The sequence below is a fragment of the Azospirillum sp. A29 genome (assembly GCF_042604625.1).
Classification (GTDB): domain Bacteria; phylum Pseudomonadota; class Alphaproteobacteria; order Azospirillales; family Azospirillaceae; genus Azospirillum; species Azospirillum palustre.
The window spans coordinates 117,844-173,008 of the sequence record NZ_CP170460.1 but is presented as its reverse complement, the minus strand read 5'-3'; the positions used below and the strand labels follow the sequence as shown (position 1 = coordinate 173,008).

The following is a 55,165-nucleotide window of genomic DNA, read 5'->3' as shown; positions in this document are numbered from 1 at the left end:
CAGGGGCACGGTCTCCGTTACCCTCAAAGCTGCCATCGAACTTTGCAACCGACCCAAGGATCGTGAGGTTTCAGACCGCAACGAGCGCGGCGGCGAAGCTGCGGTAGCTGTGCAGCGGGCGGCCCAGCAGTCCGGTCAGCCGTTCGACATCGCCGGCTTCGGGGATCATGCCGTCGCTGACGTAGCGCTCGGCCATCAGGCGCATCTCATAGGCGGTCCATTTCGGCATGAAGGACGCCATGGTCCGCTCGAACCCGCTGGGATCGTCGCCGCCATAGACCACGGTGCGGCCGAGCAGATCGGACCAGATCGCCGCGACCTGCGGACCCGTCAGTGCGTCGGGGCCGACGAGGTTGATGATTTCCACCGGCAGTTTCCCCGGTGCCCGGTCACGACGGATCAGCTCGATGGCTGCGACCTCGGCGATGTCCCGTGCATCGACCATCGCCACGCCCTTGCCGCCGATCGGCATCGGGTAGACGCCGTGGCCGGTGATCGCATCCTTGATCATCAGTTCGTTGTCGATGAAGTAGGACGGACGCAGGATGGTGGCGCTGAAGCCCATACGGTCGAGCATGCGCTCGGCGCCGAACTTCACGGCAAAATGCGGCACGTTCACCGCACGGTCGGCTTCGAACACCGACTGATAGACGACCCGTTCGACGCCGGCTTCCCGCGCGATGTTCAGGGTGACGAGCGCCTGGGTGAATTCGTCGCCGGTGACGGCGTTCAGCAGGAACAGGGTGCGGACGCCGCGGAAGGCGGCACGCAGCGCATCGATGTCCAGCATGTCGCCCTGGGCGACCTCCACACCGGCGGGGAAAGCGGCTTTCGACGGGTCGCGGGTCAGAACGCGCACGTCGGCGCCGCGCTTGACCAGCTGGTCGACGACATGGCGGCCGACACGGCCGGTGGCTCCGGTAACGAGGATGGTCATGGGGGGCACTCCGCTTTGGGGTTCAGTTGATGCCCTTGACTTTACCGATCCATACAGGGTCCGATAGGCCACGAATTTGGACGGATCGTCTCATTGGTGGAACGGATGGACCTGCTTGCCCTGGCCGATTTCAATCTGGTCGCCCGTCATGGCGGGTTCGGAAAGGCGGCGCGCGCGGCCGGTCGCCCGAAGGCGACCTTGTCGCGGCGCGTCGCGGAGTTGGAGGCGAGCCTCGATCTCCGCCTGTTCGAGCGCGGCGCCCGGACACTCAAGCTGACTGCGGAGGGCCAGGCGCTGTTCGAGCGGACCGGCGCATTGCTGACCGAACTCGACGAGACGGCGAAGGCGATTGCATCCGGCGGCCACAGTCCCCGCGGACGGTTGCGGATCAGCGCGCCCTTGCTGTTCTCGCAGACCGCCATCGGCAAGCTGGCAGCCGGATTCCTGCGCAAATACCCGGAGGTCCGGCTTGAGATCGTCACGGAGGACCGGGCCGTCGACATGGTCGAGGAAGCCTATGATCTGGTCATCCGCGTCAATCCGGACCCGGACGCGGGCCTTGTCGGGCGCGTCTTCCTGCGGGACCGCCTTGTCGTGGTGGCAAGTCCGGACCTGCCGTTCCCCGCGGGCAACGACACCGTTCCTGTCGTCACCCGCGGATCGCCGGGGCAAGCCGGACCCGGGTCCGGATCGTGGGAGATTGTGACACCGGCGGGTCCGTCGACCATCACGGTCGAACCGATGCTCAGCCTCTCGTCCTTCGTCATGGTCCGCGATGCGGTTCGCATGGGTGTGGGGGCTGCCCGCCTGCCGCTGTCGCTCGCCAGCCCGGATCTGGCCGCCGGCAGGCTGGTGAGCTGGGGCGATGTGGTCGGGTCCGAGACGGAGTTGTGGGTGCTCTACCCGACGCGACGGCTGCTCAACGCGCGCGTCTCCGCCTTCCTGGAGCATCTGAAGTCGGCATTTCCGCAGGGAACCCCGGAAGAGCTTGCGGCCTATGTCGAGGGGTGACGGGACGGTTACCCGGATTTCGCTCCCTCGCGGTGGCGCCGCACATGGTCGATCAGGGCGCGGAGCTTGGGCGTCACCGTCCGCCGGCTCGGAAAATACAGGAAGAAGCCGGCGAAGGGCGGCAGCCAGTCGTCGAGGATCGTAACCAGTTCACCGCGCTCAAGATAGGGCTGGAACGTCTCCTCGATCCCGAAGGTGATGCCGGCGCCGGCGAGCGCCGTGCGAAGCATCAGCAGCATGTCGTTGGTGGTGATCTGCGGCTCGACCGACACGTCGAAGGCGTGTCCGTCCTTCTCGAACTCCCAGCGGTAGGGGGCCGTGTCCGGCTGCGGCCGCCAGCCGACGCAGCGGTGACGGACGAGGTCGCGCGGGTGCTCCGGCGTCCCGTGACGCGCGAGATAGCCGGGTGTCGCCACCGCGATCTGGCGCTGGTCGCCCGTCAGCGGCACCGCGATCATGTCGCGCTCGATGACCTCGCCGAGACGCACGCCCGCATCGAAGCCGGCAGCGACGATATCGAATTCCAGATCGGTCACCGTCACGTCGAGGGTGACGCCCGGATAGGCCTCGCTGAAGGAGGCGATCAGCGGTCCGGACAGGAAGCGCTCGGCAATCGAGGTGACGGCGATCCGCAGCAGGCCGCGGGGTTCCGACGCCGAGCCGGACGCCGCATCGATGGCGCTCGCGATTTCGGCCAATGGGGTGGAGACCTGCGCCAGGAAGCGCTCCCCGGCTTCGGTCAGCCGCACGCTGCGGGTGGTGCGCAGGAACAGCGCCTGCCCCAGCGCCGTCTCCAGGCGCTGGACGCCCTGGCTGACGGCCGAGCGCGTCACCCCGAGGCGGTCGGCCGCCGCACGGAAATTGCCGGTCTCCGCCACCGCGGCGAACAGGGGCAAGAGGTTCAGGTCGATCTGCATTGGTTAGCTGTTTTAACCACAGCGTCCAACAATTGGCAAGTTATCTCGACAGCGGTCGAATGCCACCTTCTGGGCATGGACGGTGGGCGCACACATCGCTCTGCCGGATTGAGGGAGACCACAATGACCAATCTGCCAAACACCTACGATCTGACCGGCAAGGTAGCACTCGTGACCGGCGCCCGTCGCGGCATCGGGCGGGCCGTGCTGGACCTGCTGCGGACCCGCGGCGCGCGGGTCGTGGCGACCGACCTGTCCGACGAGGTCCGGTCGCTCGAAGCCGACGATGTCGCCACGCTGGTCGGCGACGTCTCGGACGAGGAGCTTGCCCGGCGTTCGGTCGATCTCGCCCGAGAGCGCTTCGGCCGGCTCGACATCGTCGTCTGCAATGCCGGACGGACCCTGAACAAGCCGCTGGCCGAAACCTCGGTCGAGGAATACGACCGCATCTTCCAGATCAACGCCCGCGGCGCTTTCGTCACCATCCGCGCGGCGATGCCGCTGATGGAGGAAGGCGGCGGCGGTGCCGTCGTCATCAACTCCTCGCTGTCGGCGACGACGGCCTTCCCGACGCAGGCCGCCTACGCCTCGTCCAAGGCAGCTTCGGCGCAGCTCGCCCGCATCGTCGCCGTCGAATATGGCCGTCGCGGCATCCGCTGCAATGTGGTCCTGCCCGGCGTCATCGACACCGACATCATGGAAGGCGTGGTCGAGAACGGCCGGGAGATGCTGCGGAGCTTCGGCGACGCCCACCCGGTCGGGCGCATCGGTCGTCCGGAGGAAGTTGCCGAGGCAATCGCATTCCTGGCGTCGCCAGCTTCCAGCTTCATCACCGGCGCACAGCTTTTCGTCGACGGTGGCTACACGGCGCAGTGACCGCCGCCGATAGCTTGCCGCAACCGTCGACATCCATATCCATTGAAATACAGGAAATCGTCATGACCATCGACCAAGTCGTTCTCATCACCGGTGCGTCCAGCGGCATCGGCGAGGCCACCGCGCGCATTCTCGCCGGGGCCGGCGCCACCCTGATGCTGGGGGCGCGGCGGACGGAGCGGCTCGACGCGCTTGTCCGGGAAATCCAGGCGAAGGGCGGCAGGGCCGCCGCCCGCGCCCTCGACGTGACCGACCGCGCCAGCATGGAGGGCTTCGTTGCCGAAGCCAGGGACCGCTTCGGCCGGGTCGATGTCCTCGTCAACAATGCCGGCGTGATGCCGCTCTCCCCGCTCGCCTCCCTGAAGGTCGAGGAATGGGACCGCATGATCGACGTCAACATCCGCGGCGTCCTCCATGGCATCGCGGCCGTCCTGCCGGTCATGGAGGCACAGGGAGGCGGGCACGTCGTCAACATCGGTTCGGTCGGCAGTTTCGAGGTGGTGCCGACCTCCGCCGTCTACAGCGCAACCAAATTCGCGGTGCGGGCCATCACCGACGGATTGCGGCAGGAAAGCGAGACGATCCGCACGACCTGCATCTATCCCGGCGTGACGCGCTCCGAACTTGCCGACACCATCACCGACGAGACGGCTGCCCGCGCGATGGTGGAATACCGCCGCAACGCTATCGAACCGGAAGCCATCGGCCGGGCTGTTCTTTTCGCCATCGAACAGCCGCGGGATGTCGGGGTCAACGAGATCACCGTCCGTCCGGTCGCCCGCAGCTGAGGGCAGGGCGCGCCGATCCGTCGGGAGTTGCCGGGGCCGTTCGCCCCGGCCGCCTGCTGCGCGTCACGCACAGGGCAGCCCCGTGAAAATCGGCAGTAAACTTGACGGTGCCCGCAATTCCTTCGTAAAAATTGCGTCATGAATACGTAAGAGGGAAGAAATGTCGGGCATAGAGAAGTTATCTCTTAAACAAGCGCTTCTCATCGGCGCATGCATGTTCTTGCCGGTCCAGGCGGGTGCCGCGTCGCCATCCACGGATACGCTCGCAGCGAAGCACGCGTCTGCGAATTACAAGGAATTTGTCGAACTTCTCGCCATTCCCAACGATGCAGTTGTTCCGGCTGACATTCAGAAGAACGTCGCGTGGCTGGAGCAGGCCTTCCAGAAGCGCGGCTTCCAGGCGCGTGCGTTGGCGAACAACGGCAAGCCGATGCTGTTTGCGGAACTGCCCGGCGCCGATCCCGCCAAGAAGACCATCCTGTTCTACGCCCATCTGGACGGCCAGTCGGTCACCCCGCAGCAATGGAAGCAGAAGAGCCCCTGGGACGCGACGCTGAAGCAGAAGACCGACAAGGGCGAGTGGGAGACGATCCCGCTGGAGAAGCTGTACGGCGAGCAGGTCGATCCGGACTGGCGGCTGTTCGCGCGGTCTTCGTCGGACGACAAGGGTCCGATCATGATGCTGCTGACGGCGTTCGACGCGCTGAAGGAGGCCGGCCAGAAGCCCAGCGTCAACGTCAAGATCATCCTCGATTCCGAAGAGGAGAAGGGGTCGCCGTCGCTGGGCGAGGTCATCCGGCAGAATGCCGAGCTGCTGAAGAATGACGCGCTGCTGGTGCTCGATGGCCCGATGCACCAGAGCAACAAGCCGACGCTGGTGTTCGGCAACCGCGGCGTCGCCCAGGCGACCCTGACGGTCTTCGGCGCCAAGCAGGGCCTGCACAGCGGCCATTTCGGCAATTATTCGGCCAATCCGGCGATGCGGCTGGCGCAGCTGTTGGCGTCGATGAAGGACGAGAACGGTCGGGTCACCATTCCCGGCTATTACGACTCCGTGAAGATCGACGCGGCGGCGGAAAAGATCATGGCCGCCGTCCCCGATGACGAAGCGGCGCTGCGCAAGCGGCTGGGCATCGCGCAGGCGGAAAAGGTCGGTAAGAATTATCAGGAGGCGCTGCAATACCCGTCGCTCAACGTCCGCGGCATGGCGGCGGGCGACGTGGGTGCCAAGGCGCGGACGATCATTCCGGAAAGCGCCGTCGCCGAACTCGACCTGCGCACGGTTCCGGAGACGCCGCCGGAGCAGCTGATCGGCATGCTGAAGAAGCACATCGAGGCCCAGGGCTATCATCTGGTCCAGGGCAACCCGACGGACGAGGACCGGGCCAAGTACGACAAGCTGGCCTCCCTGGCTTCGGAGGAGGTTTCCGCCTCCAGTTCCGCGGCGCGGACCGACATGCAGGCGCCGGTCGGCGAGTGGCTCTACCGCTCCTTCAAGGCGACCTACGGCGAGGACCCGGTGCGCATTCGCATGATGGGCGGCACCGTGCCCACCGGAGCGGCGGTCGAGGCGCTGAAGGTGCCCTTCGTCATCGTCCCGCTGGTGAATGCCGACAACAACCAGCACAGCTACGACGAAAACCTGCGCGTCGGGAATTTCGTATCGGGCGTGAAGGGCCTGATCGGACTGCTCCAGCAGCCGTTCTGATCCCCGAAGCGGCGCGCCCGGGATTTCCGGCCCGGCGCGCCGCTTTCCGTTTTGGGGATGTCACGGAACCAAGCTGAACATTGTGGCGGCCTCAGCCTTCCATCGGCCGACGCGGGCAGACCGTCAGCCGGCGGGGTTCGGCGTCGGTCACGAGAACGGTCTCGCTCACGGCGACGCCGCGCGCCGACGCGTACATGTGGAAGACCTGTCCGGGTTCCAGGGGGAAGTCGGCACCCGGGTGGAAGGACTGCGAGAAGTCGCTCGGCCGCGGCGTGCGGGCGTAGAGGCCCATGGCGTAGCCGGTCACGTTGCCGTAGTCGGCCCGCAGCCCGGCGTCCAGCACCGCCGTCCGCAGCAGGGCATCGACATCGCGGGCCTTCGCTCCCGGACGCATGGCGGCGATCTGCCGGTCCTGAAGCTCCGCCAGCTGTTGGAAGGTCTCCCGCGCCCCGGCCGGCGGGTCGCCGACGAAGACCGGCCGCATCAGCCGGGCACCGTAGTTGCCGACCCGCGGCGTCAGTTCGACATGCACGATGTCGCCCGGCATCAGCGTCCGGTCGAGACCGCTGCCGTGCAGGAAATCGACGTGGCCTCCGGTTCCATGGCCACCCGACACCAGGATCGGCCCCGGTCCGCCGTCGTCGGCGCCGAGCCAGAGCTGCGCCGCCGCCGCCGCCGCCGCCACTTCCCGCACCGTCCGGCCGGGAGGCACATGGTCTTCCAACCCCAGCATGCACCGGTCGGCGATGGCGGCGGCGGCCGCGATGGCGTCGATCTCGTCGGCGAACTTGCAGGCGCGTAGACGGTCGCTCAGTCCCGGCAGCGGGACGAAGCGGGCATCGGGGAGCAACTCGCCAAGGCGCTGCGCGGTGGCGACGGTGTGGCCGTAGGAGACCGGATCGACGCCGATCCGCGCGCCGGCAAGGCCGCGTGCCGCTAGCGCGTTGGCTACCGCGCCCTGCGGGTCCTCGTGGTCGTCGAAGGTCGCCACCTCGTCGAACCACACCCCGGAGCGACAGGGGCCGGCGTCGATGGAGCGCAGGACGAAGCAGGGCTCGCCCTCCATCGGCACGATGACGGCACGGTAGAGCGTTTCCGACACGGTGTAGCCGCTGATCCAGGCGATCAGTTCGGCATGGTCGGCCAGGAAGGCGTCGCAGCCTCCGGCCGCCATCGCCTCGCGCAGCCGGGCCATCCGCGGCGCGAAACGCTCGGCCGCTGCGCCGCTCATCCGCAGATCTCCAGGATGGTCAGCATGTAGACGCGGATCATGTCGAGATAGTCGTCGATGTCGACGCGCTCGTCCGGCATGGTGTTGTAGCGGCCGCCGGGACCGCAGACGACGCCCTCCATGCCGCCGGAATGCTGGAGATGGCCGGCGTCGGTGCCGTAGAAGCCGGGCGGGGTGATGGCACCGGTCGGCTGGTCGGTGCCGCGCACCGCGCGGTAGGCGCGGTTCACCGCCTGGACGATCTGGCTGTCCTTCGCCACTTCGAAGGTCGGCATGGTCGGCGTGCCGCCACGGTCCTCGGAGAAGACGCTGGCCTTCAGGCCGGGGAAGCGCGCTTCCAGCGCGTCCAGCTCGCGCCGCAAATCGGTCAGCGCCCCGTCCTCGCTCTGGCCGGTGGCGTAGCGGGCGGACCCCTTGATCCGTACGAAGTCGGCGACCTGGGGCGAGCGCCACTCGTGCAGCTCCTTGCCCAGCGCGCCGTGGACGACGCCGACATGGACGCGGTTGATCGTCGCGTGCTCCGGCGACTTGGCGCCGGATAGGGCCAGCGCGTTCAGCCGCGGGATCAGGTCGCAGGCGGCGACGACGGCGTCGACCGCTTCCTCGCGCTTGGACAGGTGGCGGGTGTCGCCGACCAGCTCGATGACGAAGCTCAGCGCCGCCGCGTGCATCGTCATCGCCTGGAGGTCGGTCGGCTCGCTGTTGATGAAGCAGTCGGCGCGCAGCCCCTGCTCCATCAGCGCCAGCGTGCCGACGCCGCCCTGAAGCTCGCCCACCACATAGGTCAGGATGACGTCGCCGCGCAGCTTCACCCCGGCGTCCATCAGGGTCTTCACCGCGCAGAAATAGGCGGCATCGCCCGCCTTCATGTTGGAACAGCCGATGCCGTAGATGAACTTGTCGTCGATCTTTCCGCCCCAGGGATCGACGGTCCAGCCCTCGGTCACCGGGTTGGTGTCGATGTGGCCGTTGAACAGCAGGCTTTTGCCGCCGCCGGTGCCGCGCCAGCGGCCGACGGCGTTGACCCGCCCGCCGGGCACCGGCGTCAGTTCCGCCTCCAGCCCGAGGGACGACATGGAGGCGGCCATGAAGCGGGCCAGCTCGCGCTCGCCCTCGGTCTGGCTGTAGCTCTTGTGCTGGACCATCCGGGCCAGGAAGGCGAGGGCGGCATCGGTATCCAGGCGGGCGAGAATCTCTGCGGTGTCCATGAGGAATGTTCCCGGAAGCTCAACCGACGGGCGTCGGCGAGGCGGCCATCAGGTCGCGCGTGTAGGGGTGGACATGGTCGGCGTCGACCGCGTCGATGGGCAGCAGGTCGACCAGTTCGCCCCGGCGCATCACGGCGATGCGGTGGGCGATCTGGCGGATCAGGTTGATGTCGTGGGTGATGAAGAGATAGGCGGTCCCGGTCTCGGCCCGCAGCGCCAGCAGCAGCTCGATGATCGAGGCCTGGACCGAGACGTCGAGCGGGGCGGTGATCTCGTCGCAGATGACCAGCGACGGCCGGGCGGCGAAGGCGCGGGCGATGGCGACGCGCTGCTTCTCGCCGCCCGAGAGTTGGTGCGGCCAGCGGGTGGCGTAGGCGGCCGGCAGCCGCACCTGTTCCAGCAGCCGGCCGATCTCGGCACTCAGATCGGCTTGGCCGGTGCCGAACAGCTTGAGCGGACGCGACAGGATCTCGCCCACCGTCTGGCGCGGGTTCAGCGAGCCGTCGGGATGCTGGAAGACGATCTGCACCGCGCGGCGATAGGCGCCGTCCATGTCGCGGGCCGAGCCGATCGGCCGACCGTCGAAGCGGATGCCGCCGGAGAAGTCGGCCAGACCGGTCAGCGCCCGTGCGATGGAGGATTTGCCGGAACCGGACTCGCCGACGATGCCCAGGATCTCGCCGGCCCTGATGTCGAAGCCGACCGCGTGGGTCGCCGGCGGCGGGGGCGGACGGAACAGGCGCGGCCGGGCATAGCGGACCGAGACCGCCTCGGCGGCGAGCAGGACGCGATCCCCGGGCCGGTCGTGGACCAGCCGGTTCTCCGGGCGCGGCACCGCCGCCACCAGCTTGCGGGTTTCCTCGTGGGCGGGGCGGGCGAAGATCGAGGCGGCCGGCGCCTCTTCCACCAGCTGGCCCTTCTTCATCACCGCCACCCGGTCGGCGACGCGCGAGACCAAGGCGAGGTCGTGCGAGATGTAGAGCGCCGCCACCCCGGTCTCGGCCCGCAGCCGGGCGAAGAGGTCGAGGATGCGGGCGCCGGTGATGACGTCGAGCGCGGTGGTCGGCTCGTCGAAGACGATCAGCTCCGGCCGGCAGCCGAAGGCGGTGGCGATGAGAATGCGCTGCTTCTCGCCGCCCGAGATCTCGTGCGGATAGCGCCGCATCAGCGCTTCGGGGTCGCGCAGTTCGACATGGCCCAGCAGCTCCAGCGCCAGATCCCAGGCGGCGCGCCGGGTCAGGCCGCGGTTGTTGACCAGCGTCTCCGTCACCTGCCGGCCGACGGTCAGCGTCGGGTTCAGCGCGGTCGAGGGATCCTGGAACACCATGCCGATGCGCCGGCCGCGGATGCGGGTCAACGCGCGCGGCGGCAGGCTCCGCAGGTCGGTGTCGCCGAGCCGGATGCTACCCGATAGTTCGCGGGCGTTCTTCGGCAGGTGCCGCATGATCGCCCAGGCCAGCGTGCTCTTGCCCGAACCGGATTCGCCGACCAGCCCCAGCACCTCGCCGGGCGCGATGTCGAGGCTGATGTCCTGCAGGACCCGCAAGGGCCGGCTGCCGGTGAGATAGTCGAGCGTGTAGTCGCGCAGGGAAAGGACTGCGGTCATCGTTCGTCCCGCGGGTTCATGGCGTCGCGCAGCCCGTCGCCGAGCAGGTTGAAGGCGATGGCGGTCATCGCGATGGCCAGCGACGGCGCGATGAGGATCCAGGGCGCCTGATGGACGTACTGGCGCGCCTCCGCCACCATCAGGCCCCATTCGGAGGCCGGCGGCTGGGCGCCGAGGCCGAGGAAGCTGAGGGTGGCGAACAGCATCACCGCGAAGGAGACGCGGATCGTCGCCTCGATCACCACCGGGGCCATCACGTTGGGCAGCATCTCGCGGAAGACAATCCACGACGCGCTCTCGCCGCGCACGGTGGCCGACTTGACATAGTCCTGGCCGCGCACGGTCAACGCCACCGCGCGGGTGACGCGCGCCATGCCGGGGGCGAAGGTGACGGCGATGGCGATCATCGCGTTGCCGGCGCCGTTGCCCAGCGTGCTGACCAGCAGCAGGGCGAGCAGCAGGCCCGGCACCGCCATCACCGCGTCGATGGTGCGCATGATCGCCTCGTCCCAGCGCCCGCCGAGATAGGCCGACGCGGTGCCGACCACGGCTCCTGCGACGGTGCCGAGCAGGGTGGCGGCCAGCGCCATCGGCAGGGTGGAGCGGGCGCCGACCAGCAGGCGGCTCAGCACGTCGCGGCCGAACTGGTCGGCGCCGAACCAGTTCTGGGCGCCGAGCGGACGGAAGCGGCCGAGGAAGTCCATCTTCTCCGGGTCGTGGGGGGCCAGCCAGGGGCCGAACAGGCAGGCTGCGGCCAGCACCGCCAGCAGGATCAGGCCGATGGCGCCTTGCGGCGTGCGCATCAGGCGGCGCAGCAGGTCAGTCATAGCGGATCCTCTTGTCGAGGACGGCGTAGGCGACGTCGGCCAGCGTGTTGGCGACGGCGTAGGTCGCCGACATGATGAGGGCGCCGGCCTGGATCGACGGCAGGTCGCGGGCGGTGACCGCCACCATCAACTGCCGGCCGATGCCGGGGATGGCGAAGATCTCCTCGATGACGATGATGCCGCCCAGCAGATAGCCGACATCCAGCGCCACGATGGTGACCACCGGCAGCAGCGCGTTGCGCAGGGCGTGGCGGACCAGCACCGTGCGTTCCGGCAGCCCCTTCAGCCGGGCGGCGCGGATATAGTCGCTGTGCAGCACGTCGAGCGTTTCCGACCGCACCATGCGGGCGACATGCGCCACTAGGATCAGCGAGGCGGTCAGCACCGGCAGGGCGAGATGCCGCAGCGCCCCGCCGAAATCCTCCAGCGGCGAGACGTAACCGGTGGCGGGCAGCCATTGCAGGCTGTCGGCCAGCAGCATGGCGAGCAGCGTCGCGGTGACGAATTCCGGGAAGGAGACCCCGAGATAGGAAATCAGCCCGGTCGCCATGTCCGCCAGCTTGCCCTGGCGCACCGCCGCCAGCATGCCCAGCGGCACGGCAATCACCAGCATGACTAGGATGGCGGCGACGGCCAGCAGAAGCGAACGGCCGAGCGCCGTCAGCATCTCCGGCCCGACCGGCTGGCCGGTGCGCATCGACAGGCCGAAATCGCCGGTCGCGGCATGGCCGACCCAGCGCAGATACTGCCACCAGATCGGGTCGCCGAGGCCGAGGCGCTCGCGGATCGCGTTCAGCGCCTCGGCGGTGGCGTTCTCGCCCAGCAGGGTGACGGCGGCGTCGGCCGGCAGCGCCTGGGTGATGCCGAAGACCAGCACCGACACGATGAAGACCGTGTAGAGGATCAGCGCCAGCCGCCGCAGGAGCCAGGATGCGCTCACGGCCTCAACCCCGCTTGGGCGCCGCCGCCCCGAGCGAGACGAAGTCGAGGCGGAACACCGAGCCGCGCGGGTGCAGGTCATAGCCCTCGACGTAATCGCGCCGTGCCGCCAGCAGGTCGAAGAAGACGGGGATGACCGACGGCACCTCGTCATGCATCAGCTGCTGCGCCTTGGCGTAGAGGGCGGCGCGCTCGGACTCGTCGGTCTTGGCCCGCGCCTCGGCGACCAGGGCGTCAAAGTCCTTGTTGTTCCAGCGCGTCTCGTTCCAGGCGGCGTCGGAGGTGTAGAGCAGCGAGAAGACCGCGTCGGCGGTCGCCTGCATGTTGTAGAAGCCGACGTAGAAATTGCCCTTCTTCCACACCTGATCCAGGTAGGTGGCGTGCGGCATGGTCTGCACCTGGATGCGGAAGCCGGCGGGCTTCGCCATCTCGCGGATGGCGACCGCCAGTTCGGTGCGGGTGCCCGGCTTGTCCGACGCAATCATGGTCAGGTCGACGCCGTTCGGATAGCCGGCCTCGGCCAGCAGCTTCTTCGCCTGGGCGAGGTCGGCCTTGCGCAGCGGCTGCTCGCGGTGGAAGCGGTAGGCCGGGCTGATCGGCGTGTCGTTGCCGGGGGTGCCGTAGCCGCCGGCGACGAAGCCGACCATCGCCTCGCGGTCGACGGAGAGCGCCAGCGCCTTGCGGACGCGCGGGTCGGAGAAGGGCTTCTGGTCGCAGCCCATGTTGACGTTCAGGAACTGGCCCGACGGCACGCGCAGCGCCTTGACGCCGGAGGACTTCTCCAGCCGCTGGTACTCGCCGGGAGCGGTGCCCAGCATCAGGTCGATGTCGCCGGAGATCAGCGCCGAAGCCTCGGCGGTGCGGTCGGGATAGACCAGCACCTCGACCCGGTCGAGATAGGGGCGCGACGGGTCGTAATAGGCGGGATTGCGCTCCACCACGATCTTGCGGTCGGGTTCGAAGGAGACCAGCTTGAACGGCCCGGTGCCGACCGCGCTGCGCGACAGGCTGTCGAGGTCGGTCTCGATCACCTTGGCCGGGACGATGCGGGCGTTGGTGTAGGCCAGCGCCACCGGCAGGTCGGCGTAGGGCGAGGTCAGGCGGAACAGCACCGTCCGCTCGTCCTTGGCCGTCACCTCTTTGATCGGGCCGACATTGGTGCGGCCCGGCGAGGCGGTCTTGGGATCGAGGATGGCGGTGAAGGTGGCGACCACGTCGGCGGCGGTGCAGGGCGAGCCGTCATGGAAGGTCAGGCCCGGCCGCAGGACGAAGGTCCATTCGGTCAGTGTCTGGTCGGGCGACCAGGATAGGGCGAGGTCCGGCTCCACCTTCATGCCGGCGGCGAGCCGCGTCAGGCCGGAATAGAGCAGCTCCGCCACCAGATATTCAGGATTCACGCGGGTGCGCAGCGGGTGGATGACGCTGGCGGCCTGATCGACCGAGATGCGCAGGACGCCGCCGCGGCGCGCGGCGGTCTGCTGGGCGAAGGCCGGCAAAGCGCCCAGCAGGTTAAAGGCGGGCAGGGCGCCGAGGCCGGCGGTCCCGGCGAGGAAGCGGCGGCGGGTCACGGAACTCATCGGTCGGACTCCTTCTGCGGGCCGCGGCCTGGGGTCGGCACGGCGTTCGGATCGGTGTTTTCGGGAATAAGGTCGGGGGCAAAGCCGGCGGTCAGATAGGCCAGCACGCTCTGCGCCAATGCGACGATGTCGGCGACGGTGGTGTGTTCGTCGGGGGAATGGACGTTGCTCTCGGGCCGGCCGAGCCCGGTCAACAGCACCTCCTGCATGCCGGTGCGCTGGACCCAGCCGAAGTCGGAGCAGCTGGCTGCCCCCCAGGCGCGGAACTCGTCCGGGCGGTAGCCGAAGCCGGCCGACAGCGCCGCCTGCCAGCGTGGCCAGTGCGGCCCGGTCGGATCGCCGGTCGGGGCGAGGTGGCCGACCAGCTGGATATCCACCGCGATGTCGGGGCTCGCGGCCATCGCGCGGGCGACGGCCGTTTCGATCTCCGCCCGCGCCTCCTCATAATCCTCTTCCGGCGCATAGCGGCGGCAGACCAGGATCTCGAACAGCGAGGGGACCTGCCCGCCGCAGATGCCGCCATGGGCGGCGGCGATATCGAGCCGGGCGGCCAGCGGACCGGAGGCGGTCGGCGGCGGCGGCAGGGCCGAGGTCCGTTGCGCCACCACCGGCTTGAGGTCGGTCAGAGCCTGGAGCAACGGCAGCGCCGCCTCGATGGCGTTGACGCCGGAGCCGGAGCGGTTGCCCTCGCCGGCATGGACGGTGTGGCCGTGCAGCCGGATCTGCAGGTTGAACAGGCCGAAGCAGCCCGCCCAGATGCGCGGCGCGGCGCTGCCGTTGAAGTTCAGGATATGCCCCTTCAGCAGCCCCTGTTCGGCAAGGTAGCGCACGCCGGGATAGAGCCCGCCCTCCTCGTCGGTGCAGAACAGCAGCATCGGGTCGTAGGCCAGCGGCAGGCGGCAGGCCTCGGCGGCGCGCAACGCCAGCAGCACGGCGGCAATGGTTCCCTTCATGTCGGCGGTGCCCAGCCCGTAGAGCCGGTCGCCCTCGCGAGTCAGGCGGAGCGGGTCCTTGTCCCAGCCGGCGGCGGCGGGCACGGTGTCGACATGGAAATACAGCCCGAGAACCGGCTTGCCCGTCTCGCGTTCGCCGATGAGATTGGTGCGCCGGCCGGACGCCGGTCCTCCGGGCACCCGCCACAGTGCGTCGGGAACGACGACCCGGCTGGAACGGAAGCCCAGCGGGGCGATCAGCTCATCCATCAGGTCGGCGAAGGCGTCGTAGCCGGCACCGGGAGGAAAGGACGTGTCGACAGCGATCATGCGGGCGAGATCGGCCAGGGCGGGTTCCGCCGAGCACGCGATCCAGGCCATCGCCGCATCGAGGGAGTCGTCGCCGGTGGGCTGGCCGCTTCCGTGCCGATTGTCCATGACAGGCTCGCTGTTTTCTATATTCTATAAAGAAATGTGACCGGCGCACAAATCTTTGTCAATCGTCAAGATTCGAGCAATTTCTGGCAATTTTTGAGGCGGCAGTGAACAAAAAGACGGCAAACATGGCGGGTGACCTGCCGATCCCGCTCTACGAACACGTCAAGCGCCGCATGGCGGAAGCCATTCTGCTCGGCGAATGGCCGCCCGGCATGGTGCTGCCGGGTGAGGTCGCGCTTGCCGCCGATTATGGGGTTGCGGTGGGAACGATGCGCCGTGCGCTGGCCGATCTGACCGCGGACGGCATGCTGATGCGACGGCGCAAGACCGGGACGGTGGTCACCGGACGCACGCCGCAGCACAGCCTGCGCTTCTTCTTCCAATATTACCGCCTGCATGGCGATGCCGGCCAACTGCTGTCGTCGGAGGCGGTGGTGACCGAGGTCGGGCAAAGCCCGGCCACCGCAGACGAGGCCGCCCTGCTGGGCGAGGCACCGGGGGAGCCGCTGATCCGCATCGCGCGGCTGCGCCGGGTGGATGGGCGGGCGGTGATGCGCTCCCGGATCGCGCTGGTGGCCCGCCGGGTGCCCGATTTCCCGCTGGAACCGTCACTGGTGCCGCAGCGGCTCTACCTCTACCTGCTCGATGTTCACGGCATCCGCATTTCCGCCGTGCGCGAGCGGGTCTCGGCCGGGCTCGCCACTGCCGAGGATCGTGCCGACCTCGGCGTCCCCGACCCGACGCCGCTTCTGATCATCGACGAGGAGGCGTTCGACCAGACCGGAACCCTGACCATCGTCAGTCATCACAGGACGCTGACGGACGACCACAGATATGTGAACGAAGTGCGCTGACGGACGAGAGGCCATGGCACCGTCGACAGCGGCCGGCCGATACCCTGCGGTGCGGGGGTGCCCGATGCTTCAGATGTGCAGGTAGGTTTCCTGAATGTCGGCCGCCCGGCCCAGATCCGCGCTGGTGCCGCTCCACACCGTGCGGCCCTTCTCGATCACCGCGCAGGCGTCGGCGAGGCGCAGCACCGCCGACAGGTTCTTGTCGACCAGAAGGATGGACTGGCCTTCGCGCTTCAGCGTCTCCAGCACCGTCCAGATTTCGGCGCGGATCACCGGGGCCAGCCCTTCGGTCGCCTCGTCCAGAATCAGCAGGCGCGGGTTGGTCATCAGCGCCCGCCCAATTGCCAACATCTGCTGCTCGCCGCCCGACAGGCGATTGCCCAGATTGCGGCGGCGTTCGCGCAGGCGTGGGAATAGCTCCCACACCGCCTCCAGCGTCCAGCGCGCAGTTCCGTCGCCGCGGGTGGCGGCAGTGGCGACGAGGTTTTCCTCCACCGTCAGGGTCGGGAAGATCTGGCGACCTTCCGGGACCAGCCCCACCCCCAGCCGCGCCACCCGGTGCGGCGGCATGCGGCCGATGCCTTGGCCGTCGAAGCTGACAGCGCCGCCCCAGCGCGGAATCAGCCCCATCACGGCGGAGATGGTGGTGGTCTTGCCCATGCCGTTGCGCCCCATCAGCGCCAGCACCTGCCCGGCCTCGATGGAGAGCGACACGTCGAACAGCACCTGGCTCTGGCCGTAACCCGCCGTGAGGTTGTCGATCTTCAGCATCACGCCAGCGCGTCCTCTCCAAGATAGGCGGTGCGGACCTCGGGGTGACCGCGGATCTCGTCCACCGTGCCAGTGACGATGACGCGGCCATAGACCAGGACGGAGATGCGGTCGGCCAGGGCGAACACCGCCTGCATGTCATGCTCGACCAGCAGGATGCCGTAGCGGCTGCGCAGCTCGCGCAGGATGCCGATCAGCCGCTCGGTCTCCTCCGGCCCGGCCCCTGCCAGCGGCTCGTCGAGCAGCAGCAGGCGGGGGTTCATCGCGATGGCGATTGCGAGTTCGAGCTGGCGCTTCTCGCCATGCGAGAGGGCGGCGGCGGTGCGGTCGGCGACCCGGCCCAGCCCGACGGTGTCGAGCGCCGCGTGGGCCTCCGCGTTCAGCGCGGCCTCGCCGGCCACCGGGCGCAGGAAGCGGAAGGAGGAGCCGCTGCGGGCCTGCACCGCCAGCGCGACGTTCTCCAGCGCGGTGAAGCCCGGCACGATGGTGGTGATCTGGAAGCTGCGGGCCAGCCCCAGCCGGGCGCGGCGTTCGAACGGCAGGGCGGTCACGTCCTGGCCGGCGAAGCGGATGGTTCCGCGGTCCGGACGCAGGGTGCCGCTGATCTGGTGGATCAGCGTGGTCTTGCCTGCCCCGTTCGGGCCGATCACCGCATGGATCTCGTCCGGCAGGACGGTCAGCGACACGTCGGAGGTCACGGTTAGCGCGCCGAAATTCTTGCTCAGGCCGTGCAGTTCCAGCAACGGATCAGGCATCGGCATTCCTCCGCTTGGGCGAGGCGAACCGGAAGGCGGCACGCAGGCGCAGCGGCGCGCCGATCAGCCCGTCCGGCAGGAACAGCACCGACAGCACCAGCAGCGGCCCGAACACCAGCCGCCAGTAGACCAGCAGGTGCGACAGCGTTTCCTCCAGCAGCACAATGGCGAGCGCCCCCAGGATCGCGCCGCCGAGCTGGCCGACGCCGCCGAGGATGACCATGAACAGCAGTTCCCCCGACCGCGTCCAGGACAGCAGGGCAGGGGACACGAACTCCGTCGCGTTGGACAGCAAGGCGCCCGACAGGCCGCCGACCGCCCCCGCCATCACATAGGCGACCAGACGGTAGGGGTAGGGCTGGAAACCCACCGCCAGCGCCCGTTGCGGATTCTCCCGCGCCGCCCGCAGCACCCGGCCGAACCGGCTACCCAGCAGCAGGGTTCCGCCCACCCACACCAGGGCCAGCAGGCCCAGGCACAGGAAATGGAAGGTCAGCCGGTTGTCGAGGATCCGGCTTCCCAGCCACTCGGTGCGGGCATAGAGCGTGTAGCCGTCGTCGCCGCCCAGGCTGGAGAAGGAGGAGGTGGTGAAGAAGGCCATCTGGCCGAAGGCCAGCGTGATCATGATGAAATGCACGCCGCTGGTGCGCAGCGACACCGCTCCCGTCACGAGCGCGTAGGCGGCCGCCGCGGCGATGGCGGCGGGGAAGACGATCAGCCCCTCGCTGACCCCGGCGGCGTCGAAGGCGACCACGGCATAGGCGCCGATCCCCATCGTCGCGGCGTGCCCCAGGCTGACCAGCCCGGCGCCGCCGACCAGCAGCGACAGGCTGACCGCCGCCATGCCCAGGATCATCGCGCGCGCCAGCAGGCTGAGCGCGAAGCCGTCGCCGAAGCCGAGGAAGGGGGCCGCCGCCAGCGCCAGCAGCGTGACCAGGGCCAGCGCATGTTTGCGGAGGGTCTTGTGGAACGGGGCCGTCATGCCGAACGTCCCCCCGGGAAAAGCCCGGCCGGACGGAAGAAGAGGATGGCGGCCATGACGATGTAGACCAGCATGGAGGCCAGCGCCGCCCCGGTCTGCCGGGCCGACGACGGGTCGAGCAGCAGCCGCAGCAGGTCGGGCAGCATCGCCCGCCCGACCGTGTCGAGCAGCCCGACCAGCAATGCTGCGATGAAGGCGCCGCGGATGGAGCCGACGCCGCCGATGACGATCACCACGAAGCACAGGATCAGCACGGTGTCGCCCATGCCCGGCGCCACCGGGAAGATCGGGCTGGCCAGCGCCCCGGCGAACCCCGCCAGCATGGCGCCGAAGGCGAAGACGACAGTGAACAGGCGGCGGATGTCCACCCCCAGCGCCGACACCATGGCGGGATGGGTCGCCCCCGCCCGCACCAGCATGCCGGCCCGCGTCCGCTCCACCAGGAACCACAGCAGCAGCGGCACCACGATGCCGACGCCGATGATGACCAGCCGGTAGGTCGGGTAGAGCAGCCCAGGCACGATCTCCACCCCGCCCATCGGGCCGCCGGTCAGCCAGGACGGCTCCAGCACGGTCTGCGGGGCGCTGCCCCACAGCGCCCGCGTCGCCTCCTCCACCGTCAGGATCACGCCGAAGGTGGCGAGCACCTGACTCAGATGGTCGCGGCGGTAGAGATGGCGGAACACCAGCCATTCCAGCGCCAGCCCGACCAGCAGCGCCACCGGCAGAGCCAGCAGGGCCCCCAACCAGAAGCTGCCGGTCCACACCCCCAGCGTGGCGGCGACATAGGCCCCCAGCATGTATTGGACGCCATGGGCCAGATTGATCAGGTCCATGACGCCGAACACCAGACTGAGTCCGGCCGCCACCAGGAACAACAGCACCCCGAACTGCAGGCCGTTGAGGGCCTGCACCAGAAGCATGGACATCGCGAAAGCCCCCCGTCAGCCCGTCCCGCCCGTCACCCCATCTTGCAGGAGGCGGCGTAGCCGTCGGCGTCGGCGCTTAGCACCTTGCGCACGGTTTCCGTCTGGAACTTGCCGTCGGCACGCTTGGCGACCTTGCACAGCCAGAAATCCTGGATCGGGAAATGGTTGGCCCCCAGCCGCAGCGCGCCCCGGACCGACGGGAAGTCGCCGGCCTCCAGCGCCGTGCGCAGTGCCGCCTTATTAGCGACGTCGCCGTTGGTCCGGCGGATCGCCGCGTCCAGCATGTGGGCGGCGTCATAGGCGTGGGCGGCGAAGTTCGACGGGACATAGCCGTAGGCCGCTTCGAACTCCTGCACGAAGCGGCGGCTGTGCGGATTGTCGAAGTTGGGCGCCCAGGTGGCGGCGGTGTAGAAGTCGAGAGCCGACTCGCCCTGGGCCGGCAGGGTCGATTCGTCGACGGTGAAGGTGGACAGGAAGGGGATGTTGGCGAGCCCGGCCTGCCGGTACTGCCGCACCAGATTGACCCCCAGCGCGCCCGGCATGAAGGTGAAGATGGCGTCCGGCTTGGCTGCGGCGATCTTGGTGACCTCGGTCGAGAAGTCGAGCTGGCTCAGCGGCACATAGATCTCGTCGACCACCTCGCCCTTGTAGCGGCTGCGGAAGCCGGCCACCGCGTCCTTGCCGGCCTGATAGTTCGGCACCAGGATGAACACGCGCTTGTAACCCAGATCCTGCGCCGCCTGCCCCATGGTCGCGTGCGGCTGGTCGTTCTGGTAGGCGCTGCTGAACAGGAAGGGGCTGCATCCCTTGCCGGCAAGGGTGGAGGGGCCGGCGTTGGCGGTGATGAGGAAGGTGTTGCTCTCCGTCACTGGGCGGACGATGGCCTGAAGCATGTTGCTGAACACGACGCCGACCACGAAATCGACCTTGTCGCGTTCGAGCGCGGCGCGGACCTTGGACACCGCCACGTCGGGCTTCAGCTCGTCGTCGATCACCAGCGTCTCGACCGCCCGGCCGCCGAGCTGGTTGTTCAGCCGTGTCACCCCCGCCAGCCAGCCGTCGCGCAGATGCGTGCCCAGCGCCGCCCCCGGACCGGACAGCGTGCCGACGAACGCCACCTTCATCGCCTGAGTCTGCGCCCGCGCGATGGACGGCGCGAACGCGAATCCCCCGGTGGCGGCGACGGTTGCGGTTGCGGCGGTCGTGGTGAGAAAGCTGCGACGGTTCATTGGTTGATTTCCCTGTTCTTGATGTGTCGGAAGCATACCCTCGCAGTCCGGCTTTTGGCATCCGTGTCTGTGCGGTGCGCCGGTTGTCCGTGGTGGGAGGCGAACTGTCCAGATCCGAAATCCGGTTCTTCCGAACCGGACCGGACTGTCTGGAAGGACGCCTGATGGCGGCGATGGCCTAAGTCCGGCGGGCGGATGCTTCGCCCCGGTCAGCGCACCTTCATGCCGACACTGAAAAGAACGCGGCGGGAAACCGTTCCAACTGTCCCTTGGCGGAAGGGACAGCGGGTTGGGAGGCTACCGTCCGGCCTCCTCCGCCAGAACGGGGCGGGCTCCGATCTGGTTCATCCAGCCGAACCAGTCCTCGAGATGCCAGGTGTGGGTCAGCTTGCCGTCGGCGATTCGGTGGAACTCATGGATCGCCACCCGGAAGGACCGGCCGGTCGGTGCGATCCCGAACCAGTCGCCGCTGTGGGTTCCGGTCATCACCGCCCGCACGGCGGCGCGGCCGGGCGCACCGATGATGTCCAGGACCTCGATTTTGGTGTCCGGGAACGCGGCGAGAAATCCGCGAATCAGCGGCTTCATTCCCTCACGGCCCGGCTGCTGTCCGGGATTGAGGGGAATGTCCTGCCAATCCTCGGTCACTGCCTCGTCGAGAAGATCCGGGTTGCCTTCGCTGAAAGCGCGGTAGAGCGTCTCGACGGCGCGGAGTTCCTGCGGCGTGAGCCCGGTTCCGGTCACTGTGTCGTCCTTCGGTGCCATGGGGCTTTTCCTTTCATGGATGCGATGAAGGGACGCTACCCGATGGCCGGACATGCTTGAAATCGATCTTCGATATATGGAAACATCCATGTTATGGATTTGCATGGCATCGATCTGAACCTGCTCGTCGCCTTCGATGCCCTGATGGCCGAGCGCAGCGTGACACGGGCCGGGGCCCGCATCGGCCGCACCCAACCGGCCATGAGCGCCGCGCTTGCCCGTCTGCGCGGACTGTTGAAGGACGAGTTGTTCGTCCGCGGGCCGAATGGGTTGCAACCGACCCCGCTTGCGCTCGACCTGGCTCAACCGATCGGCCGGGCTCTGACCGAACTCCAGCAGGCATTGGCGTTCACGCAGAGCTTCGACCCGTCGACCTCCACCGCCAGCTTTACCCTGGGCCTGTCGGACCACCCGACCTTTGCCCTGCTGCCGGCCCTGCTGGAAATCCTGCGCGAACAGGCGCCGGGCGTCACCCTGCGCATCCGCAACTTCATCGCACGGGACGATGCCATCGGCATGCTGGACTCCGGCGAGGTCGATCTGACGGTCGGTGTGCCGCCGACCGCCACCGGAAGGATTCTCAGCCGCATCCTGTTCGAGGAGCGCTTCGTCTGCGTCGTCCGCAGGGGGCATCCGACCGTGCGCCCACCGCTCGAACTGAGCGGCTTCCTGGGGCAGTCGCACCTTCTGGTGTCGCCGGAGAATGAAAGCTACGGGGTGGTCGATGCGGCCCTGGCCAAGCAGGGATTGAAGCGCCGGCTGGCCCTGACGCTGCCGCAACTCTATGCCGCTCCGGCCCTGGTGGCGCAAACGGACCTGATCGCCACCCTGATGGAAGGCGTGGTCGCCGCCTCGGGCCATGCGGAGCGGCTTTGCATCATGCCGGCCCCGCTCGACCTTCCGCCGATCCACTTCGCCCTGTCCTGGCACCGCCGCAACGACGTCCACCCGGCACAGTGGTGGTTCCGCGACCTGCTGGCGTCGGTTCCGCACCGCGCCGGACTTCGCACCCCCGCCGGTCCGGCCGCCTGATGCGGCAGTGAACCTGTTCGGCGAGGTCGGTTCAGGTGCCCGCCGCTTCCGACTTGAGCAGGCTGACGATGGCGTCGGCGATCATCCGCTTGTGCCGGGTGCGCGTGTCGGTGGCGGCGAGATTCTGATGGAAGATCAGGTTGAAGGTGTGGCGGTTCGATACCCGGAAGAAACAGAAGGCGCTGATCATCAGATGCAGATCGATGGGCTGGACGTCGGCCTTGAACACACCCGCCGCCCGGCCGCGCTCCAGAATGCGGGCCAGCGTATCGATGACCGTGATGTTCAAATTGGCGATGGCCTTTGACTTCTTCATGTGTTCGGCGCGGTGGATGTTCTCGATGCTGACCAGCCGGATGAAGTCCTCGTGCTGCTCCTGATAGTCGAAGGTGAAATCGATCAGGGCGCGGATCGCCGCTTCCGGGTCCAGATTCTGGAGGTTCAGCCGGTTTTCGATGGCGCGGATGTCGCCATAGACCTTCTCCAGAACGGCAAGATACAGCTCCTCCTTGCCGCCGAAGTAATAATAGATCATGCGCTTGGTGGTGCGGGTGCGTGCGGCGATGGCATCGACCCGGCCGCCGCTGAAGCCCAGCGAGGCGAACTCCTCCGTCGCCACCTCAAGAATGTCCTGGCGGGTGCCTTCCGGATCGTTCTTGCGGCTCGGCTTGGCTTTTGGAGTTGTTCCGGTCGCGTCGTCCGCCGTCATGCCCTGTTCCATTTTCATGCGGCGCTGGGAGCGCCTTCAACGGAGGTAATGGACGAACATGATAAAAAGCTCAATGCCGGAGTGGTGGAGCGTGCGGACACGCTCCACCTTGAACTCACCGGTCAGTTCGAGGCGCGCTTCTTTTCGATGGTGGCATAGGCCTGGGTGACCAGTGCATCGCCGATCTCGGCCTTGTACTTGTCGACCACCGGCTTGACTTTCTCGCGAATCTTGCCGAGTTCGTCGGCCGGCAGTTCGTCGATGGTCATGCCCTTCGCCTTCAGCGACGCCAGCGCATCGGCCTCCTGCTCGCGCGAGAGCTTGCGCTGGAAGACGGTGGCTTCGGCCGCAGCGCTCTGGAACAAGGCCTTTTCATCGGAAGTCAGCGTGTCCCAGAACTTCTTGGAGATGATCAGCGACTGCGGATTGTAGATGTGCCGCGTGATCGTCATGTATTTCTGGACTTCGTTGAACTTGGTCAGTTCGATGGTCTTGGCCGGGTTCTCCTGCCCGTCGACGGTGCCGGTCTCAAGCGCGCTGTAGAGTTCGGGGAAGGCCAGCGGTACCGGGTTGGCACCCAGCGCCTTGAAGATGTCGATGTAGATCGGTGTCTGGATGACGCGGATCTTCAGGCCGGCGATGTCGGCGGCGGTCTTCACAGGCCGGCGGTTGTTGGTCAGGTTGCGGAACCCGAGGTCCCAGAAACCGAGCCCGACCAGACCCTTTTCCGGCAGCTTCGCCATCAGCTGCTCGCCCACCGGACCGTCCAGCAGGGCGTCGGCCTCGGTCGCGCTGTTGAACAGGAAGGGCAGGTCGACCAGCGCGAATTCCTTGGCCTGGGACACCAGGATGCCGGCATTCATCACCGACATCTCGACGATGCCGCCCTGCAGCGCCGAAACGGTCTGCACGTCGCCGCCCAGCGTGCCGCCGGGGAACAGCTTCACCTTGATCTTGCCGCCGCTCTTCGCCTCGACGATGTCGGCGAACTTCTGCGCGCCCTGGCCCTGCGGGTGCTCCTTGACGTTCTGGAAGGCGAATTTGACCGAACGGTCCTTGTACTCCGCGGCGGCGGCACCGGCGAACAGCAGGCCGGGCAACAGCAGGCCGGCGAGCAGGGAGTTCATGTGCGTCTTCATTGGTTTCCTCCGGGTTTTTTCTTGCGGAATGGGATCAGTGGCTGAGCCAGGCCGCCGGAACCATCACCAGCGACGGGAACAGGGTCAGCAGGAAAAGAACGAACAGCTGCACCAGCATGAAGGGCCAGACGCCTTTGATGACACCCTCCATGCTGACCTTCGACACGCCGCAGACCACGTTCAGCACGGTGCCGACGGGCGGGGTGATCAGGCCGATGGCGTTGTTGATGATGAACAGCACGCCGAAATAGACGGGATCGATGCCGGCCTGTTTACACACCGGAACCAGGATCGGCGTCAGGATCAGGATGGTCGGCGTCATGTCCATCGCGGTGCCGATCGCCACGACCAGCGCCATCATCGCCAGCAGCAGCAGGGTCTGGTTGCCCATCAGCGGCTCCAGCAGATCGGTCACCATCCCCGGCAGGTTGGCGACGGTGATCAGCCAGGACGACACCAGAGCCGCTGCGACCAGGAACATCACGACGCTGGTCGTCTTCGCCGCACCCAGCAGGGCCGGGTAGATGTCGGCCACCGACATCTCGCGATAGACGCAGACGGCGACGAACAGCGAGTAGACGGCGGCGACCACGGCGGCTTCGGTGGGGGTGAAGACGCCGAACTTCAGCCCGACGATGATGATCACCGGCAGCATCAGCGCCCACACGCCCTCGCGCAGGATCGCCAGCACCTCGCGCAGGGAGCGGCGCGGCGGCGGCGACAGGTTCTCCTTGCGCGACACGTACCACCAGGCGCCGCAGAGGCCGATGGCCAGCAGGATGCCGGGGAAGATGCCGGCCAGGAACAGCTTGGTGACCGAGACGTTGCCCGCCACGCCATAGATGACGAAGCCGATGGAGGGCGGGATGATCGGGGCGATGATGGCACTGGCCGAGACCAGACCGGCCGACTGGTTGCGGTCATGGCCGGCCGCCACCATCATCGGCACCAGCAGGGTCGCCAGCGCCGCCGCATCAGCCACCGCGGAGCCGGACAGGCTGGCCATCACCGTCGCCGCCAGGATGGCGACATAGCCGAGCCCGCCGCGGATGTGGCCGACCATCGCCATGGCGAGGTTGACGATGCGCTTGGCGAGGCCGCCGGTGTTCATGATCTCGCCGGCCAGCATGAAGAAGGGCACGGCCATCAGGGGAAAGCTGTCGGCACCGTTGATCAGGTTCTGCGCCACGATCTGCGCGTCGAACAGGTCGAGCTGGATCATCAGCGCCACGCCGCACAGCAGCAGCGCATAGGCGATGGGCATGCCGATGGCCATGGCGCCCAGCAGGGAGCCGAGGAAGATGGTGATGGTCATGATCCGGCGCCCTCAGCGGCTGGAGACGGTGCGGGAAGGCAGCGGCAGGGCGTCCGCCCGGTCGGTGCCTCCCTGGTTGGTGGACTGGTGCGTCCGGTGGCCGCCGGTGTGGGCGCCATGGGCGGTGGCCTCCGGCAGATCCTCCGATTCCGAGACCATCACGAGGTCGTCGTCGGAGATCTTTCCGGTCAGCAGCAGATACATCTCGTGCAGCAGGATGGCGCCGGTCGACAGGCCGAACACCACGCCGATGCCGTAGAGCAGCCCCATCGACAGGCCGGTGGCCGGTGCCTGCGCGCTCCAATTGATGAGGGTCTGGGTCCAGCTTCCCTGCAGCACCAGCCAGGTGACCCACAGCATCAGGCCGCAGCTGAGCATCGCACAGACCATCTTGCCGGTCCGCGGCAGGCGGGCCACCAGCGTATCGACGCCGAGATGAGCCCGCTCGCGCAGGCCCAGGATGGCGCCGAGGAAGCACATCCAGACGAAGAACAGGCGCGATAACTCTTCCGACACCGTGATGCCGCTGTTGAAGGCGTAACGCAGCACCACATTGCCGAACACCAGCACCACCATGCCGGCCATGCACAGCGCCATCAGAATCTTGATGAGGGTGAAATAGACCTCGACCAGCTGTCTCATGCGGTCCTCCCGGTGCCGGCGCCCAGCCGGCTTATCTCTATTCGATTGGGGCCAGTATCAGGCGGCGGATCGGCCGGCGTCCATCGACGCGAAATGGGCACGGATGCGTTCGGCATCGGGGGAAACCCCAGTGAACAGCCGGAAGGCGTCCACCGCCTGGAACACCGCCATGCCGCCGCCATCCAGCGTCCGGCAGCCGATGGCCCGCGCGGCGCGCAGCAGCTCGGTTTCCAGCGGGAAATAGACGATCTCCGCCACCCAAAGCCGCGGGTGCAGCATCTCTGCCGGAAGCGGCAGGCCGGGGAACTTTGCCATGCCGGTGGGCGTGGCATGGATCAACCCGTCCGCCGCCGCCACGGCGGTGCGCAGGCTCTCCCGGTCGGGGATCGCCATCGCCCGTTCACCGCCGAAGCGCGCGTTGATCTGCTCCGCCAGCAGCGCCGCCCGCGCCGGGTCGGCGTCGAAGATGTCCAGCCGGCCGGTCCCGAGATGGAAGGCGGCATGGGCGACAGCCGCTCCGGCCCCGCCGGCCCCCATAAGCACCACCCGGTCCATCGGCACGCCGGCCAGTCCGCGGCGGAAGCCCTCGGCGAAACCCGAACAGTCGGTGTTGTGGCCGACCCGCCGGCCGTCCTTCAGCACGACGGTGTTGACCGCCCCAATGGCGCGGGCGTCGTCCGAAAGCTCGTCCAGCAGCGGAATGATCGCCTGCTTGCACGGGTAGGTGACGTTCAGCCCGGTGAAGCCCATGCGCTCGGCGCCCGACAGCAGCTCCGGCAGGGCATCGGGGCCGAGGCCAAGGCGGTCGAGGTCGATCAGCCGGTAGATGCAGCGCAGGCCGAGCGCGTCGGCCTCCCGCTCGTGCATCGCCGGGGTGCGTGAGGCCTGGATGCCGGCGCCGATCAGGCCGACGAGAATGGAATTGCCGACGGCGGGGGCCGGCCGGGACAGGGCATTCATTTCGCGGCACTTTCCAGCAGCCGGGCCATGCGCTGGAGGGCCAGCGTGTAGCCCTGGGTGCCGAAGCCGCAGATCACCCCGGCGGCGACGCGCGAGACGTAGGAGAAATGACGGAATTCCTCGCGCTGGTGGATGTTGGAGATGTGGACCTCCAGGATGGGGAAGGCGCAGGCCGACAGCGCATCCATCAGCGCCACCGAGGTGTGGCTCAGGCCGGCCGGGTTGATGACCAGCCCGGCCATCGTCTCCCGTGCGTCGTGGATCCAGTCGATCAGCACATGTTCGGCGTTGGATTGCCGGAAATCGACGGCAAGGTCCAGCGTCTCGCCGGTGCGGCGGCAGTCGGCCTCGACATCGGCCAATGTCTCGTGGCCATAGATGTGCGGCTCGCGCTTGCCCAGCAGATTGAGGTTCGGTCCGTTGAGGACGAGGATCGGGCGGCTCATGGTGGGGCGTCTCCAAACAAACGCACTGTTTCGTTCATTTTCAGTCGAGATAGAGTTCGGGCCGGGCGCCTTCGCGCAGTTGGGCCTGCACCGCCATGCGCACGGCGGCGTTCACCGCGCCGAACTGCCGGTAGCCGCCACGCCGCTCCACCACCTCGAAGAAGAAGCGGTCGTCGAAACTGTCGGTGTAGGCGTGCAGGAACTCGCCCTGCTCGTCGCGGTCATAGAGCAGCTCGCGGTCCTTCAGCGTCGCCAGCGTCGCATCGTCCAGCGGGTGCTTGACCGCCAGATCGTCGTAATAGTTGGCGGGGATCGGCAGGAAGGGCGCGCCGGCGGCAAGACGGTCCGTCACCAGCGCGTCGGCATCGGCGGTGGCGAAGGCGATGTGGTGAACACCGGCGCCGGAGGTGGCGCTGACGAAACGGCCGGTGGCGGTCCGTCGGCTTTCCGAGATGTTCAGCGGCAGCCGCACGCCCCGGCCGGGCTCGGCATCGGGGCTGACCAGCGCCCGGCTGCGGATCAGGCCGTAGGGATCGGGCAGTTCCCACAGGCTTTCCGGCACGAAGCCGAAGACCGTGCGGTAGAACAGGACGAAGCTGTCCATCCGCCCGAAGGGCAGGGCCTGGGCGACATGGTCGATGCCGAGCAGGGGGGAGCCATGTGGGGGCGGCGTGTTGGACTCCTGTCCAACCGGCTCTTCCGCGAACAGGTGGAAGTCGTCCTCCCAGATGCTGCGGCGGGCTTCCTTGCCGTCGACCAGATAGATCAGCGTGCCGTCGGGTGCCCGCAGCGCCGGGATCCGGCGTTCGCCGTCGCCGACCCGCTCGCGCCACAACACACAGCGCAACGCCTCGGCACGGGCAATCGTGCGGGCGGCATCATCCACCGTGAAGGCCATGGCGCAAACCGAAGGTCCATGCATCTGGAAATGCTCCGACGCCGCGGAATCCTCCTCGCTGTTCAGCACCAGATTGACGCCGCCCTGGCGGTAGAGGTCGACATCCTTGGAGCGGTGGCGTCCGGCATGGCGGAATCCCAGGCTGCCGAGCAAAGCGGACAGCTTGTCGCGTGCCGCCGCGTCGACGGCGAATTCGAGGAACTCCACGCCATGGCAGACCGGCGGAGCCGGCAGGCCTGGACCGAAGCCAGCCTCGGCTTCCACATGGATGAGCGACCGCAAACCGTCGAGGGCGGTCAGGCGGGCAGGGGCGGCGCGGAATTCGTCGTTGAAGATCTCCAGCGACAGCGGACCGCGATAGCCCGATGCCAGCACCGAATCGAGAAAGCGCCGGACCGGCAACTGGCCCTGGCCGGGGAAATTGCGGAAATGGCGGCTCCAGGACAGCACGTCCATCGACAGCGCCGGGGCGTCGGCCAGCTGCACGAAGAAGATGCGGTCGCCCGGCAGGTCGGCGATGCTGGACGGGTCGTCGTTCAGGGCCAGCGTGTGGAAGCTGTCGACGATCAGCCCCAGCGCCGGATGGTCGGCGCGCTGCACGATGTCCCAGGCCTGACGCCAACGGTTGACATGCCGGCCCCAGGCCAGCGCCTCGTAGCCGACGCGCAGGTTCCGGCGCTGCGCCCGCTCCGCCATTTCGGCGAGGTCGGCGGCGGCGCGGGCCGGATCGTCGATTGCGGCGGGCTGGACGTTGGAGCAGACCAGTACGAGGTCGGTGCCCAACTCCTGCATCACGTCGAACTTGCGTTCCGCGCGGTCAAGGTTGCGGGCACGGATCGGATCCGGCATCGCCTCGAAATCGCGGAACGGCTGGAAGATGGTGATTTCCAGACCCAAGCCCTCGGCGATGCGGCGGACATCGGCCGGCGACCCGTCGAACGTCAGCAGGTCGTTCTCGAAAATCTCGACCCCGTCAAAGCCGATGGCGGCCGCCGCTTCGAGCTTTTCCGGCAGGGTGCCGCTCAGCGAGACGGTGGCGATCGACTTTTTGAAGGTAAAGGCGCTGGACGGCATGGGAGCCCCTTCGGCAGCGGCATGGTTCGTAGACACCAACAAACGTACCAGTTCGTACATTTTGGCGCAAGACGCTTCGATTGCCAATGATCGGTACATCGAACAACATTTCTGGCTTGGGCCATGCGACGTCGCATGACAGTCACTTTAATTTCCATAACGGCACTTATGTGTTTTTGTCTGTAAGCGCAATGTCAGAATATCAGTCCCTCGCAACATAAAAATGTCAGTCTTCCCTCAGCTTCGAAGGGCTGGAAATAACGAACGGCAACGAGGCCGCCACGATAGACGGCCTTGTCGCGTCTGGGATCGGTTGCCTTTCCCTATCGGAGTTCCGGGTCGGAAAACCCGGCTTCAGAAACCGAAATGGCTGAGACCGGGATGGTCGTCGGGCCGGCGGCCGAGCGGCCAGTGGAACTTGCGGTCAGCCTCGACGATGGGATGTTCGTTGATGCTGGCATGCCGGGCGCGCATCAGCCCGTCCTCGGCAAACTCCCAATTCTCGTTGCCGTAGGCGCGATACCATTGACCGCTGTCGTCGCGGTATTCGTAGGCGTAGCGCACCGCGATGCGGTTTCCGGTGAAGGCCCAGAGTTCCTTGATCAGCCGGTATTCAAGCTCCTTGTTCCATTTGCGGGTGAGAAAGGCTTGGATCTCGGCATGGCCGGTCGCGAATTCGGCGCGATTGCGCCAGCGGCTGTCCTCGCTATACGCGAGCGTGACCTTCACCGGATCGCGGCTGTTCCAGCCATCTTCGGCGAGCCGGACCTTCTCGACGGCGGATTCTGCGGTGAAGGGGGGAAGCGGCGGACGGGACATGGCATGCTCCTTCTTGCGGATGTAACGATACAGGCAGTAATGGGAGAGCGTGGCGCGGCGCGATCCGCACCCGGTTGACGTGGTTGGTGAAGGGCTCACAGGGTGAGCTGGATGCGGTTTTCCTCATCCGGGCCGGTTTCGGCAGGCACGGCACTGCAAATCAGGACCTCGCCGGGGGCGACGCTGGCGCCCGGTTCGCGGATATAGGTCACGGAACCCTCCAGCAGCTTGGTCCGGCAGGTACCGCAGGTGCCTTCTCGGCAATTGTATTCGGGCTCCAGTCCGCGCGCTTCCGCCAACTCCAGCAACGTGCCGGACGACGGCGTCCAGCGATCCTCCTTCAGCGAGGTCATGAAGGCCACCGGCACCGGCTTGCTCGACGGCAGGGGCCGGGCCAGTGGAGGTGCGGCCCCGACGTCCGCCGTGCGCTGCAAGGACGACGGCCCGAATGCCTCGGCATGGATCCGCCCGTCGGCGATGTTGCGGCTCCGCAACCCGTCATAGAGCGCCTGCGTGAATGCTGAGGGGCCGCACAGGTAGAAATCATAGTCGTCGAACGGCAGGAAGCGGGTCAGCAGCGCCATGTCGATGCGGCCGGCCGCCTCGTAGTCGACGCCTTCCTTGGCCGTGCCGGGATCGCTGAGGACCCGGATCCATCTGACGGCCCCCTGCCCTGCCCCCTGTTGCGCGGCGTTCACCAAGTCGGCGATCTCCCGCTCGAAAGGGCGCTCGGACATCGAACGGGCTGCCTGGATGAGGATGATCGGCCGCATCCGCTGTTTGCGCAGCCCCTCGTAGACGACGTGGCGCAGCATCGCCAGCAGCGGCGTGATCCCGATGCCGCCGGCCAGCAGGACCGCCGGCCTTGTCCCGTAGGGGTCGATGGTGAAGGCACCGTCGGGTGCGCGCGCTTCGATGATGTCGCCGGCACGGATGCGGTCGTGCAGGTGGCGCGACACCAGCCCTTCCCGCTTGACGCTGATCCGGTAGAGGCCGTCAGACGGCGCGGCCGACAGCGTGTAGGTGCGGATGACCGGCTTGTCCGACCCTGGAACCGTCACGCGGACCGGCAGGTGCTGGCCAGCGGCATGGGGAAGAAGGCCCGCCCCATCGGCCGGCTGGAGATGGAAGGAGCGGATCGCCGGGGTTTCGTCGACGATCTTCGTCACCCGGTACGGGCGCCAGCGTGTCGCCAGTTCGCCGGCCTGCATGCGGGCCGTCGCCTGCGCCCAATCCCCCGTCATCAGCGAACTGGGCGACCAGCCCTCCTTGCGGAACGACCAGCGCAGCGCCAGTGCGCCGGCCCGGCGCAGGATGCGGCGCGGCTTGAAGGTCCACAGCCGCTCGGCTCCCTGGAAGGCTGCAATCTCCGGCGATTCCAGGATCACCTCCGCATCGCCGGTCATTTGCAGCATGTCGCCGCTGCCGTAATCGACGAAGATGAGGCCGGCCTTGCCGTTGAGAACGATGTTCCCGAGGGTGGAGAAGAAGAGGTTGCCGTTGAAGTCGGGCACCGTGAGGGTGCCGTCCTCCGCGACACGGACGAAGCCCGCCTTGCCGCCACGATGGGAGACATCGACCTGACGGCGCTCGGCCCGGTCCGCATAGGTGGCGACGAAGAAGGCATCCGCCTCGCCGATCATGGTCCGCGCCTGTTCGTCCAGCTGCGGCAGGACCTCCGCCACACCGGTGAACGGTTCCGCCGGATCCCGTGCATAATCGACATCGCGAAGCTGGATGTAGCGCGGGCAGTTCCCGAAGCTCTGGTCGACATCGACCCGAAATCCGCTGCCGATGGCGGTCACGACGCCGTTCATGCGGTTGCGGCGCCGGGTGTGCATCTCGATCCCCAGGAGGCCGACGGGATCGCCGTCCCGCATGCCCTCCCCCGCCGGATCGCCGGGATCGGCATGGGCAGCGATGTCGAGCCTCGTCGGCGTCGGCGACGACAGGAAGCCCGGCTTGCCGACGAGGAGCGTGGCCCACGGGTCGCCCGTGGGATCGACGCTGCCCAACACGATGAAGGGAAGCTGGGCATAGAAGTCGCGATGCTGGTCGGGCATGTGGTCGCGGATCACCCGCTGACCGACGGCCTCCATCCGTTCGGCCACTCCCAGCTTCCGCTGGATGAACGTCTCACCCTCATGCCAGGGCGGCAATGTTTTCAGTGCAGCGGTCATCGTCGGTGTCCCATGCTGGGGGGCGGTCGGACGGTGTGTCCGGAAGCGGGATGTAGCCGTGGGGGCGGGCCCCCGATCTTCCCGATGGATCAGGCAGCCAGCCCGACCCGCGTCTTTACGAAGGGAACGAAGCCCGGCAGTTGCTCGATGCGGGCGAGGAATGCCTTGACGGAGGGATAGCCGGAGAGATCGACATTGCCTTCCGGCGCCTGCGCGACGTAGCTGTAGATCGCGACGTCCGCGATTGTCGGGTGATCGCCGACCAGCCAATCCTGCGCGTTCAGGTGGCTTTCGAGCCGGGCCAGCAGGGTATGGGCTCGGCCGATGACCTCGTCGGCGTTGAACGCCGCCCCGAACACCGTGATGAGCCGGGCGGCCGCCGGGCCGTAGGCCACCTCCCCGGCCGCCACGGAAAGCCAGCGCTGAACCGCCGCCGCACCGGCGGCATCTTCCGGCAGCCAGTCGCCCCGCCCTGCCTTCTTGGCGAGATAGACCAGGATCGCATTGGAGTCGGCGACGATGATGCCCGCATCGTCCAGGACCGGCACCTGGCCGAAGGGATTGAGCTTCAGGAAGTCGGGGCTCTTGTGCGCACCGGCCTTGAGGTCGACTTCCACCAGCTCATGCGGCAGGCCGAGAAGCGATACGAGCAGACGGGCGCGATGCGAGTGGCCCGACAGGGGGTGATGATACAGCTTCATGTCCAGCTCCGGTAATCTGCCGGACGGGGCAATTCCCGTTCCGCATCACCAGAGTGCTGGATACTCCCCGCTGAGAGAATGCCCGGCTTTCGCAGTTCATTCTTGCCTGGAATGAAATAATCGCCCGCCCGCCCCGCTCCTGCGAGCGTTCCTTCACAGGAGGAGTGATGCCCTCAGGCGGCATTCGCCAGTTCGGGAGCGAGACGGCGTGCGTCGGCGATCAGCGCCGCAGTCAGCGGCGGCTGAGGGTCGCGCCGACACACCACAAGGCCGATCAGGGTCGACAGTTCCGGCGCCACGATGGGAATGGCACGGATCGAAGGGGGGAGCAGCAGCGAATCCGCCATGATCCGCGGCATGATCGTCGACCACATGCCGGTGCAGAGATGATTGGTCAGCACGATGATGGAATTGGATTCGAGCATCGGTTCGGCATGCACGCCAGCCTCGGCGAAGGCGCGGTCGATGATCCGCCGGTTCTGCATGGTGGTGTTCAGCAGGCAGAGCGGCAGGGTCGCCGCCTCTTCCCAGGTCACGCTGTCGCGCGTGCCGAACGGGCTGTCCGCCGAGGTGATCAGGTGGTAGCGCTCGTGATAGAGCGGCACCTCGTCGACATTGCCGAGCGGTTCGTTGTCGAGATAGGTGATCCCGGCCTCGGCCTCCAGATTCTCCAGCCTGGACAGGATCTCGGTGGAGCTGTGGGAGGCAATGGTGATCTTGATGCCGGGATGCATCGACCAGACGGTGGCGGTCAGCCGTTGGACCATCGGCAACGCCGTCGGCACCACCACCAGCCGCAGCGTGCCGGTCAGCCCCTGCTTCATCGTCTCGACATCGGCGCGCATCGCCTTGTAGTCGCCGACGATGCGCCGTGCCCATTCCAGCACCCGCTCCCCTTCCGGGGTGAAGCCGATGAAGCGTGCGCCACGGTCGACCAGCGGCACGCCCATGGTCGATTCCAGCTGCTTGATCGCGGCGGACAGATTGGGCTGCGACACCCCGCAGACCTGTGCCGCGCGGCCGAAATGCTTTTCCGTCGCCAGCGCGATCAGAAATTCGAGTTTTTCCTGCATGCCGGGTCTCCTCCCACCACGTCTTGCGCAGCGTGGACCGGGAACGTATCGATCACGACCCGAGCAACATTATTGATACCGACCACGTGTCCGCGTCTCGGCGCGGGCTGCCGCAGCGGCAATGCGACGCATCGTAGGCCCACGAAGCTTTATCCTCACGACACCTCCATCTCGACGAGCCGGAACGCCTCGCCCGGAGGACGGTCGATCCGCAGATCGGCACCCTCAAGGAAGGTGTCGCGGCTCAGCAGGTCGAAGGCATGACGCAAGGCGTCGGGCTGTACCCGGCTGGCGCAACCGACCGACACGATGACGCGCACCACCCGGTCGAAGGGATTGGCCTCGCGCGCCCTCATCGCCTGTTCAAGCAAGGATTGGCACAGCGCGATCTCATGCATGGGCTGGCTCCTGCGATTGCCCTCTCCCGCCCCGGGAGAGGGAGGGGACCCACGAAGTGGGGAGGGTGAGGGGCATTCCAAGAAATCTGAACCGCATGGCTTCTTGGATCACCCCTCACCCTTCCCAAGCTATGCTTGCGCCCCTTCCCTCTCCCGGGACGGGAGAGGGAGAAACCTTACGCGTAGGCGGGAACCTTCTTCGCCGCACCGGTTACCGCGTTGCTGAGGCCGCCCTTCAGCTTCGCATATTCCTGCTGGACGTAATTCTCGGCCCAGACCTGATCGGCAATCGCCTCGACCCGGACGGCGGCGTATTTATATTCCGGCGTCTTGGCGATGGGATCGACGGCGTGGATGGTCAGTTCGTTGCAGGCGCCGATCCACCACTGGTAGGTCATGTAGACGGCCCCCTTGTTGGTGCGGTCGGTGACGTTGGCGCGGCTGATCACCTTGCCGCGGCGCGACGACACCCAGACCAGCTCCTGGTCACGGATGCCCAGCGCCTTGGCGTCCTTGGGGTTGATGGTGACACAGCCCGGCTCGTCTGCCAGCGTCTGCAAGGCGGCGCAGTTGCCGGTCATCGACCGGCAGGAGTAATGGCCGACCTCGCGCACGGTGCAGAGGATCAGCGGGAATTCATCGGTCAACTGGTCCTGCGGCGGACGCCATTCGGTGGCGAACAGCAGGCCCTTGCCGCCCGGCCGCTGGAAGACGTTTCCCTCATACAAATACTTGGAGCCGGCCGAGTCGAGGTCGCGGCACGGCCACGGAACGGCACCCAGCCCCTCCATCTTTTCGTAGGTGACGCCGTAGAAGATCGGGCAAAGCTCGCGCAGCTCGTTCCAGATCTGCTTGGTGTTGTCGTAATGCATGGGATAGCCCATCGCCGTGGCGAGCAGGCTGATGATCTCCCAGTCGTGCTTGACGTCGCCCTTGGCGTCCACTGCCTTGGTGAAGCGCTGGAAGCTGCGGTCGGCGGCGCTGAACACGCCCTCATGCTCGCCCCAGGAGGTGGCCGGCAGGATCAGGTCGGCGAACATCGCTGTCTTCGTCATGAAGATGTCCTGGACGATGACGAACTCCATCGCCTCGAAGCCCTTGCGCACCTGGGTCAGGTCCGGCTCGGTCTGGGCCGGGTCCTCTCCCATCACATACATGGCCTTCAGCTTGCCGGTCTCCGCCAGATGCGGCACGTCGGTCAGGCGGTAGCCGATCTCGCCGGGCAGCGACGGGACGCCCCAGGCCTTGGCGAACTTCTCGCGAATCTCCGGATCGGTGACCTTCTGGTAGCCGGGGAACTCGGTCGGCAGCACGCCCATGTCGCAGCTGCCCTGCACGTTGTTCTGGCCGCGCACCGGGCCGACACCGACATTCGGACGGCCGAGATTACCGGTCAGCAGCGCCAGCCCCGACAGCCCCTTCACTACGTCGACGCCCTGGCCCCACTGGGTGACGCCCATGCCCCACAGGATGGTGGCGGAGGGAGCGGCGGCGTAGATGCGCATCGCTTCGCGGATATCCTCGGCCGGCAGGCCGGTGATCGCCTGGGCGTATTCGGGGGTGTATTTGTCGACGATCCTCCTGTACTCGTCGAAGCCTTCGGTGTGGTTGGCGACATACTCCTTGTCGTAGAGCCCTTCATTGATCAGGACGTTGGCGAAGGCGTTGACCAGCGCCATGTTGGAGCCGTTGTTCAGCGGCAGCCACAGATCGGCCAGACGGGCGGTCTCGATCTTGCGCGGATCGCAGACGATGATCTTGGCGCCGCGCTCCTTGGCCTTGATGATGCGCTTGGCGATCACCGGATGGCTGTCGGCGACGTTGTAGCCGAAGACCAAGACGCATTTGGTGTGCTCGATCTCCGGGATCGAGTTGCTCATGGCGCCGTTGCCCAGCGTCACCTGCAATCCGGCGACCGACGGGCCGTGGCAGACACGCGCGCAGTTGTCGACATTGTTGGTGCCGAGGACTGCGCGGGTGAATTTCTGCATCACATAGTTGGTCTCGTTGCCGGTTCCGCGCGACGAGCCGGTGGTCATGATCGAATCGGGGCCGTATTTGGCCTTGATCTCGCCCAGCTTCTTCGCTGCGTACTGGATTGCCTCGTCCCACGACACCGCTTCGAAGGCGGCATCGCGGCTGCGGCGCAGCATCGGGTTGCGCAGCCGCGGCGTCAGGAGCTTGGTGTCATTGATGAAGTCGTAGCCGAAATACCCCTTGAGGCAGAGCTCTCCTTCATTGGTGACGCCGTTGAGGGGTTCGGCACCGACGACCTTCCCGCCCTCGACCAGCAGATTCAGTTTGCAGCCCGTACCGCAATACGGGCAGACCGCCATATGCTTTTCCATCTCGACCTCGATGTTCGCTCGATTGTGCCGGCTGTGCGTCAGCCGCAGTGATGGGGAGTGGTGGGGTCAGGCCGCGACTTCGGCGGCTTCCAGGGCGGCGCGCTCGCGCCGGCGGCGCAGGGTCTCGTCCATGGCGTCCCGGTCCATCAGGGTCAGGGCGCTGGTCGGACAGACCGAAACGCAGGCCGGGCCGGCATCGCGGCCGATGCACAGGTCGCATTTGTGCGCCTGCGCCTTGACGCCGAGGCTCAGCGTCATGCCGGCGAACTGCCGGACCGCCGGCACCGTCACCACGTCCATGACGCCGAACGGGCAGGCCAGCACGCAGTTCTTGCAGCCCAGGCAGCGCTCCTGCTCCACCTGCACGCTGTGCTGGCGGTAGACGATGGCGTTGTTCGGGCAGGAGTTGACGCAGGGCGCGTCCTCGCAATGGTGGCACATCACCGCGGTGCTGACGTCGGCCGTCTTCACCATGCGGATGCGCGGCTTGAAGCTTTCCGGCGCCAGTCCTTCGACGCCGGCCCCGTCGGAATGGGCAAGCGCACAGGCGACCTCGCATGTGCGGCAACCGATGCACTTGCTCGGGTTGGCAGTGACGAATCTGTTCATTCCCGTCGTCCTTGTTGGCAGCCGGAGGGGGCCGTCGAGCGGCCCCGCCCCGGCATCGCTTCACTGTTCCCTGGCGTTGCGCGCCGGTTGGCCGCTGTGGGCACCGGTGGCTTCACGTCCGATTGAAATCGCTTATCGCCCGATCTTTAAAAGTAATCGATGCCGATAAGCCGATCCTATCGAGTACATTCTTTCTCTTATCAGAGTTTCCGGGACGCCATTTGACAGTCAATACGCCATCAGGCCCCCAGTCTTTGTGTTGCGCACCTTATACCCACTTTTTTTATGTGTCTAGTTGACATCGCGTCACCCAGAGGAATAGCGTAGCGAAGTCAACGGCGATCCAAAGCAAGACCGCCCTCCTGACAAAAATCGCAACAGCTGGCTCTCCTTCTGCCGCACCGCCTGTGAAGACAGGCGGCGTGGGGGCGTGCGCGAGCCAATACTGTCTTCTTATTGGCCGATCAGGTTTTCTTATCGGGATTTCCAACAAAGAAACCGGATCGGCCAATTCGACGCACCCGCCCGGGAAGCCGGAGGTCTGGATATGAATCGCTTCGTTATCGCGGAACCGAGAAAATGCATCGGGTGCAACACCTGCATGGCGGCCTGCACCGAGGCACACAAGAAACAGGGGCTGCAAGCGCATCCCCGGCTGACCGTCATGCGGATCGGCGACGACACCGGCCCGGTCCTCTGCCACCAGTGCGAGGACGCGCCCTGTGCCCGCGTCTGTCCGGTCGACGCCATCACCTTTGGGGCCGATGCCATCCTGCTGAATGAGCAGACCTGCATCGGCTGCAAGATGTGCGCGCTGGCCTGCCCCTTCGGCGCCATCACGCCAAGCGGCACCGGCATCGCCGGGGTCGCCGGCATCGCCGTCGCGACACCCAGCCATTCGGCGGTGCTCGACCCGCTGCTGGCCTGGGACATCGGCGTGCGCAGCGTGGCGGTGAAATGCGATCTCTGCGCCTTTTCCGGCGACGGCCCGGCCTGCGTGCGCGTGTGCCCGACCGCCGCCCTTTACGCGGCAGACGCCGATGCCACCCGCCAGGCTGCCGCCGTCAAGCGCACGCTGGCCGCAGCGGCACCGGTCAGTCCTGAAACGCCGCTCGCCTCGCTGGAGGGGCTGGACCCATGATTCCACTCTCCCTGCTCATTATGTCGCTGCTGCTGTCCTGCGGCGGCGCCATCCTCTGCCTCCTCCTGAAGCATCGGGAGGGGGACATCCGTCTTGGCGGCAGCGGTGTCGGCATCGCCGCGGCGCTCGCTGGGCTCGGCGCCGGGCTGACGGCCATCGCGGCCGGGCAGCCGGCCGTGCTCGATGCCGCCGGCCCCTACCCCTTCGCCCATTTCGTCCTGCGGCTCGACCCGCTGGCCGGCCTGATGATCGCGGTCATCTCACTCTTGTCGCTGGTCGCCTGGATCTACGGCTTCGCCTATGTGCGCGAATATGCCGGGCGCGGCGTCGGGGCGATGGGCTTCTTCATGAACGCCTTCATCGCCTCGATGATGCTGGTGGTGGCGGCCGACAACGCCTTCTGGTTCCTCATCTTCTTCGAGATGATGTCGCTGGCCTCCTATTTCCTGGTCATCTTCGACCAGGATGACGAGGCGGTGGGTGCCGGCTTCCTCTATTTCCTGGTCGCCCATGGCGGCTCGGTGCTGATCATGGCCGCCTTCTTCCTGATGGCGAACCAAGCCGGCAGCTTCGATTTCGCCGCCTTCCGCGCCCATCCGCTGCCGGCCCCGCTGGACAGCGTCGCCTTCCTGCTGGCCTTCGCCGGCTTCGGCGCCAAGGCCGGCATGATCCCGCTGCACATTTGGCTGCCGCGCGCCCATCCGGCCGCCCCGTCGCATGCCTCGGCGCTGATGTCGGGCGTGATGATCAAGATCGGCGTCTTCGGGATCGTCAAGGTCGGCATCGACCTGCTGGGCGCCAGCGCCGGGCCGGCGATGCTGAGCTGGGGCCTGCTGGTGCTGGCCTTCGGCGCCGTGTCCTCGGTGCTGGGCGTGGTCTATGCCCTGGCCGAGCACGACATCAAGAAGCTGCTCGCCTACCACTCGGTCGAGAATATCGGCATCATCCTGCTGGGCGTCGGCACCGGCATGATCGGCATGGCGCTGCACCAGCCGGTGCTGGCGGTGCTGGGCCTGATGGCCGGCCTCTATCACCTGCTGAACCATGCGGTGTTCAAGGGACTGCTGTTCCTGGGCGCCGGTTCCACCATCTTCCGCATGCACACCAAGGACATGGAGGAGATGGGCGGGCTGGCCCGCAACATGCCATGGACCGCTTTGTCCTTCCTGGTCGGCGCGCTGGCGATCTCGGCGATCCCGCCGCTGAACGGCTTCGTGTCGGAATGGTACACCTATCAGGCGCTGTTCGCCGCGGCACTGGACGGCACCCCCCTGGTGAAGTTCGCCGCCCCCATCGCCGCCGTCATGCTGGCGCTGACCGGTGCGTTGGCGGTGATGTGCTTCGTCAAGGCCTACGGCATCATGTTCGCCGGTGCGCCGCGCAGCCATCATGCGGAGGAGGCGCGCGAGGCGCCGGCCGCGATGGTCGCCGGCATGGCGGTGCTGGCCGTCGCCTGCGTGGCGCTCGGCCTGCTGGCCCCGCTGGTGGCGCCGGTGATGGGCCGCATCGCGGCGGCGACCATCGGCACCGCTCCGGTGACGCTGGCGGTCGGCACCACCCTGCTGCCGGGCGATGCCCAGCAGGCGACGCTGTCCACCCCGCTGATCGCCATCCTGCTGATCGCCATGGCCTTCCTGCCCATCGCGCTGAAGGCTGCCTTTGCCGCCAAGCGCGGCGGCGACCGCAAGGTGGCGGCCCCCTGGGCGGCCGGCTACCTGCCGGACCACCACATGCCCGCCAGCGCCGGCAGCTTCGCCCAGCCGATCCGCATGTTCTTTGCCCCGCTCTACACCATGCGCCGCGCGATTGCCGGGCGCTGGACCGGCATCGCCCTCGGCTTCGAGCGGGTGGTCACGCTGGCGCGGCGCACCGAACCGCTGGCCGACCGCAGCATCGTCGCCCCGATCGCCGGCGCCGTCGATGCCAGCGGCAAGTGGCTGCAAATCATCCAGGCCGGCGATTTCCGGATCTACTGCCTCTACATCGTCGCGGCGCTGATCGCGCTGCTGGCGCTGGCCGTCTGACGGGAGGACGCCATGCTGACCTTCTCACACCTGATCCTGGGACTGTTCCAGGCTCTCCTCCTGCTTGCCGCGGCGCCGCTGGTCTCCGGCCTGTCGCGCATGGTCCGGGCGAAGCTGCACACCCGCCACGGGCCGGGCCTGCTTCAGGACTATCGCGACATCGCCAAGCTGCTGACCCGCCAGGATTTGACCCCGCCGAACAGCGGCTTCGCCTTCCGCGCGATGCCGGCGGTGATGCTGACGACGGTGCTGGTCATCGCCATGGGCATCCCGATGCTGACCCGCTTCACGCCGGTGGCGCCCATCGGCGACCTGATCACTGTCATCTACCTGTTCGCGCTGGCCCGCTTCTTCTTCTCGCTGTCCGGCATCGACAGCGGCAGCTCCTTCTCCGGCATCGGCGGCAGCCGCGAGCTGACCATGGGCGTGCTGGTGGAGCCGGTGATGCTGCTGTCGCTGTTCGTGGCGGCCCTGCTGGCCGGCTCGACCAACCTCGGCGCCATCGGCAGCGCCATCGCCGACGGCCATGTCCACTCGGTCACCGCGACCATCGTCGCCGCCCTGTCCTTCGCCTACGCCATCTACATCGAGCTGGGCAAGCTGCCCTACGACATGGCGGAGGCTGAACAGGAACTTCAGGAAGGCCCGCTGACCGAATATTCCGGCCCGTCGCTGGCGCTGATCAAGTGGGCGATGGCGCTGAAGCAGACAGTCGTCGTCGCCTGGTTCACCGGCGTCTTCCTGCCCTTCGGCAGCGCGCCCGGGATGACTTTCTTCGGGCTGCTGTTCGGGCTGGTCGCCTTCGCCATCAAGCTGGTCCTGATCTTCGCCGCCGTCGGCGTGGTCGAGAACAGCGTCGCGCGCGTCCGCTTCCGCCTGACCCCCCAGCACAGCTGGGTCGGGGTCGGCGCCGCCTCGCTCGCCTTCGTCTTCTATCTGGTCGGCCTGTGAGCCGGCGAGGGGCAGCATCATGATAACACTCCCCACGGAACCGCTCGGGCTGCTGGCGCTGGCCGCCATCCTCGTCCCCTTCGGCGGCGCGGCACTGATCGCGGCATCGGAACGGGCATCGGCCAAATGGCTGTGCCAGGGCTTCGCGGCCGCCACCGTCGCGGTGATTGCCATCCTCGCGATGTCGCTGCTCGGCGACGGCAAGGTCGGCGGCACCTTCGAGCTGATCTCCTTCGGATCGGTCTCGATCCTCGGGCTGGTGGTGGACAGCGTCAGCGTGTTGATCGCGCTGGCGGTGATCTCCATCGGCCTCCTGGTGGCGATCTATTCCGCCGCCTACCTGAATGCCGGCAACCGTGAGCATCCCGACATCGGCAGGCAGCGCTTCTACGCCTTCCTGCTGGTGTTCATCGGCGCCATGACCGGGTTGGTGTTCAACTCCACCGTGGTCGGCCAGCTCGCCTTCTTCGAGCTGACGGGCGCCTGCTCCTGGGCCTTGATCGGCTATTACGAATCGCCCAAGGCGCTGCGCTCGGCGGCGAAGGCGCTGCTCGTCACCCATGTCGCCTCGCTCGGCCTCTATGTCGCGGCGGCCCTGCTGTTCCTGTCGACCGGCACCTTCGCGCTGACCGCCATCGCCGATCTGGCGCCGGGCATGAAGGCGGTCGTACTGCTGGCGATCCTCGTTGCCGCCTGGGGCAAGTCGGCCCAGCTGCCCTTCCACATGTGGCTGCCCGACGCCATGGAGGCGCCGACCCCAGTCAGCGCCTACCTGCATGCGGCCTCGATGGTGAAGGTCGGCGTCTACATCTTCGCCCGCGGGCTGATGTCGGCCGGCGGCGCGCCGGAGATCGTCGGCTGGGTCGGCTCGATCATGGCGGTGCTGACCCTGGTCTACGGTTTCTTCATGTATCTGCCGCAGGTCGATTTGAAGCGCCTGCTCGCCTATTCGACCATCACGCAGCTCGCCTATATCCTGCTGGCGCTGTCGCTGTCGGTCTTCGGCTCCGACCTCGCCTTCAAGGGCGCCATCGCCCACATCTTCAACCACGCCTTCGCCAAGACGCTGTTCTTCTTGGTCGCCGGCGCGCTGAGCTACACCGCCGGCACCCGGCTGCTGCCGTCGCTGCGCGGCATCGTCACCAAGTCGCCGTTGCTGGGCGTCGCCTTCGTCTGCGCCGCGCTGGCGATCACCGGCGTGCCGCCCTTCAACGGCTTCTTCAGTAAGTTCGCCATCTTCGCCGGCGGGTTCGAGGTCGGGGCGCATCACTGGGCGCTGATGCTGCTGGTCGTCATCGCGCTGGCGGAATCGGTCGGCTCCTTCGCCTGGTTCCTGAAATGGCTGGGCCATTCGGTGCCCGGCAAACCGTCCCCCACCATGGCTGCGGCAGCGCCGCTGCCGGCCGGCATGAAGTTCGTGCTGGTGGCTCTGGTGGCGATGACGGTGGTCTCAAGCTCCATCGCCGCCTCGTGGCTCGGCTGAGGGAGGGAACGGTCATGAACGGATTTCTCATCGTCAACGGCCTGTCGGGCCTGCTGATCGTCAGCTCCCTTCTGGTCACGCTCGCCGGCAACCCGGCCAACTCCGCCCGCTTCTACGCGCTGCAAAGCTTCATCCTGGTGATGCTGTTCGTGGCGCTGGCGGGGGCCACCGGGTCGGGCGAGCTGTATCTCTGGTCCTTCACCGCGCTGCTGACCAAGGTGATCCTGGTCCCGGCAATCATGTACCGCGCCTTCCGCAGGCTGAGCGACCCGGCCATCGGGTCGGGTGCGGTGATGCCGACGGCGCTGTCCATCGTCGGCGCCGCGGTCGCCGTCATCCTGTGCTTCGTCGTCGCCTCCAAGGTGACGCTGCCGGCGGCGGACGCCATAAAGCCGGCACTGGCGGTGTCGCTCGCCCTGTTCTTCATCGGCCTCGCCTGCATCGTGGCGCAGCGGAACATCCTGAAGCAGGTGTTCGGCTATTGCCTGATGGAGAACGGGTCGCACCTGACCCTGGCCCTGCTGGCCCCCAACGCGCCGGAACTGGTGGAGATCGGCATCGCCACCGACGCCATCTTCGCGGTGGTGGTGATGGCGGCGCTGGGATCGCGGATCTTCGACACGCTGCACACGCTCGACGCGCGCCAGCTCACGAGCCTGAAGGGATGACCGCCATGGTATCCTCGATCCTTCCCCCACTTCTGCTGATCGGTCCGCTGGCGGTGGCGGTGTTCCTGCTGACCCTGCCCTGGTTCCGGGAGTCGCTGCCCGAAACCTTCGCGACCGACCGGGACAGCGTGACGCTGCTGGAGCGCATCCATCTGGGCTCCGTCGGCTATGTCTTCCTGCTCAGCATCGCGGCCCTGATCCAGGTGCTGTCAAACGGAGCGATCTCCGCCTTCGGCGACTGGCTGTTCGTCGACGCGCTCGGCGCCGTCTTCATGATGCTGATCGGCGTGGTCGGGCTGATGACCGGCCTCTATTCCATCGCCTACATCCGCCACGATCTGGAGTCCGGCGCCATCGACGCCGGCAAGGTCCGGATCTACTACGGCTTCTTCAGCCTGTTCCTGTTCACCATGCTGCTGGCGGTCACCGCCAACAACATCATCATGATGTGGGCGGCCATCGAGGCGACGACGCTGGGTTCCGCCTTCCTGGTCGGGCTGTACGGGCAGAAATCCTCGCTGGAGGCCGCCTGGAAATACGTCATCATCTGCACGGTCGGCGTCGCCTTCGGCCTCTACGGCACGGTGCTGGTCTTCTCCAACGCCGCCGACGTGCTGGCCGACCCGCATCAGGCGGTGCTGTGGACGGCCCTGGTCGGCCATGCCGCCGAGCTGGACCCGATGCTGGTCAAGCTGGCCTTCGTCTTCGCCCTGATCGGCTTCGGCACCAAGGCCGGCATCTTCCCGATGCATGCCTGGCTGCCCGACGCCCATTCCGAGGCGCCGAGCCCGGTGTCGGGCCTGCTGTCGGGCGTACTGCTGAAATGCGCCCTGCTGATCGTCATCCGCTTCTACGTCATCACCGTCGGCACGGTCGGCACCGCTTTCCCGCAGATGCTGCTGTTGACGCTGGGCCTGCTGTCGGTCGGCGTTTCGTCCCTGCTGTTCTTCGTGCAGCAGGACCTGAAGCGCAAGCTGGCCTATTCCAGCATCGAGAATGTCGGGCTGATCGTCGTGGCGCTCGGCGTCGGCGGGCCGCTCGGCATCGCCGCGGCCCTGCTGCACGCCATCAACCACAGCGTCACCAAGGCCCTGTTCTTCTGCAGCGCCGGCAATGTGCTGATGAAATACGGCACCCGCGACCTGCGGGCGGTGAAGGGCGTGCTGCGGGTGGCCCCTGCCACCGGCCTCTTGATGATGGGCTGCGCGCTGGCGCTGGCCGGCTTCCCGCCCTTCAACATCTTCGTCAGCGAATTCATGGTCTTCATGGCCGGGCTGAACGAAGGCTATGGCTGGATCATGGCGCTGTGCGCGCTGTTCCTGTGCATCACCATCGCCGGTCTGGTGAAGATCGTCGCCGACAGCGTGCTGGGCAAGAGCCCCGAGACGATGGCCAAGGGTGACATCGGCTGGAGGGCGCTGGCCCCGCTGGGCGTGCTGGCAGTGCTGGTGCTGACGCTGGGCTTCGCCGTGCCGCAGCCGCTGTCCACTCTGGTGCAGCAGGCGACCGCGGTGGTGATGAACGGCGACAGCCGCCCGGTGGTCGCCGCCCCCTGGCAGACATACGACACGGTCCGCGCCGGCGGACAGCTGGTGACCGGCAGCCTCTCGCAGACGGAGATTTCCAAATGAACATCCTCACTCCGGTCCGGGTCGGGAGCGGCTATATCGCCTCCCTGCGCGAGAGCCTGCCCCATGCGATCCTCGATGAATCCTGGCAGACCGGGGCCCAGGTTACCATCACGGTCAAGCCGCAATCGCTGCCCGATGTGGTCGCCAGCCTCTATTACGATCACAATGGCTGGCTGTCGGTGGTCGTCGGCAACGACGAACGGCCACTGAACGGCGGCTACGCCGTCTACTATGTCCTGTCCATGGAGGGCGCGGACAAGTGCCATGTGGTGGTGCGCTGCGAGGTGCCGGCCGACACGCTGGAATACCCGTCCGTCACCCCGCGGGTTCCGGCTTGCGTCTGGGGCGAGCGCGAGGTGCGCGACATGTTCGGCCTGCGCCCGGTCGGGTTGCCGGACGAACGCCGCCTCGTCCTGCCCGACGACTGGCCGGACGAGCTGTATCCGCTGCGCAAGGATTCGATGGATTACCGGCTGAGGCCGGCCCCGACCAGCGACGACGAGACCTACCGGTTCATCAACGAGGCCAAGCAGGAGACCCGCGTCGTCCCGCTGGGTCCGCTGCACATCACTTCCGACGAGCCCGGCCATTTCCGCCTGTTCGTCGACGGCGAGGACATCATCGACGCCGATTACCGGATGTTCTACGTCCACCGCGGCATGGAGAAGGTGGCCGAGACGCGGATGGGCTACAATGACGTGACCTTCCTGGCAGACCGTGTCTGCGGCATCTGCGGCTACGCCCACAGCGTCGCCTATGCCAACTCGGTCGAGAATGCGCTGGGCATCAAGGTGCCGCCGCGGGCGCAAGCCATCCGCTCCATCCTGCTGGAGACGGAACGGATGCACAGCCATCTGCTGAACCTCGGCCTCGTCTGCCATTTCATCGGCTTCGACACCGGCTTCATGCAGTTCTTCCGCGTCCGCGAGAAGGCGATGACGCTGGCGGAGCTGCTGACCGGCGCCCGCAAGACCTATGCGCTGAACCTGATCGGCGGCGTGCGCCGCGACATCCTGGGCGACCAGCAGGCCAGGACCCGCGAACTGGTCGCCGAGCTGCGCGACGACGTGACCCGGCTGGTCGATGTGCTGCTGTCCACCGCCAACGTCAGCGGCCGCGTCAAGGGCGTCGGCCGGCTCGACCCGCAGATCGCCCGCGACTACAGCCCGGTCGGGCCGGTGGTGCGCGGCAGCGGCCACCGCCGCGACACCCGCGCCGACCATGCCTTCGGCGGCTACAAGCTGCTCGACATGCCGGTGCATGTGGAGCAGGGCTGCGACGTGCTGTCCCGCACGCTGGTGCGGGTGGCGGAATTCTTCGACAGCCTGTGGATCATCGAACAATTGCTGGACAAGGCGCCCGCCGGTCCGGTGCTGACCGAGGATTTCACCTATGTCCCGCACAAGTTCGCGCTGGGCTTCACCGAGGCGCCGCGCGGCGAGGACATCCACTGGTCGATGACCGGCGACAACCAGAAGCTCTACCGCTGGCGCTGCCGCGCCTCGACCTACAACAACTGGCCGGTGCTGCGCTACATGCTGCGCGGCAATACGGTGTCGGATGCCCCGCTGATCGTGGGCAGCATCGACCCCTGCTATTCCTGCACCGACCGCGTGACCGTGGTGGACGTCCGCAAGAAGCGCTCCAAGACCATCGCCTACAAGGAGATGGAGCGCTACTGCCGCGAACGCACGGATTCACCGCTGAAGTGACGGGGGCCAGAGATGCTCAAGCTACTCAAGGAAATCTTCCGCACGGGCGAGGCGACGGTCAAATACCCCTTCGCCCCGATGCCGGTCTGCAAGGACTTCCGCGGCAAGCCGGATCATAATGCGGTGGACTGCATCGCCTGCGCGGCCTGCACCGTCGCCTGTCCGGCCAACGCCATCGGGATGGAAACCGACACCGCCGCCGGCAGCCGCACCTGGTCGATCGATTACGGGCGCTGCGTCTTCTGCGGCCGCTGCGAGGAATCCTGTCCGACCGGCGCCATCCGCCTGTCCGACGATTTCGAATTGGCGGTCGGCAGCAAAGCCGACCTGACGCGCAAGGCAGTCTTCACGCTGGCCGACTGCGCCTGCTGCGGCAAGCCCTTCGCCCCGGCCAAGGAGGTCGATTACGTCGCCCGCCTGCTGAGCCAGTCGGCCCGCAGTGCGGAAGAGGCGGATCGGCTGCGCCTGATCGCCTCGACCTGCCCGGCCTGCAAGCGCGCCCAGGATGTCCACCACATCGCCGGCATGGGCATCGCCCGGCAGATGGAAGCCGGAAAACCGGTCAAGGAACTGGAGACCACGCCATGAACGTCCCCGTAGACCCCAAGACCCTGGTGGCGGAGATGTCGCCGGTCTCCACCAGCGAACAGATCGCGACGATGAAGAAGGCGCTGCTGAAGAACATCCAGCGCTCCGCCTATGTCTATCGCGTCGATTGCGGCGGCTGCAACGGGTGCGAGATCGAGATCTTCTCGTCCATCACCCCGGTGTTCGACGCGGAACGCTTCGGCATCAAGGTGGTGGCCTCGCCCCGCCATGCCGACATCTTGCTGTTCACCGGCGCCGTGACGCGCGCCATGCGGATGCCGGGGCTGCGCGCCTACGAGGCGGCGCCGGACCCCAAGATCGTGGTGTCCTACGGCGCCTGCGGCTGTACTGGCGGCATCTTCCACGACCTCTACTGCGTCTGGGGCGGCACCGACCACATCGTGCCGGTGGACGTCTACATCCCCGGCTGCCCGCCGACGCCGGCCGCAACCATCCACGGCTTCGCCGTGGCGCTCGGCCTGCTGGAACAGAAGCTGAAGGCCGAGACCCATGTCGAGGCCGCCGGCGAGACCGCCGCCTTGGCCCATCCCGACATCCCCTATGCGCTCCGGGTCCGGCTGGAGCGCGAGGCGCGGCGGATGGCCGGCTACCGCCAGGGCGGCGACATCGCCGAGGAGTTCATGGTCCTGCTGGAGGGGCATGCGCACATGCCGGGCAACTTCACCCTGCCCGACCGGATGATGGAGGCCATCGGCACGGAGCGCGACCCGCGCCGCGCCGAGATCATCGCCCGGCTGGCCGACGTCGTGCAGCAGACCATCCGGGGAGAAGCGCCATGAGCATGCCCGCACAGGCCGATCTCAGTTCCATCCCCGGCCTGCGTGCCGGCCGCGGCGTGGTACCGGAGGTGGTCTTCTACCAGCTGAACGCCAAGGTGCTGGAGCGCAAGGAGGACATCCCGGATGATGCCCGACAGGTGGTCTATTATTCGCTCGCCATCGGGCATCACATCGGCGTGTTCGACTGCTTCAAGCCGGCCTTCCGCTGCACCACCGCGGTGTTCGACCGCGTTCTCGACGCGCTGAAGGACAGCGAGGAGGCGCACCGCAAGCTGTCGGGCCTGTTGCGCTTCGGCGAGATCACGGTGGACAGCACCCACATCCGGCCGCTGATGGCGGCGGTCGAGGCGGCGCTGCCCACCGCTCCGCCCGATGTTGCCGCGTGGCTCGACCGGCTGCGCACGGCGCTGGACGCCATCCGGCGCGAACCCGCGATCTATCTGATGGGGAGACGGCTGTCATGACCGATGTCGTATTCACCGTTGGAAACGTCCTGCGCGGCGACGATGGCGCCGGCCCGTTGCTGGCCCAGCTGCTCGACGAGCAGCCGGCCCCCGGCTGGATCGTGGTGGATGGCGAGGATGTGCCGGAGAACCATACCCACCACATCCGCGCGCTGGCACCGCACCGGGTTCTGATCGTCGATGCCGCCGACATGGAGCTGCCACCGGGCGAGGTCCGCCTGATCGAACAGGACAGCGTCGCCGAGCAGTTCATGGTCACCACCCACGCCATCCCGCTGAATTTCCTGATCGACAGCCTGCGGGAAACCATCCCGGAGATCCTGTTCCTCGGCATCCAGCCACAGGACACCAGCTTCTTCGCACCGGTCACCATCACCGTCCGCAACTCCGTGGAGGCCGTGCATGACCGGCTGGTCCGCGGCGAGGGATTCGAGGCCTACGAGACGGTCGGCTGAACCGGACATCGAGGCAATTCAAGAGAAGTGGAGGAAATTCGCCATGGCGGATCCTGCATCGAAAGACACGCCGGTCCTCGGCATGGACGCCTATTCGCCCGCCGAGATCCAGGACAAGGTCGAAAAGCTGGGGGTGAAGAAGGCGACGATGCCCTTCCTGCCCAGCTTCATGCTGGCGGTGGTCGCCGGCGGCGGCATCGGGTTGGGCGGCATGTTCTTCGTCATCGTGCTGGCCGATCCCGCTCTGAGCTTCGCCGTCCAGCGCATATTGGGCGGGCTGGTCTTCTCGCTTGGCCTCGCCATCGTCATGGTCGGCGGGGCAGAGCTGTTCACCGGCAATTGCCTGATCGTGATGGCGCGGGCCAACGGCCAGATCAGCACGGCGCAGGTGTTGCGCAACTGGGCGACGATTTGGATCGGCAACGCGGTCGGGGCGATGGGCCTCGTGTTCCTGATCTATCTGTCGCACCACACCGAGATGAACAACGGTGCGGTCGGCGCCGCCGTGCTGAAGCTCGCCATCGGCAAGATCGTACCCGACGCGGTGACGATCTTCTTCAAGGGCATCCTTTGCAACCTGCTGGTCTGCCTCGCCGTGTGGCTCGCCTATGCCGGCCGCACGGTGACCGACAAGATCGTGGCGCTGACCCTGCCGGTCGCCGCCTTCGTCGCCGCCGGATTCGAGCACTGCATCGCCAACCTGTATTTCCTGCCGCTGGCCTATGTGCTGAAGGTGACGGGCCATGTGCCGGCCGGGCTGGACGTGTCGACGATCACGGCGGGCGGCATCCTGCACAACCTGCTGTTCGCCACGCTGGGCAACATCGTCGGCGGATCGGTGTTCGTCGGCGGCATCTATTGGCTGATCTACCGCAAGGGTCTGGGCGGCCTGACCCCGCTGCCGGTGCAAAAGCCGCTGCCGTCGATGGGGCAGCCGGCGGCGACGTGCTGAAAATACGGCACACGCAAAAGAAAAGCCTGCGGGCCGGTTCATCGCCGGCCCGCAGGCTTTTCCGAACCCGATCAGGTGGGCATCGCGACCCGCGACGGAACGGCGTAGGCGGTGAGGCGGCCTTGGCGCACGAAGGCGACGACCCCCACCCCCACCGTTTCGGCGAAGCCCACGCACAGCGAGGTCGGGGCGGAGATGGCGGCGATCAGCGGGATGCCGGCGGCGGCCGTCTTGTGGACCATCTCGAAGGAGCAGCGGCTCGACACCACGACGAAGCCGCCGGTGGGATCGATCCGGGCGCGGGCAAGCGCGCCGATCAACTTGTCGAGCGCATTGTGCCGCCCGACATCCTCGCGCACCGCCACCAGTCCGCCATCGGGCCGGGCAAAGCCGGCGGCATGGACGGCGCCGGTCTCCCGGTTCAGGCTCTGCCCCGCCGGCAAGGCCGCCATGGCACGGATGATCGCGTCCGGTTCGATGCAGGCGGCGGAGCGGACCGGATCGAGCGGCCGCAGGGTTTCGGCGAAACTGTCGGTACCGCAACGGCCGCAGCCGGACCCACCCATCAGGTTGCGCTTGCGACGAAGCAGGGCGGCCAGCCGCTCCACCGGCAGCTGCATGCGGATGCGGACGCCGTCCGTCAGTTCATCGATGGCGGTGACGGCCAATTCGCCGGCGCTGCCGACGATTCCCTCGCTGAGGGAAAAGCCGGTGGCGAAATCCTCCAGGTCGGTGGGCGTCGCCAGCATGACGGCGAAGAGATCATCGGCATAGACGAGCCCGACCGGCACCTCGTCGACGATCTTCTCTTCCCGTCGGTCGAAGCCGGAGTCCGTGCGGACAATCGCCTGCACCCGCCGGAGTCCGTGGTGGGAGAGCGGGCGACCCAGGGAAAGTGCGGCGGACGGCGGGGAGGTACAGGCGGTTGCTTGTTCCATGGTAGGACCCAAACCCTGGCGGTGGCGGCAATTGCGGACGGTGAGGTGCGGGCGCCGGCTGGACGGTCTGTCATGGTCTACCGTCGGCGCGGCCCGGTCCCTGGAGCATCGAACCCGGCGGCAAGGTCAGCCAAGCGCCCGCTGCCCGATTCTGCACCAATCCGCCGCAGAACGACATGTGGCATTCAGGCTCATCATCAATATTCGTCGATGATATTCGAATAAATCTTGATTATCGCACCATAGAAATTCGTTATCGAGCAATCTTGTTCTATGAAATCAGGTGCTTTTCCAATTTATAGTTTGCAGCAGTCAAGTGGCGGTGATATGCCTTGGATGTCTCTTGAGCCGATGCCTTTTGTCGCTCGGTACTTCCGGCTCCCATCGTGGAGAGGGACGATGCATGAACTCTCGTTGTGCGAACGCCTGATCGACTTGCTGCAGGAGGAATCGCAGCGCCACGCCTTCCATCGGGTCACGCGGATCCGGTTGGCGGTCGGGCGGTTCGCCTGCGTCGATCCGGAGGCCCTTCGCTTCGCCTTCGACGTGGTCAGGCGCGATACGTTGGCCGAGGGAGCGGCGGTGGACATTCAGCAGCCGCCCGGTTTGGTCTGGTGTGAAGACTGCTCAAGCGAGAGAGAGGTTCAGACGCGCCTCTCCCCCTGCCCGATCTGCGGCGGCCTGCGCCTGTCCCCCCGCGGCGGCGACGACCTGACGCTCGTCGAACTGGAAGTGGCGTGACCGCGGCGAGAAGGAGCCCAACCATGTGCCTGGGAGTACCGGCCAGAATCATCGCCATCGCCGATGCCCGGCGGATGCTCGCCGTCGCCGACATCCTGGGTGAAAGGCGGGAAATCAACCTTTCCTGCATCGCCGAAGCGGGCGACGACATGAACGGTCAGATCGGCCAATGGGTCTTGGTCCATCTTGGCTTCGCACTTTCCCGCGTCGAGGAAGCAGACGCACGGGTCACCCTCGACCTGCTTCGCCAGATCGATGAAACGGAGGCCGGGCGAGGGCACCTGAAGGCCTCCCTGCTCGCCTGACATTGGCGACGTGGCCGGCCGAACCCCACGAGGAGATCGTTCCGATGAAGAGGTTGCTATCCGCCGGCCTCGCCGGCGTTCTGGCAGCGACACTGGCTCTGCCGGCCGCTGCCCACACCGGCCATGCCGGCGACGCGATGTTCCTTCAGGGGGTGCTTCATCCGCTGACCGGCATCGACCATCTGCTGACCATGGTGGCGGTCGGCATCTGGGCGGCGCAGAACGGTGGCCGCGCCATCTGGATGCTACCGGCCGCCTTCATCGCCATGCTGTCCGGCGGTGCCGCGCTCGGCATGGCGGGGGTTGAACTGCCGGCGGTGGAGGCCGGGATCGCCGCCTCGGTGGCGGTGCTCGGGCTGCTGGTGCTGCTGAACAGGCGGGTGCCGGTCGCCGCCGCCACGATCCTGGTCGGCGCCTTTGCCGTCCTGCATGGCCATGCTCACGGCACCGAGATGCCGCAGACCGCTGAGCTGCTCCTTTACGGGCTTGGCTTCGTTCTCTCCACCGCGATGCTGCACGGTGCCGGCATCGCCATGGGGCTGGCTCGCCATATTCCGCGCAGGCTGCTGGCATCGCGGATGCGGCGGCAACCGGACTCGTCAACGTCGTCAGGTCGCTGCTGATGGGATCGGCGGGTTTCCGGCTCTCGCCGACCAAACCAGACATGTGAACGTCCCGGCTCCATCGAGCCGGGGCGTTCGGTCTTGTCGATTTCAAGAACAGGCAATCGCGATCCCTGGCCTTCACACGATGAAATGGCCGGGATGGCTGTAGACCACGATGCGCTCGTCACGCGCGAAGCCTGCCAGCGTCAATCCGCACCCCTCCGCCAGCCGCACGGCCAGCGCTGTCGGAGCGGAGATGGCGACGAGGCATCCGACCCCGGCAACCGCCGCCTTCTGGACCATTTCGAAGCTGGCCCGGCTGGAGGTCAGGATGAAGCCTTCGGTGGCGTCGATTCCCATGCGCGCCATCCAGCCTATCAGTTTATCGAGCGCGTTGTGCCGGCCGACATCTTCACGGATCGCTTTTATGGCACCCGATCGATCGACCCAGGCGACGCCATGGACGGCGCCCGTCAGGCGGTGCAGGCGCTGGTGCTCGGCGAAGTCGGCAAGGGCGCGGATCACGGCGCCGACCGGCACGGGTGCGCCGCGCACCACCCTGTCCTTGACACGGGCCACAGCCTCCAGCTTCTCCACCCCGCACAGGCCGCAGCCGGTGCGCGCGGTCATGCTGCGGCGGCGGTCCTTCAGGGCCATGAAGCGTTCCAGCGGGATGTCCATATGGACCTCCAGCCCGTCGCAGCCTTCCCTGACGGCGATGTCGAACAGCTCGTCCGGACCGGCCAGGATGCCTTCCGACAGGCTGAAGCCCAGCCCCAGATCGTCCAGATTCTCGGGCGAGGCCAGCATCACCGCGTGGGAAATGCGGTTGTAGACCAGCGCGACCGGGACCTCCTCGATCACAAGGTCGTCGCAGGCCTCCGCCCGCCCCTGCTCCAGCCGCAGGACGGCGGTGCGGTGGACGGTTGGAAAGGCGGTTCCGTCCGAAGGGTCGGTCAGCATGTCGAGCGGCATGTCAGTCTCCTCAGGCTCAGACCTTCCTACCCGTGGTCTCGTGATACCAGCGCGGATGGTGCTTCCTGGCCCAGCCATGTGTAACAACGCCTTCGACCATCGCGCGGATCGTGCCCTGAACCCAAAGCGCCGCATAGACATGCACGATGATCGAGGAGATCAGCACCACCGCGCTCGTCGCATGGACCAGCAGGGCGATGCGAATGACCGGGATCGGGAAGGAGGCGGCGAAATAGGGCCGCCACGCGATCACGCCCGAGCCCAGCAGGGCGGCCATGCACAGCACCATCACCCAGAACATGGCCTTCTGGCCGCCGTTGTAGCGGCCGATGTCGCCGACCTCGTTGCCCTTCATGACCTCCTTCACCGCGACCATCCAGCGGATGTCCTCGCGGTTCAGCAGGTTGTGGTGCCAGTAGCGGAAGAACTGCCGGCCGAAGGCGACGAACATGACCACCCCGACGAAGGGATGGACGATGCGCGCCAGTTCCGGCGTGCCGAACACGCCGGTCAGCCAGAAGAAGGCCGGGTAGAAGAAGGCCAGACCGGAGATCGCCAGCAGCACGAAGCAGACCGCGACGACCCAGTGATTGATCCGCTCGGCGGCGCTGTAGCGCTGGATCAGCTTTTCCTTCGCCGGATTTTGCGCGGGCAGATTTTCAGCCTTATCCGTCATGACCGGTCCTCCTCGCGGGTGTCCGCCTTTGCGTCGTGATGGGCGTCGTGGTGGGCGTCGTCATCGGCCCGGTTGGGACCGACCGTGATGTAATGGAAGAAGCCGAACAGGCCGGCGGCGGCGATGCCGACCGTTGCCAGCGGTTTCAAGGCGCCCTTCCACAGGCCGACCGCCGTGCTGATCGACGGATCGTTGGGCAGGCCGGAGTATTGTTCCGGCTTGTCGGCATGGTGCAGCACATACATCGTGTGCGTGCCGCCGACACCCGGCGGGTCGTAGAGGCCGGCATTCTGGAAACCGCGGCTCTGGAGGTCGGCGATGCGGGTGGCCGCAACCTCTTTCATGTCCTCCTTTGAACCGAACTGGATGGCGCCGGTCGGACAGGTCTTGACGCAGGCCGGCTCCAGCCCGACCGCCACGCGGTCGGAGCACA

General features: G+C 67.1%; 54 protein-coding genes (1 of these 54 cut by a window edge). 21 read left to right on the top strand and 33 right to left on the bottom strand.

Annotated elements, in window-relative coordinates; translation table 11 throughout:
* Nucleotides 1–70 precede the first annotated feature (70 nt).
* Nucleotides 71–937 (bottom strand): SDR family oxidoreductase, encoded by an 867-nt coding sequence (locus ABNQ38_RS00705; RefSeq protein ID WP_377805187.1) that lies wholly within the window; start codon nt 935–937, stop codon nt 71–73.
* A gap of 105 nt (nt 938–1,042) precedes the next feature.
* On the opposite strand from ABNQ38_RS00705, the gene ABNQ38_RS00700 reads away from it, so the two are divergent.
* Entirely contained in the window at nt 1,043–1,948 is a 906-nt protein-coding gene (locus tag ABNQ38_RS00700) for a LysR family transcriptional regulator (protein WP_377805186.1), read from the top strand.
* A gap of 8 nt (nt 1,949–1,956) precedes the next feature.
* Here the strand turns inward: ABNQ38_RS00700 and ABNQ38_RS00695 are convergent, their stop codons facing one another.
* Complete coding sequence (locus ABNQ38_RS00695; RefSeq protein WP_377805185.1) at nt 1,957–2,865, bottom strand: LysR family transcriptional regulator; 909 nt, start codon at nt 2,863–2,865, stop codon at nt 1,957–1,959.
* 123 nt (nt 2,866–2,988) lie between these two features.
* Here ABNQ38_RS00695 and ABNQ38_RS00690 point away from each other — a divergent pair, with 123 nt between their 5' ends.
* From ABNQ38_RS00690 to ABNQ38_RS00680, 3 genes are all read left to right on the top strand, one after another.
* Entirely contained in the window at nt 2,989–3,741 is a 753-nt protein-coding gene (locus ABNQ38_RS00690; RefSeq protein WP_377805184.1) for an SDR family NAD(P)-dependent oxidoreductase, read from the top strand.
* Between the two features lie 62 nt (nt 3,742–3,803).
* Nucleotides 3,804–4,529 carry an SDR family oxidoreductase gene (locus ABNQ38_RS00685; protein WP_377805183.1) on the top strand — a complete coding sequence of 242 codons (726 nt, stop codon included), beginning with the start codon at nt 3,804–3,806 and terminating at the stop codon, nt 4,527–4,529.
* 214 nt (nt 4,530–4,743) lie between these two features.
* Nucleotides 4,744–6,237: a M20/M25/M40 family metallo-hydrolase gene (locus ABNQ38_RS00680; protein ID WP_377805182.1), complete on the top strand. Its 1,494-nt coding sequence runs from the start codon at nt 4,744–4,746 to the stop codon at nt 6,235–6,237.
* Between the two features lie 91 nt (nt 6,238–6,328).
* Here the strand turns inward: ABNQ38_RS00680 and ABNQ38_RS00675 are convergent, their stop codons facing one another.
* Genes ABNQ38_RS00675 through ABNQ38_RS00645 form a run of 7 tightly spaced genes read right to left on the bottom strand, consistent with a single transcriptional unit; the run spans nt 6,329 to nt 14,995 of the window.
* A complete protein-coding gene (locus ABNQ38_RS00675) occupies nt 6,329–7,468 on the bottom strand; it encodes a M24 family metallopeptidase (protein WP_377805181.1) in 1,140 nt (379 codons plus the stop codon).
* Complete coding sequence (locus ABNQ38_RS00670) at nt 7,465–8,676, bottom strand: M20 family metallopeptidase (protein WP_377805180.1); 1,212 nt, start codon at nt 8,674–8,676, stop codon at nt 7,465–7,467. The genes ABNQ38_RS00675 and ABNQ38_RS00670 overlap by 4 nt, the downstream gene beginning before the upstream one ends.
* A 19-nt stretch (nt 8,677–8,695) precedes the next feature.
* The gene (nikE, locus tag ABNQ38_RS00665) at nt 8,696–10,282 is read right to left on the bottom strand and encodes a nickel ABC transporter ATP-binding protein NikE (RefSeq protein WP_377805179.1); all 1,587 of its coding nucleotides are present in this window, start codon (nt 10,280–10,282) and stop codon (nt 8,696–8,698) included.
* The gene (locus ABNQ38_RS00660; protein ID WP_377805178.1) at nt 10,279–11,109 is read right to left on the bottom strand and encodes an ABC transporter permease; all 831 of its coding nucleotides are present in this window, start codon (nt 11,107–11,109) and stop codon (nt 10,279–10,281) included. The genes nikE and ABNQ38_RS00660 overlap by 4 nt, the downstream gene beginning before the upstream one ends.
* Nucleotides 11,102–12,049 carry an ABC transporter permease gene (locus ABNQ38_RS00655; RefSeq protein ID WP_377805177.1) on the bottom strand — a complete coding sequence of 316 codons (948 nt, stop codon included), beginning with the start codon at nt 12,047–12,049 and terminating at the stop codon, nt 11,102–11,104. The genes ABNQ38_RS00660 and ABNQ38_RS00655 overlap by 8 nt, the downstream gene beginning before the upstream one ends.
* A 4-nt stretch (nt 12,050–12,053) precedes the next feature.
* Nucleotides 12,054–13,625, bottom strand: coding sequence for an ABC transporter substrate-binding protein (locus tag ABNQ38_RS00650; RefSeq protein ID WP_377805176.1), 1,572 nt, complete (start codon nt 13,623–13,625; stop codon nt 12,054–12,056).
* A complete protein-coding gene (locus ABNQ38_RS00645; RefSeq protein WP_377805175.1) occupies nt 13,622–14,995 on the bottom strand; it encodes a M20 family metallopeptidase in 1,374 nt (457 codons plus the stop codon). Before ABNQ38_RS00645 ends, ABNQ38_RS00650 begins: the two co-directional genes overlap by 4 nt.
* Nucleotides 14,996–15,120: 125 nt before the next feature.
* Here ABNQ38_RS00645 and ABNQ38_RS00640 point away from each other — a divergent pair, with 125 nt between their 5' ends.
* Entirely contained in the window at nt 15,121–15,849 is a 729-nt protein-coding gene (locus tag ABNQ38_RS00640) for a GntR family transcriptional regulator (protein WP_377805174.1), read from the top strand.
* A 69-nt stretch (nt 15,850–15,918) separates the two neighbouring features.
* Here the strand turns inward: ABNQ38_RS00640 and ABNQ38_RS00635 are convergent, their stop codons facing one another.
* The 6 genes from ABNQ38_RS00635 to ABNQ38_RS00610 form a co-directional block, all read right to left on the bottom strand.
* Nucleotides 15,919–16,620 carry an ABC transporter ATP-binding protein gene (locus tag ABNQ38_RS00635; protein WP_377805173.1) on the bottom strand — a complete coding sequence of 234 codons (702 nt, stop codon included), beginning with the start codon at nt 16,618–16,620 and terminating at the stop codon, nt 15,919–15,921.
* Nucleotides 16,620–17,375, bottom strand: a complete 756-nt coding sequence (locus tag ABNQ38_RS00630) for an ABC transporter ATP-binding protein (protein WP_377805172.1) — start codon at nt 17,373–17,375, stop codon at nt 16,620–16,622. The genes ABNQ38_RS00635 and ABNQ38_RS00630 overlap by 1 nt, the downstream gene beginning before the upstream one ends.
* Nucleotides 17,368–18,357, bottom strand: coding sequence for a branched-chain amino acid ABC transporter permease (locus ABNQ38_RS00625; RefSeq protein ID WP_377805171.1), 990 nt, complete (start codon nt 18,355–18,357; stop codon nt 17,368–17,370). The genes ABNQ38_RS00630 and ABNQ38_RS00625 overlap by 8 nt, the downstream gene beginning before the upstream one ends.
* Complete coding sequence (locus ABNQ38_RS00620) at nt 18,354–19,286, bottom strand: branched-chain amino acid ABC transporter permease (protein ID WP_377805170.1); 933 nt, start codon at nt 19,284–19,286, stop codon at nt 18,354–18,356. The genes ABNQ38_RS00625 and ABNQ38_RS00620 overlap by 4 nt, the downstream gene beginning before the upstream one ends.
* Nucleotides 19,287–19,318: 32 nt before the next feature.
* Nucleotides 19,319–20,515, bottom strand: a complete 1,197-nt coding sequence (locus ABNQ38_RS00615; RefSeq protein ID WP_377805169.1) for an ABC transporter substrate-binding protein — start codon at nt 20,513–20,515, stop codon at nt 19,319–19,321.
* 297 nt (nt 20,516–20,812) lie between these two features.
* Nucleotides 20,813–21,280, bottom strand: a complete 468-nt coding sequence (locus ABNQ38_RS00610; protein ID WP_377805168.1) for an ester cyclase — start codon at nt 21,278–21,280, stop codon at nt 20,813–20,815.
* 93 nt (nt 21,281–21,373) lie between these two features.
* Here ABNQ38_RS00610 and ABNQ38_RS00605 point away from each other — a divergent pair, with 93 nt between their 5' ends.
* Nucleotides 21,374–22,312 carry a LysR family transcriptional regulator gene (locus tag ABNQ38_RS00605; protein WP_377805167.1) on the top strand — a complete coding sequence of 313 codons (939 nt, stop codon included), beginning with the start codon at nt 21,374–21,376 and terminating at the stop codon, nt 22,310–22,312.
* A gap of 31 nt (nt 22,313–22,343) precedes the next feature.
* On the opposite strand, the gene ABNQ38_RS00600 is transcribed toward ABNQ38_RS00605, so the two are convergent.
* The 14 genes from ABNQ38_RS00600 to ABNQ38_RS00535 all read right to left on the bottom strand — a co-directional run bounded on the left by ABNQ38_RS00600 (nt 22,344) and on the right by ABNQ38_RS00535 (nt 37,623).
* The gene (locus ABNQ38_RS00600; RefSeq protein WP_377805166.1) at nt 22,344–23,021 is read right to left on the bottom strand and encodes a TetR/AcrR family transcriptional regulator; all 678 of its coding nucleotides are present in this window, start codon (nt 23,019–23,021) and stop codon (nt 22,344–22,346) included.
* 122 nt (nt 23,022–23,143) lie between these two features.
* Nucleotides 23,144–24,160: a TRAP transporter substrate-binding protein gene (locus ABNQ38_RS00595; RefSeq protein ID WP_377805165.1), complete on the bottom strand. Its 1,017-nt coding sequence runs from the start codon at nt 24,158–24,160 to the stop codon at nt 23,144–23,146.
* Nucleotides 24,161–24,194: 34 nt separating this feature from the next.
* Complete coding sequence (locus tag ABNQ38_RS00590) at nt 24,195–25,475, bottom strand: TRAP transporter large permease subunit (protein ID WP_377805164.1); 1,281 nt, start codon at nt 25,473–25,475, stop codon at nt 24,195–24,197.
* A gap of 12 nt (nt 25,476–25,487) precedes the next feature.
* Nucleotides 25,488–26,117, bottom strand: coding sequence for a TRAP transporter small permease (locus ABNQ38_RS00585; RefSeq protein ID WP_377805163.1), 630 nt, complete (start codon nt 26,115–26,117; stop codon nt 25,488–25,490).
* 57 nt (nt 26,118–26,174) lie between these two features.
* Nucleotides 26,175–27,077, bottom strand: coding sequence for a shikimate dehydrogenase (locus ABNQ38_RS00580; RefSeq protein WP_377805162.1), 903 nt, complete (start codon nt 27,075–27,077; stop codon nt 26,175–26,177).
* Complete coding sequence (aroQ, locus tag ABNQ38_RS00575) at nt 27,074–27,523, bottom strand: type II 3-dehydroquinate dehydratase (RefSeq protein ID WP_377805161.1); 450 nt, start codon at nt 27,521–27,523, stop codon at nt 27,074–27,076. The genes ABNQ38_RS00580 and aroQ overlap by 4 nt, the downstream gene beginning before the upstream one ends.
* A 40-nt stretch (nt 27,524–27,563) precedes the next feature.
* Nucleotides 27,564–29,495, bottom strand: a complete 1,932-nt coding sequence (locus ABNQ38_RS00570) for a bifunctional sugar phosphate isomerase/epimerase/4-hydroxyphenylpyruvate dioxygenase family protein (protein ID WP_377805160.1) — start codon at nt 29,493–29,495, stop codon at nt 27,564–27,566.
* A 354-nt stretch (nt 29,496–29,849) separates the two neighbouring features.
* Entirely contained in the window at nt 29,850–30,314 is a 465-nt protein-coding gene (locus ABNQ38_RS00565) for a DUF1348 family protein (RefSeq protein WP_377805159.1), read from the bottom strand.
* Nucleotides 30,315–30,409: 95 nt separating this feature from the next.
* Nucleotides 30,410–32,494 carry a pyridoxamine 5'-phosphate oxidase family protein gene (locus ABNQ38_RS00560; RefSeq protein ID WP_377805158.1) on the bottom strand — a complete coding sequence of 695 codons (2,085 nt, stop codon included), beginning with the start codon at nt 32,492–32,494 and terminating at the stop codon, nt 30,410–30,412.
* An 89-nt stretch (nt 32,495–32,583) separates the two neighbouring features.
* The gene (locus ABNQ38_RS00555; RefSeq protein WP_377805157.1) at nt 32,584–33,195 is read right to left on the bottom strand and encodes a glutathione S-transferase family protein; all 612 of its coding nucleotides are present in this window, start codon (nt 33,193–33,195) and stop codon (nt 32,584–32,586) included.
* 173 nt (nt 33,196–33,368) lie between these two features.
* Nucleotides 33,369–34,268, bottom strand: coding sequence for a LysR family transcriptional regulator (locus ABNQ38_RS00550; RefSeq protein WP_377805156.1), 900 nt, complete (start codon nt 34,266–34,268; stop codon nt 33,369–33,371).
* 155 nt (nt 34,269–34,423) lie between these two features.
* Entirely contained in the window at nt 34,424–34,666 is a 243-nt protein-coding gene (locus ABNQ38_RS00545) for a hydrogenase maturation nickel metallochaperone HypA (protein WP_174472103.1), read from the bottom strand.
* Nucleotides 34,667–34,842: 176 nt separating this feature from the next.
* Nucleotides 34,843–37,014 (bottom strand): formate dehydrogenase subunit alpha, encoded by a 2,172-nt coding sequence (gene fdhF, locus ABNQ38_RS00540; RefSeq protein WP_377805155.1) that lies wholly within the window; start codon nt 37,012–37,014, stop codon nt 34,843–34,845.
* 66 nt (nt 37,015–37,080) lie between these two features.
* Nucleotides 37,081–37,623, bottom strand: a complete 543-nt coding sequence (locus ABNQ38_RS00535; protein ID WP_377805154.1) for a 4Fe-4S dicluster domain-containing protein — start codon at nt 37,621–37,623, stop codon at nt 37,081–37,083.
* Between the two features lie 547 nt (nt 37,624–38,170).
* On the opposite strand from ABNQ38_RS00535, the gene ABNQ38_RS00530 reads away from it, so the two are divergent.
* The 12 genes from ABNQ38_RS00530 to ABNQ38_RS00475 are packed head-to-tail and all read left to right on the top strand — an operon-like array spanning nt 38,171 to nt 50,492.
* Entirely contained in the window at nt 38,171–38,764 is a 594-nt protein-coding gene (locus ABNQ38_RS00530) for a 4Fe-4S dicluster domain-containing protein (protein ID WP_377805153.1), read from the top strand.
* The gene (gene hyfB, locus ABNQ38_RS00525) at nt 38,761–40,788 is read left to right on the top strand and encodes a hydrogenase 4 subunit B (protein ID WP_377805152.1); all 2,028 of its coding nucleotides are present in this window, start codon (nt 38,761–38,763) and stop codon (nt 40,786–40,788) included. The genes ABNQ38_RS00530 and hyfB overlap by 4 nt, the downstream gene beginning before the upstream one ends.
* Nucleotides 40,789–40,800: 12 nt before the next feature.
* A complete protein-coding gene (locus ABNQ38_RS00520; RefSeq protein ID WP_377805151.1) occupies nt 40,801–41,739 on the top strand; it encodes a respiratory chain complex I subunit 1 family protein in 939 nt (312 codons plus the stop codon).
* A 19-nt stretch (nt 41,740–41,758) separates the two neighbouring features.
* The gene (locus ABNQ38_RS00515) at nt 41,759–43,222 is read left to right on the top strand and encodes a hydrogenase 4 subunit D (RefSeq protein ID WP_377805150.1); all 1,464 of its coding nucleotides are present in this window, start codon (nt 41,759–41,761) and stop codon (nt 43,220–43,222) included.
* A 14-nt stretch (nt 43,223–43,236) separates the two neighbouring features.
* The gene (hyfE, locus tag ABNQ38_RS00510) at nt 43,237–43,890 is read left to right on the top strand and encodes a hydrogenase 4 membrane subunit (RefSeq protein WP_377805149.1); all 654 of its coding nucleotides are present in this window, start codon (nt 43,237–43,239) and stop codon (nt 43,888–43,890) included.
* A 5-nt stretch (nt 43,891–43,895) separates the two neighbouring features.
* Nucleotides 43,896–45,521 carry a hydrogenase 4 subunit F gene (locus ABNQ38_RS00505; protein ID WP_377805148.1) on the top strand — a complete coding sequence of 542 codons (1,626 nt, stop codon included), beginning with the start codon at nt 43,896–43,898 and terminating at the stop codon, nt 45,519–45,521.
* The gene (locus tag ABNQ38_RS00500; RefSeq protein ID WP_377805147.1) at nt 45,518–47,233 is read left to right on the top strand and encodes an NADH-quinone oxidoreductase subunit C; all 1,716 of its coding nucleotides are present in this window, start codon (nt 45,518–45,520) and stop codon (nt 47,231–47,233) included. The genes ABNQ38_RS00505 and ABNQ38_RS00500 overlap by 4 nt, the downstream gene beginning before the upstream one ends.
* Nucleotides 47,234–47,245: 12 nt before the next feature.
* Complete coding sequence (locus ABNQ38_RS00495; protein WP_377805146.1) at nt 47,246–47,821, top strand: formate hydrogenlyase complex iron-sulfur subunit; 576 nt, start codon at nt 47,246–47,248, stop codon at nt 47,819–47,821.
* Nucleotides 47,818–48,621 carry an NADH-quinone oxidoreductase subunit B family protein gene (locus ABNQ38_RS00490; RefSeq protein WP_377805145.1) on the top strand — a complete coding sequence of 268 codons (804 nt, stop codon included), beginning with the start codon at nt 47,818–47,820 and terminating at the stop codon, nt 48,619–48,621. The genes ABNQ38_RS00495 and ABNQ38_RS00490 overlap by 4 nt, the downstream gene beginning before the upstream one ends.
* Nucleotides 48,618–49,085, top strand: coding sequence for a formate hydrogenlyase maturation HycH family protein (locus ABNQ38_RS00485; protein WP_377805144.1), 468 nt, complete (start codon nt 48,618–48,620; stop codon nt 49,083–49,085). The genes ABNQ38_RS00490 and ABNQ38_RS00485 overlap by 4 nt, the downstream gene beginning before the upstream one ends.
* Nucleotides 49,082–49,540: a hydrogenase maturation peptidase HycI gene (gene hycI, locus ABNQ38_RS00480; RefSeq protein WP_377805143.1), complete on the top strand. Its 459-nt coding sequence runs from the start codon at nt 49,082–49,084 to the stop codon at nt 49,538–49,540. Before ABNQ38_RS00485 ends, hycI begins: the two co-directional genes overlap by 4 nt.
* A 43-nt stretch (nt 49,541–49,583) precedes the next feature.
* A complete protein-coding gene (locus tag ABNQ38_RS00475; RefSeq protein ID WP_377805142.1) occupies nt 49,584–50,492 on the top strand; it encodes a formate/nitrite transporter family protein in 909 nt (302 codons plus the stop codon).
* Nucleotides 50,493–50,563: 71 nt separating this feature from the next.
* Here ABNQ38_RS00475 and fdhD (ABNQ38_RS00470) read toward each other — a convergent pair whose 3' ends face one another.
* Nucleotides 50,564–51,346, bottom strand: a complete 783-nt coding sequence (fdhD, locus tag ABNQ38_RS00470) for a formate dehydrogenase accessory sulfurtransferase FdhD (protein WP_377805141.1) — start codon at nt 51,344–51,346, stop codon at nt 50,564–50,566.
* Between the two features lie 483 nt (nt 51,347–51,829).
* Between fdhD (ABNQ38_RS00470) and hypA the strand changes: the two genes are divergently transcribed.
* The 3 genes from hypA to ABNQ38_RS00455 are packed head-to-tail and all read left to right on the top strand — an operon-like array spanning nt 51,830 to nt 53,099.
* Nucleotides 51,830–52,171 (top strand): hydrogenase maturation nickel metallochaperone HypA, encoded by a 342-nt coding sequence (gene hypA / locus ABNQ38_RS00465; protein WP_377805140.1) that lies wholly within the window; start codon nt 51,830–51,832, stop codon nt 52,169–52,171.
* A 23-nt stretch (nt 52,172–52,194) separates the two neighbouring features.
* Nucleotides 52,195–52,476, top strand: a complete 282-nt coding sequence (locus ABNQ38_RS00460; RefSeq protein WP_377806208.1) for a HypC/HybG/HupF family hydrogenase formation chaperone — start codon at nt 52,195–52,197, stop codon at nt 52,474–52,476.
* Nucleotides 52,477–52,520: 44 nt separating this feature from the next.
* Entirely contained in the window at nt 52,521–53,099 is a 579-nt protein-coding gene (locus ABNQ38_RS00455; RefSeq protein ID WP_377805139.1) for a HupE/UreJ family protein, read from the top strand.
* A gap of 120 nt (nt 53,100–53,219) precedes the next feature.
* Here the strand turns inward: ABNQ38_RS00455 and fdhD (ABNQ38_RS00450) are convergent, their stop codons facing one another.
* The 3 genes in view from fdhD (ABNQ38_RS00450) to fdxH are tightly spaced (at most 16 nt apart) and all read right to left on the bottom strand, a layout consistent with a single transcriptional unit that may run on beyond the window.
* Nucleotides 53,220–54,056 (bottom strand): formate dehydrogenase accessory sulfurtransferase FdhD, encoded by an 837-nt coding sequence (fdhD, locus tag ABNQ38_RS00450; protein WP_377805138.1) that lies wholly within the window; start codon nt 54,054–54,056, stop codon nt 53,220–53,222.
* Nucleotides 54,057–54,072: 16 nt separating this feature from the next.
* Entirely contained in the window at nt 54,073–54,732 is a 660-nt protein-coding gene (locus tag ABNQ38_RS00445) for a formate dehydrogenase subunit gamma (RefSeq protein ID WP_377805137.1), read from the bottom strand.
* Nucleotides 54,729–55,165 carry the end of a formate dehydrogenase subunit beta gene (fdxH, locus tag ABNQ38_RS00440; RefSeq protein ID WP_377805136.1) on the bottom strand. It continues 475 nt past the right edge of the window, so 437 of the gene's 912 nt are visible here — the last part of the coding sequence; its start codon lies beyond the right edge, outside the window — the gene reads right to left on this strand; the stop codon is at nt 54,729–54,731. Before fdxH ends, ABNQ38_RS00445 begins: the two co-directional genes overlap by 4 nt.

Bases quoted from the DNA above. Each gene is read 5' to 3' on its own strand.
- ABNQ38_RS00705 (WP_377805187.1), bottom strand. From the start codon at position 937: ATGACCATCCTCGTTACCGGAGCCACCGGCCGTGTCGGCCGCCATGTC.
- ABNQ38_RS00700 (WP_377805186.1), top strand. From the start codon at position 1,043: ATGGACCTGCTTGCCCTGGCCGATTTCAATCTGGTCGCCCGTCATGGC.
- ABNQ38_RS00695 (WP_377805185.1), bottom strand. From the start codon at position 2,865: ATGCAGATCGACCTGAACCTCTTGCCCCTGTTCGCCGCGGTGGCGGAG.
- ABNQ38_RS00690 (WP_377805184.1), top strand. From the start codon at position 2,989: ATGACCAATCTGCCAAACACCTACGATCTGACCGGCAAGGTAGCACTC.
- ABNQ38_RS00685 (WP_377805183.1), top strand. From the start codon at position 3,804: ATGACCATCGACCAAGTCGTTCTCATCACCGGTGCGTCCAGCGGCATC.
- ABNQ38_RS00680 (WP_377805182.1), top strand. From the start codon at position 4,744: ATGTTCTTGCCGGTCCAGGCGGGTGCCGCGTCGCCATCCACGGATACG.
- ABNQ38_RS00675 (WP_377805181.1), bottom strand. From the start codon at position 7,468: ATGAGCGGCGCAGCGGCCGAGCGTTTCGCGCCGCGGATGGCCCGGCTG.
- ABNQ38_RS00670 (WP_377805180.1), bottom strand. From the start codon at position 8,676: ATGGACACCGCAGAGATTCTCGCCCGCCTGGATACCGATGCCGCCCTC.
- nikE (WP_377805179.1), bottom strand. From the start codon at position 10,282: ATGACCGCAGTCCTTTCCCTGCGCGACTACACGCTCGACTATCTCACC.
- ABNQ38_RS00660 (WP_377805178.1), bottom strand. From the start codon at position 11,109: ATGACTGACCTGCTGCGCCGCCTGATGCGCACGCCGCAAGGCGCCATC.
- ABNQ38_RS00650 (WP_377805176.1), bottom strand. From the start codon at position 13,625: ATGAGTTCCGTGACCCGCCGCCGCTTCCTCGCCGGGACCGCCGGCCTC.
- ABNQ38_RS00645 (WP_377805175.1), bottom strand. From the start codon at position 14,995: ATGGACAATCGGCACGGAAGCGGCCAGCCCACCGGCGACGACTCCCTC.
- ABNQ38_RS00640 (WP_377805174.1), top strand. From the start codon at position 15,121: ATGGCGGGTGACCTGCCGATCCCGCTCTACGAACACGTCAAGCGCCGC.
- ABNQ38_RS00635 (WP_377805173.1), bottom strand. From the start codon at position 16,620: ATGCTGAAGATCGACAACCTCACGGCGGGTTACGGCCAGAGCCAGGTG.
- ABNQ38_RS00630 (WP_377805172.1), bottom strand. From the start codon at position 17,375: ATGCCTGATCCGTTGCTGGAACTGCACGGCCTGAGCAAGAATTTCGGC.
- ABNQ38_RS00625 (WP_377805171.1), bottom strand. From the start codon at position 18,357: ATGACGGCCCCGTTCCACAAGACCCTCCGCAAACATGCGCTGGCCCTG.
- ABNQ38_RS00620 (WP_377805170.1), bottom strand. From the start codon at position 19,286: ATGTCCATGCTTCTGGTGCAGGCCCTCAACGGCCTGCAGTTCGGGGTG.
- ABNQ38_RS00615 (WP_377805169.1), bottom strand. From the start codon at position 20,515: ATGAACCGTCGCAGCTTTCTCACCACGACCGCCGCAACCGCAACCGTC.
- ABNQ38_RS00610 (WP_377805168.1), bottom strand. From the start codon at position 21,280: ATGGCACCGAAGGACGACACAGTGACCGGAACCGGGCTCACGCCGCAG.
- ABNQ38_RS00605 (WP_377805167.1), top strand. From the start codon at position 21,374: ATGGATTTGCATGGCATCGATCTGAACCTGCTCGTCGCCTTCGATGCC.
- ABNQ38_RS00600 (WP_377805166.1), bottom strand. From the start codon at position 23,021: ATGACGGCGGACGACGCGACCGGAACAACTCCAAAAGCCAAGCCGAGC.
- ABNQ38_RS00595 (WP_377805165.1), bottom strand. From the start codon at position 24,160: ATGAAGACGCACATGAACTCCCTGCTCGCCGGCCTGCTGTTGCCCGGC.
- ABNQ38_RS00590 (WP_377805164.1), bottom strand. From the start codon at position 25,475: ATGACCATCACCATCTTCCTCGGCTCCCTGCTGGGCGCCATGGCCATC.
- ABNQ38_RS00585 (WP_377805163.1), bottom strand. From the start codon at position 26,117: ATGAGACAGCTGGTCGAGGTCTATTTCACCCTCATCAAGATTCTGATG.
- ABNQ38_RS00580 (WP_377805162.1), bottom strand. From the start codon at position 27,077: ATGAATGCCCTGTCCCGGCCGGCCCCCGCCGTCGGCAATTCCATTCTC.
- aroQ (WP_377805161.1), bottom strand. From the start codon at position 27,523: ATGAGCCGCCCGATCCTCGTCCTCAACGGACCGAACCTCAATCTGCTG.
- ABNQ38_RS00570 (WP_377805160.1), bottom strand. From the start codon at position 29,495: ATGCCGTCCAGCGCCTTTACCTTCAAAAAGTCGATCGCCACCGTCTCG.
- ABNQ38_RS00565 (WP_377805159.1), bottom strand. From the start codon at position 30,314: ATGTCCCGTCCGCCGCTTCCCCCCTTCACCGCAGAATCCGCCGTCGAG.
- ABNQ38_RS00560 (WP_377805158.1), bottom strand. From the start codon at position 32,494: ATGACCGCTGCACTGAAAACATTGCCGCCCTGGCATGAGGGTGAGACG.
- ABNQ38_RS00555 (WP_377805157.1), bottom strand. From the start codon at position 33,195: ATGAAGCTGTATCATCACCCCCTGTCGGGCCACTCGCATCGCGCCCGT.
- ABNQ38_RS00550 (WP_377805156.1), bottom strand. From the start codon at position 34,268: ATGCAGGAAAAACTCGAATTTCTGATCGCGCTGGCGACGGAAAAGCAT.
- ABNQ38_RS00545 (WP_174472103.1), bottom strand. From the start codon at position 34,666: ATGCATGAGATCGCGCTGTGCCAATCCTTGCTTGAACAGGCGATGAGG.
- fdhF (WP_377805155.1), bottom strand. From the start codon at position 37,014: ATGGAAAAGCATATGGCGGTCTGCCCGTATTGCGGTACGGGCTGCAAA.
- ABNQ38_RS00535 (WP_377805154.1), bottom strand. From the start codon at position 37,623: ATGAACAGATTCGTCACTGCCAACCCGAGCAAGTGCATCGGTTGCCGC.
- ABNQ38_RS00530 (WP_377805153.1), top strand. From the start codon at position 38,171: ATGAATCGCTTCGTTATCGCGGAACCGAGAAAATGCATCGGGTGCAAC.
- hyfB (WP_377805152.1), top strand. From the start codon at position 38,761: ATGATTCCACTCTCCCTGCTCATTATGTCGCTGCTGCTGTCCTGCGGC.
- ABNQ38_RS00520 (WP_377805151.1), top strand. From the start codon at position 40,801: ATGCTGACCTTCTCACACCTGATCCTGGGACTGTTCCAGGCTCTCCTC.
- ABNQ38_RS00515 (WP_377805150.1), top strand. From the start codon at position 41,759: ATGATAACACTCCCCACGGAACCGCTCGGGCTGCTGGCGCTGGCCGCC.
- hyfE (WP_377805149.1), top strand. From the start codon at position 43,237: ATGAACGGATTTCTCATCGTCAACGGCCTGTCGGGCCTGCTGATCGTC.
- ABNQ38_RS00505 (WP_377805148.1), top strand. From the start codon at position 43,896: ATGGTATCCTCGATCCTTCCCCCACTTCTGCTGATCGGTCCGCTGGCG.
- ABNQ38_RS00500 (WP_377805147.1), top strand. From the start codon at position 45,518: ATGAACATCCTCACTCCGGTCCGGGTCGGGAGCGGCTATATCGCCTCC.
- ABNQ38_RS00495 (WP_377805146.1), top strand. From the start codon at position 47,246: ATGCTCAAGCTACTCAAGGAAATCTTCCGCACGGGCGAGGCGACGGTC.
- ABNQ38_RS00490 (WP_377805145.1), top strand. From the start codon at position 47,818: ATGAACGTCCCCGTAGACCCCAAGACCCTGGTGGCGGAGATGTCGCCG.
- ABNQ38_RS00485 (WP_377805144.1), top strand. From the start codon at position 48,618: ATGAGCATGCCCGCACAGGCCGATCTCAGTTCCATCCCCGGCCTGCGT.
- hycI (WP_377805143.1), top strand. From the start codon at position 49,082: ATGACCGATGTCGTATTCACCGTTGGAAACGTCCTGCGCGGCGACGAT.
- ABNQ38_RS00475 (WP_377805142.1), top strand. From the start codon at position 49,584: ATGGCGGATCCTGCATCGAAAGACACGCCGGTCCTCGGCATGGACGCC.
- hypA (WP_377805140.1), top strand. From the start codon at position 51,830: ATGCATGAACTCTCGTTGTGCGAACGCCTGATCGACTTGCTGCAGGAG.
- ABNQ38_RS00460 (WP_377806208.1), top strand. From the start codon at position 52,195: ATGTGCCTGGGAGTACCGGCCAGAATCATCGCCATCGCCGATGCCCGG.
- ABNQ38_RS00455 (WP_377805139.1), top strand. From the start codon at position 52,521: ATGAAGAGGTTGCTATCCGCCGGCCTCGCCGGCGTTCTGGCAGCGACA.
- fdhD (WP_377805138.1), bottom strand. From the start codon at position 54,056: ATGCCGCTCGACATGCTGACCGACCCTTCGGACGGAACCGCCTTTCCA.
- ABNQ38_RS00445 (WP_377805137.1), bottom strand. From the start codon at position 54,732: ATGACGGATAAGGCTGAAAATCTGCCCGCGCAAAATCCGGCGAAGGAA.